We start from the raw sequence: 55965 nt of genomic DNA on the forward strand, positions 1-55965 counted from the left end.
GTCGGGCGGTGCGCCGTTCATGATGGTGAGGTTGTCCGCGATGACGTGTCCCCCCGCGGCGACGTCCAGGACGCGGAACCGGTTGGCGGTCGAGGGGGATCGCTGGATGGTGGCGTGGTGGCCCTGGATCGTGAGCAGTTCGTCGATCGGGGGAAGGCCGTCGTCGCCGGACGCGGCGCCGGTGAGTGTGTAGACGCAGTAGTCGGCGAGGACGAGGGTGTCGCCGGGGGCGGCACCGGTGATCGCGGCCACCAGGTCGGCACCCGCGGTCGGGCCGCAGCCGACGTTGGTCACGGTTGCCGCGTGGGCGGGCAGGGCACCGGCCATACCGAGTGCCGCCACCCCCAACCAGAGCGCGACCTGTCTGCGCGCCGTCGCACCGCGGCGCGTGCTGCGACCCGTCATCAGCATCCTCGTTTCCCAGCTCGTGTCTCGACTCGGTCCCCGAACCGACGGAAGTCCGGCACGCCTGATCAGCGCTTCCGCCTGATCACTGTGATCGGAGCACCCTCGGTGACGCCGCCTCCGGCGTCCCGGGCCGTCGGGGTGATGGTGTGTGGGCCGTTGCTCAGTGCTCTGGGCAGGGTGCAGGTCCAGGTGCCGGTGGCATCGACTGTCGTCGTGCACAGCGTGACGCCCGCTTCGGAGAGTGTGATCGTGTCTCCGACATCACCGGTGCCGGTGAACGTCGGCGGACTCTGCGCCAGTACCGACCCGTTGGGAGGGCTGGTGAACACCGGAGCACTCGGTGCCTCGGCCACGGTCGTGGTGGCGGTGGACTGGTTGTTCGCGGGGTTGGGGTCCAGGTCGTTCCCGGTCACCGAACCGGTGTTGGCGATCGACGAGACGCCGACGGCGGCCGCGGTGCCGGTCAGGGTGATCGTGTTGCTGGAGCCGTTGGCCAGCGGGCCCGAGGTGCACGACATCATGCCGCCGGTGATCGAACACCCCGGGGTGGTCGTCGCGGCGTTCACCAGGCCGGCCGGGACGGCGTCCGTGACGGTGTAGCCGGAGGAGTTGTCCGGGCCGTGGTTCGTCACGGTCAGGGAGTAGGAGATCGCCCCGCCCGGCGCCACCTGCGCCGGTCCGGTCTTCGTGATCCCCAGGTCGACGTCCGAGCCGAAGCACGAGGTCGCGTCCAGGTTCGCGAACCCGGTGGGCGACGCCTGGGTGGACAGCACGGTGAAGGTGGGGTTGGCCGAGGCGGGGTTGGTCACCTCGACGCGGTAGAGGTTTCCGGCGTTGGAGACGAACCCGAGGTCGCCGTTGCCGTAGGTGAACATGCCGCCGTAGTTGGGAGCGACCGGGAGCTGGCCGGGGAAGTTGGTCGTCGTCCCTGTGGTGGGGTCGATCCGGATGATCGCCCCGGTGGGGTCCGCGCCCCAGAAGAACCCGTCGGCGAAGGCGATGTCCGCGAGCCGCACCGTCTGGGAGAGGGCGAGGCTCTGGACGAGTGTGGCGTTGGCGACGTTGATCTTGTACAGCGTCGACTTGCCGCCTTGGGTCACCCAGTAGTTGCCGCTCCCGTCGAACCCGCCCGAGCTGTACGGGGAGGCCTGGGCGGGCAGGCCCGCGACCGCGCCGACGGTGGTGGTCGTTCCGTCGGGGTTGACCTCGATCAGGTTCTGCGCGGACCCCTGCAACCCGTACATGATGTCCGTCGACGGGTCGATGGCGATGGCGTTGTACAGCGGCTGGGGGGTGCCCACCGGGGAGAACGTGACGGTGCCCGCCCCCGGGGTGCCGGTGTAGAGCTGGACGGTGCCCGTCCCGCTGACGACCATGATCTGCCCGCTGCACGGCCAGGGCGTCTGCCGCACCCGCTGAACAGCGACTCCGGGACTCTTGGCGGAGGCAGCGGCGCCGGCGGAGACAGCCTTCGCCGGGGTGGCTTTCGCCGGCGCACCCACCGTGGCCAGGACGACGGCCCCTACCGCCACCGCCTGCCGCCATGTCCGTTGTACTCGGTGTACTCGGATTGCAACCACCTCGATGGGGACTCACTTGCGACGGCCCTGCTCACAAGCAGAGCGACCCCATCCGAGCATTCACAGAGCCGCTGTCACTCCCCGCAGCGCCTGCGCCACACGAAGATCACCACCGCGCAGTAACCCGGCCACACCGATCGGCCCACACCGAAAAGCCAGAGGCCCTGTGGATCTCTCCACAGGGCCTCTGGTCCGATGTGCACTCGGCAGGATTCGAACCTGCAACCTTCTGATCCGTAGGCGCGTCACCCCCTAAGATGCCGGGCGCCCGCCAGCCTTCCAGTGCCGTGACTCCACTGTCGATCCACGATGCCGGTCCGTCGCTGTGTACCGGTGTACGTGACTGTTGATGTCAGGCGTTGATGTCAGGGCGCCATCCAGCTGTCGCTCATCGAGTCGCTGACGTCCGCTGTTCAAGCCATGTACGGGCGGCAGGGTGCCCGATCATGAGAGCCGCGAGAGACGGCCGTCAGTCATGCGGTCGGCGTCCCATAGTCGAAACCGTCAGTCGTACTCGATACACGGTTGCATGTCGTACTCGATAGATGCTCCACTAGGTGGCATGACGAACATCCGGCTTACGAAGCCGACGATCGCCGTCTTGGAGTCACTTCTCTCCGCGTCGAGCGACAATCCGGCTTGGGGCCTCAGCATCTGTCGGGATGCGGACCTCGGCCCCGGCACCGTCTACCCCATCCTCGATCGTCTCGCTGAGCGTGGCTGGGTCACCAGTGTTGAGGAATCTGGCCCCCATCCTGGCCGACCTCCCCGTCGCTTCTACGAACTCACTGGGACCGGTCGTCAACGGGCCGTTCAGGCACTGGAAGGCCGCCGGGCGCGCCGCTTCGGCCTTGGCCTCTCGGGCGGTGGCGCATGAGTGACACCTCTCCGCTGAGGTACGCGTGGTCAGGATCAGCGCGAGAGGCATGCGCCGAGAACCCGAACCTAATCCCAACCATCGAAGGGATTCTCAGCCGACTCCCCAACGACTTTGATCTGCGGGAGCACACTGGAAAGCCGCTGCGTGTGACAGCCGCCTCCGTCACACGTGGATTCGACTTCTCGCTCGTCCTGACAATCGTCCCTGACTACGAACGCGGGATTTTGCGCATCCGGGACGTGGACACAGAGGGCCACGAGGAGGAAATGCCTAACCACCAGCCGCCCCGAACGGCGCGCTCTGCAACGAGCCTGGCTGCTCGCGTCGCAGGAGCAAGCCGCCCTCATCTCCACGATGAGTGGCAGGCGCTGCTGGCAGGTAGCCCCGAGGACGGACTTCCGCTGTCCCGAGCACGTCAGCAAGCACTTGCTCTGGGCTTTCTCCTCGCTGCATTGCGTATGCGGCTGAGGGACATGGTGCGACCGGCGTGGCGGCCCGTCGATTGGCTGCTCCGCGTCCAGTCGCGGACTAACGCATTCATCGCCACTGCCATCGGCGTCCAGGCGGTGTGCATCGTCGGGAATGATGGTCTGATCGCTCTAGTGACAGACGTTTGGGAGCCATGCGGCATCGCTGGCGCTTCGCTGTACGTCATGTCCCGCTGGCTCCGTCGGGTACGAGGTATTGAGTTGGCGGAGCACGAGTCAGTCGACGACTAGCCCTTCGAACGCCGCGGTTCTGCAGTGCCGGAGTTCCCGCTCACAGCGGAGCGGTGGGGGGAACGGCTAAGCCTCACTTGGGTGCCGTGCTCTATGGGCGCGGCACCGTGCAGGCCAGCGTGCACAACACGTCTCAGTACGTGTCGGTTTTGGCTTCGAGTGCCGCGACTACGGCCGCAGGATCGCCGTCGTACTTGAGGTGCAGTTCATCCGACTCGGGCGGGACGAAGCGGGTGCGGTACCGCTGAAGGTCACTCTCGGCGAAGTAGATCGCGTTGGGATCGTGCGCGTGGTCCTCGTTGCGCTTGCTGATCCGTGCCCAGAGTTCATCGTGGCTGGCTGCGAGATACACAAGCACCGGGGTGGCGCCGGCGTCAGTCGCGATGGCTCGCCACCGGTCGCGGTCTTTCGGGGTCCAAAAGCCATGGTCAACCACGACATCATGCCCCGCCTGAAGCTGCTCCCGAAGCTCAACCGCGACATCCTCAAGGACCGGACGCTCAAGGGTCGGGAAAGTCCCCCTCGGGAAGTCCACCCCGTACACGCCGTGGCGGCGATACATCTCCTCATCCGGACACAGCCGCACGAACCCACGGGCGGTAAGAGCACGTGCAAGCGTGGTCTTACCGGAGCCGGGCAGGCCAGCCATCAGGACGCAGAACGGGGGACGCGGCGACATCGATCTCGTGAGGGTCTGGGAGATGACGGACATCTCCGCTTCGGCTTCGGGTGTGAGTTGGCCACTACGGCCAGCGGCGAGCAGATTACCCAAGCGGCTTTCGAGCACGCTCAAGAGCGTGTCGTCGTCCGTCACTGGAAGACCTCCGATTCCGTCCGCCAGGTGCGCCCAGGAGCGCCGAGGTCGACGCCGTACTCCACGATGCCACCCTCGCTATCGATGAACTTTGCTGTCATCACGACTACCGGTTCTGCGGGCGGGTTCTTCGGGTCCAGTTCCAGGAGTTGCGCGTCCTCCGCTGTCAGCAGGCGCGCTGAGGCCGAGTCGACCCGATGACTGATCGGGCGGCCGGTCGCCTGGGCGATGAGTTGAAGCGAGGTTCCCCCGGTCAACCGCTCGCTCGTCGCCAACTGAGGGATGAGCTTCCCGTACTGAGCGGGAATCCACGACGTGCTGTGCGCCACGATGCCGTGTCGGTCCCTGTACACCCGGCACCGACGGATGGCCTCGGAACCGGGCTGGATGTCCAGGGCTGAGGCCACGTCTGCCGGCGCAGGCACCACGGCGGCCTGATGCGAGTCGGACCGCTCGCCTGATCCCCAACTCGATCCAGTACGGCGGCCCCGGTCCTGACGCTGAGAACCCGAAGACATGGGGCCCGGGCGGTCCAGGACTTCCGTCCCGATCCCATGAATCCCCCGCACGAGACCATCGTTGCGCAGCTTGCGCAACGCCTTCTCGGCCGTCGCGGTGCTCACGCTCCACTCCTCCGAGAGGTTCTTGATGCTCGGCAGAAGTGATCCCGGCTGTAGCTGACCCGACGCGATCAGGTCCGCGTAGTGGGCGGCAATCCGCGCATACGGCGCTCGATTGTCGGCCTGACCAGCCATTTCGTCAGCTCCCTCATCGCAGTTCCCTTAGGTTCCCTAGCTTACCGCTTGACACCGCAGGGAACCCTAGGGAACCTTAGGGATGTACTCGCCGGCCAGTACACCGGTCGGGGGGGTGCAGGACCTCAACGCGCTCTGCCTCAGGGCTGGTTCGGGGTCAAGGGGCCCGGGACAGAGCGGGCCGAGGGCGCACCCGACCCTGGTCATTCGGGAGGGCTTAGACCGAAAGGTCGCGTCTCCATACGCCTGTAACGGGAGCCCGTGTTCCCGAAGGAGACACCTGCACGACGACGCTCGCAGCGCTTCTTGCGGGCGGCCGGTTGCCTCCGCTGCTCGTCTCGTACGAGCAGCGCTGAGGGGAGCCGCGTGAGCTTCACCCTTCATCCATCGAGAGGACTGTTCATGGACCGCCTGAAGGCACAGGCCTCGAAGAACCGTGACGCGGCGAAGGTGCTGCGTAGCCGGGGCAAGGACACCGCCGCGAAGCAGATGGAGGCCCGGGCCGACGAGCTGGAGTCGGGCCGTGTCACCGACGTCACCGACTCGGTCGTCGGCCTGTTCCGCTGGGCGCAGGGCCGCTGACCTAGGACTTGCACACCCCTTAAACGGCGCGCCCCCGGAGCTGGAACTCCGGGGGCGCTGTCGGGCCGTACCTGTTGAGAGGACACACGACCCAATGAGCCACATCGTTACTGTTCGGGACGCTGTTACCGCGTTCGCCGACTGGATCGAGCCGACGGACGCGGAGCTGGACGCGATCGAGCAGGAAATGCCCGTCATCATGGCGGACGTTGACCTGCTCGACGCGCAGATCATCGCCCTGGACCGCATCCCGACCGAGCTGGACAACCGGCGCATCCGCCGGGCCCGGAACCGGGCGCTGGCCGCGCGCATCGACCTGGCCAACCGCACCGCCGCCGCGACCCTGCCCGCCGGTGCCGCATGAGCACCACCCGGAGCCTGACCGCCGCGCACGCCGAGGTGAAGGCGGAGATCACGCGGACCGACACCAAGACCGGTCTGCTGCTGGCGTTCGTCGGCGCGGTGCTGGCCGGTGCCTGGACGGTCGCCCGTGACCTGCCCCTGACGCTCCCCGCCTACATCGCGGGTGGCGCTGGGATGGTGCTGCTGGTCGCGGCGGCCGGTCTGCTGCTGCGCTCGACCTGCCCGAACCTGCGCGGGCGGCGCGGGTTCCCGCTGTGGGCCAAGCTCACCGCCGAGGAGATCACAGACGCCGTCGCCACCGACCTGGCCGCCGACATCGCCGGACTGTCCCGGCTCGCGGTCGCCAAGTTCACGTGCCTGCGCCGTGCGGTCGACCTGACCTGCGTCGGTGGGGCGCTGCTCATCCTGGCCGCCCTGCTCACAGCAGGGGGTGCGGCATGAGTCTTCACCGCAAGGGCCGCGCGGCCCTCGTGCTCGCGCTGGTCGTCGTGGTCGCGATGGCTTTCCGGGTGTCCTGGAACGCTCTGCGCGACGTTGCGGGCGCCATCGGCGCCGACGACACGGCCGCGATGCTGTACCCGTTCGTGGTCGATGGCCTCATGGCCCTGGCGTTGATCACGACGCTCGTGCTCGCCGGACGGGACCGGACGTTCGCGCTGCGGGTGCTGGCTGGCTACACCCTCGCCTCACTGGTCCTGAACTACGTGCACGGCTTGGTGCCGGAGCTCCACGGCCGCTCGGTCGACTGGGGCCGACTGGCCGACTGGGGCCCGGCGAACTGGGCGCTGGTGCTGCTCGCTACTTCGCTGCCGGTCGGGTCGATCTACTTCGGGTCCGACCTCGTGGCAAAGGTGCTGCACCACCGCCCCACCCCGATCGCAGCTCCGACCGCGAATGCGGAGGAATCGACCAATACCGAGAGGAATCGGTCTAGTTCTGACCTCGTGGTATCGACTCCGGCGCCGATCACGCCGAACGTCACGGCGCTGCCCCGAGCCGTGGCCGTCGGCTTCCTGAAGTCGAACATCCCGGCCAAGCCGGTCGGGGCCATCGAGCAGCCGCCCCCGGCGCCGATCGAGCGGCGGGCGGTGGCCGCCGATTCGACCCGCCCGCGCCGTGCTACGGGCCGTGTGCCCGAGGTTGCCCGCACCCCGCGCCCGAAGCGCAGCCCGGACGAGCTGCTCGATGAGGCCCGGAAGGTCACGGCCGATTGGCCGGACACCAGGCTGACCGCCGAGGGCATCCGCCGGGAGGTCCGCACCTCCCCGGCGAACGCCCGCACCCTGCGCGACACCCTGCGCGCCGAACGCGGCCTTCAGGTCGCCTGATGGGTGCCCTGCCCGTCTACCGGTGGCGGTTCGCCCCGGACGGCTACGCCACCCGCCGCCAGCTCCGAGCGCGCGGCTTGCGGCCCGGCGGTCAGGACGTGGCGGCACAGCTCGAACGTCCCCGCCGACGGCGGGGCCCGCTGGTCGCCTACCTCTACCGCATCGACCGCGCCAAGCCGGTGCGGGCGATGACTCCGGCCCGGTGGGCGGCTCTGGCCAAGGCCAACGCTGCCCGCCGCACCTGCCCCGCCTGCCGTCGTGATGCGGGATACGTCATCCCGCCGTCGCTCGGCATGTGCACGACCTGCGCTTTCCCCGACAACGCCCCGGAGGGTGCGTCATGGAACAGCTCCCCGCACACCGTCCGATGACGGTCGTTCAGCTCCCGGACGGCAGCCACGTCTACGCCGACCCCGCCGCCGTGCCCGCGCAGCAGCTTGCCGGGCCGCAGGTGGTGCACATCCACCAGGCGCCGCCGGACCGCACGGTGCAGCGCGTCGCGCTCGGCTCCGGGGTCGGTGCCGGTGCGGTCGCGGCCGGCGTCTACTTCGGCCCGCTGCTCGTCGGCGCCCTCACGGCCATCGCCGCGAACCTGGCGATGCTCGCGTTCATCGCGCTCGTGCTCGGCTGGGCAGTCATCACGGTCGTCCGGGCCGTGGGCGACGACTGCAAGGGCACCGGCAAGCGCGGTCGGAAGGGCCGCTGAACTACCCCGAGGCCGTAGGTGGCCCGCAGGGCGCCTGAGGGGCCTTCCGGGTGGGGTTTGACCCCCGGAAGGCCGTTCGGCCGCCACAACCCCCGTAGCGACGCAGGGTGACGGAAGTTTCCGTCATCGCGCGCACGCGCGTAGGGGCCGCCTCGGAAACCAGGAAACCGGAAACCTGCTCACTCCGCGTAACACGCGCGTGTGGTGACGGGCCGTCGCAGGGCCCGTCACCACCGACCCACCACCCCTGAGAAGAGGATCAGTCGTGAGTCAGGGACAAGTCTGGCGTACACACCGTCAGTACGCAGCCACCGCCGCCCGCTGGACGGCCGATCACTGGCGCAAGGAATCCGAGCGCCGCCGCGCCCTGCGCGCCGAACGCAAGCCCCTCGTGCGCGACGCTCGCCGTGCGCTCGCCACGGCCCGCGCCATCGACCCTGAGGGCGTCACCCCCCTGCGCCACCGCGCGGAGCGCGAGTTGCGCACGGCCAAGCGGCGCGTCCCGGACCCGATGTGGCTGTTCGCCACCAAGACGGCCACCGCGCTCGGTGTCGCAGGGTACGTGTGGCTGCCGCAGGTCTCTGCCCGCGTGTGGGTGTGGTCGGCCGTCGCCGTCGTCGCGGCCGTCACCGCGCTGTCGGTGTGGATCGCGGTGCGCGAGCGCGACACCACCGGCCTGAAGCCCACCGCTGAAGAGTCGGCGCTGCTGAAGCGCCTTCAGCCGCAGCACTGGAAGGAGCACGCCGAACAGCGCGGCCTGTCGGGCACGCTGACCGGCCGACCCAAGCTCACAGAAGCCGGGATCGTGTGCGCCGTCCGCCTCGACGGCACGTGGACGGCGACCAAGCTCCGCAGCGCTGAGGACCACATTCGCGCCCTGCTCGGGGCGCGCACGAGCCTGCGCATGCAGATCAAGGCGGGCAAGCAAGGCGGCTGGGCCGAACTCACCTTGCGCACCCGCAGCGCGGCCGACGGCGACGACCTGACCTGGACGCCCGAGCGACGCTCCCTCGGCATCGACACCGTCACCGGCGAACAGGTCACCGTGCCGCTCGGGGAACGGCTGCTCATCGCCGGACGGTCCGGCGCGGGCAAGTCGGTGGCGTCCCGGCCGCTGCTGTTCGACGCGTCCGAGGGTGAGACGAACGCGCTCGTCATCATCGACCTTAAGCGCGTGGAAGGCCGCCTGTGGGACCACCGAGCCCGCGTCGCCTCCACCCCGCACGAGGTCATCGACGTGACCGACGAGCTGGAGACGGAGATGCTGGAACGGCTCAGCATCCTCCCCAAGGGCCAGGACACCTGGACCCCCACACCCGACCGGCCGCGCATCACGGTCGTCGTCGACGAGGGCGCCGAGGTCATGACCGCCGCCGACAAGGTCCCCTACGAGACCGAGACCAGCGACGGCAAGACCCGCACGACCACTCGCTCCGCACTTCCGGCCCTGGAGTCCATCGCCCGCATGGGCCGCGCAGCGTGCATCGACCTGTGGTGGATGACCCAGAAGCCCACCATCGGCGACGGCATCCCAAGCAGATCGCCCCCCAGATCGGCGTCTCCATCTGCCTGGCCGTGCGCACGCCGGCCGAAGCGCGCGTGGTGCTCGGGGAGGACGCACAGGCCAAGGGCTGGAACGCCGACGAACTCCCCGTGCCGGGTGTGGCGCTGATCCGGGACGGCAAGCGCAAGCCCGACCCCGTCAAGGTCCGCTACATGGACAAGAGCGTGGTCATCGCCCTGCCCGACCGTGAGCCCTGGTCCCGGTCCGTCGCTCCCACGGTGGAAACCGCGGGCGCACCGACACTCACCCTCATCACGAACGCCGCGACCGAGACGGCGCCCGCCGTAGACGGCGCCGCCGCCCGCGTCCTGAAGGTCATCGAGACCGCCGCCGAACCGGTACTCCAGAAGGACCTGGTCACGCGCACGGGTCTGTCCAAGGGCGCCGTGTCCAAGGCTGTCAAAACCCTCACCACCGGAGGCACGGTCGTCCGTACCTCGGACGGCCGCCTAACCGCCACGCGCGGCGACGAGTCCGCCGCCGCCTGATCCACCACACGACGACGGCGGCCCCCCTTCCGCCAAGAACCGGGGCCGCCGCCTTCCACCTGCCCTTCGACAGACCTGTGGAGGTCTTCCAGCATGACGCAACCCACGACCCTCCCGCGAGCCTTACCGGCGGGAGCTCCCGCCGCGGGCGCGATGCGGTTCTACCTGACCACCCACAAGCGGCACTGGCTGCGCCTGACCGACGTGCCGCTGTTCCTCAAGTCCGAGCACTTCGACCGGGCGATCAAGTGGGACCAAGCTCAGGGTCCCTACGCGATCGACTCCGGTGGCTTCATGGAGCTCAAGAACAAGGGCACCTGGACCCGCCCGCCCCGCCAGTATGTCGATGACCTGCGCCGCATCTGGGAGCATGTCGGCCCCTACGACTGGGCCGCGCAGCAGGACTGGATGTGTGAGGACGCCATCATCCACGGCGGCACCTTTGGCGGTCAGCACTTCGTCGGCACCCACCTCAGCGTCGCCGAGCACCAGCGCCGCACCGTGGCCAACTTCCTCGAACTGCGCTCCCTCGCCCCGGACCTGCGCATCGCCCCCGTTCTCCAGGGACGCAGCATCCCCGAGTACGAGCGCTGCGTGGAGCTGTTCGAGAAGGTGGGCGTCGACTTGCGGCGTGAACCGGTGGTGGGGCTGGGATCGGTATGCCGGTTGCAGTCCACCCGCGAGGGCGCCGCGATCGTCACCGCCATGGCCGCGCACGGCTTCAAGCTGCACGGCTTCGGATTCAAGATCCTCGGCCTGGAACGCGTCGGGCATCTGCTCGCGTCCGCGGACTCCGCGGCCTGGAGCTCCCACGCGCGCCGTCGCCCGCCGCTGCCCGGCCACACCACGCACAAGAACTGCGCGAACTGCATCGACTACGCCCTGAAGTGGCGCGAGCGCGCCATCAGTGCCATCCCCACCCACCGGCAGACGCTGCTCACCGATCGGAGGGCAGCATGAACCAGCCCCTGACCGCCCATCTGGCCTGCTTGCCCCTGCTCGCCTCCGCCCTCACCAGTGCGGAACGCGGCTGGCCCGTCATCCCCCTGCACCCGCGGGCCAAGCGCCCGGCCGGACACGCCGAACGGGCTTGCCCCGGCACCGGACGGTGCACGGGCGGGCACCGCAAGCCCGAACAGCGCGCCACGACTAACCCCGACCTGATCCACGCCACGTGGGCCATGCGCCCGTACAACGTGGGGATCGCCACCGGTCCGGCCGGTCTGCTGGTCGTCGACCTGGACGTGTGCAAGCCCGAAGAGCCAGAAGGGGCGCCTGACGGCGCGACTTCCCTTGCGGCGCTCTGCGAGCGCACCGGCCAGGCCGTCCCCACGACCTACCGGGTGCGGACCGCGCGCGGCGGGGAACACCTGTACTTCGCCGCCCCGGCGGGGGTGCGGCTGAAGTGCAGCGCGAACCGTCTCGGACCGCACATCGACACCCGCGCGTGGGGCGGCTACGTCGTTGCTCCCGGCAGCACAACGCCTGACGGAACGTACGAGGTAGCCGATGGCGCCCCGGTGGCGCCGCTGCCGGGATGGCTGGCCGAACGGCTCACCGAGCCGGACCGGCCCGCCGTCGTCGACCTGGCCCCGGTGCGAGATGGCACCCGCGCCGCCCGGACCGCGCTGGAACGCGAGTGCGCCGTCGTCGCCGCAGCGACGGAGGGCGGGCCGGACGGCCGCAACAACACCCTGCACAAGAGCGCCTGCAAGATTGCCCGATTCGTCGCATGGGGCGACCTGCCCCGGGATGCGGCAGAGCAGGCAATCCAGGGGGCGGGGGAGGCCACCGGACTGCCGCCGACCGAGTGCCGCACGACCATCCGCAGCGCCATGGACTGGGTCATCGCCCACGCCACCCCGCGGCAGGCAGCCTCATGACCGCCCCCAACTCCCCCCGCCTGGATTGCCCCACCGGCCCCGCCAATCGGCCGCACGCCGCTCCACAGCCTGTGGACACGGCGGGCGTAGGCGAGCCGAAAGGCGCCGCCCGACAGGGCGTCGTCACTGCTCTTCCCCGCTCGAACCGGTCCGCGGTTCGGCCGGGCACGGACCCGACACCGGGCACCCCCGGCATCCGGATCCTCGCCCCGCCGATCTACCGGCACCACTACGACGGAGACCGCTGGTCCAAGCGGTACGGCGACACCCCGACCGCCGCCTACGCCTGCGCCTGCGGGCAGACCCGCACCGCCACCGGTCCTGACGCCGTGGCCGCGCTGATCTCCGAATACGACGCCCACCGATCCGCCTGCGCGGGAGCTCCCGCCGCACCCCTCGAAGGGAGGGCCGCCGCATGACCGCAACCAACGCCATCGACGGCGCCGCGCTGCTCGACGAGGTGGAAGCCTTCCACCGACGCTTCAACGTCTTCCCCACCGATGCCGCGTTCGTCGCGGTCGCACTGTGGGACGCACACGCCCACCTGCTCGACTGCTTCGACTCCACCCCCCGCATCGCCTTCCTGTCCCCCGAACCGGGGTCGGGCAAGACCCGGGCCCTGGAGATCGTCGAAACCCTCGTGCCGCAGCCCATGACGGCCGTCAACGCCTCCGCCGCCGCCCTGTTCCGGTCCGTCTCCGCAGGCAACGGCAAGCCCACGATCCTGTTCGACGAGATCGACACCGTCTTCGGCCCCAAGGCAGGGGACAACGAGGAACTACGCGGATTCCTCAACGCCGGTCACCGCCGCACCGGGGTCACCTACCGGTGCATCGGGGACGGCGGGCAACAGACCGTGCAGGCCTTTCCCTCGTACTGCGCGGTCGCGGTCGCCGGACTCGGCTCCCTGCCTGACACGATCCTGAGCCGCTCCGTCGTCATCCGCATGCGTCGCCGTGCCCGCAACGAGCGTGTGGAGCCGTTCCGGGCCCGTATCCATGAGGCGGAGGGGCACAAGCACCGTGACCGGCTCGCCACATGGGCAGAGCAGGCCCGAGGGTTGGTCATGGGAGCGTGGCCGGACATGCCGGACGGGGTGAGCGACCGACCGGCGGACGTGTGGGAACCCCTGCTCGCCGTTGCCGACGCTGCAGGCGGGAACTGGCCCGAGCGGGCTCGGGCGGCCTGCGTGACGCTGGTGACCGCCTCCAAGGCCAATGACAAGGGCAGTCTGGGGGTTCGGCTGCTGACCGACCTGCGCGACCACGTGATGGTCGGCATCGACCGCCTGCCGACCGTCGCCATCCTTGACCGGCTCAACGCCCTGGACGACGCCCCGTGGGCTGACTTGAACGGCAAGGCGCTCGACAACCGGCGCCTTTCGCGGATGCTCGCCGAGTACATGACGGCCGACAACGAGCCGATCACGTCCCGGAACATCAAGGCCGCCGGGAGCGTGCTCAAGGGCTACTACGCCGCCGATCTCCGGGACGCGTGGGCCCGCTACTGCCCCCCACCCCCGGAAAGTCCGCTACCTCCGCTACCGGGCACCGAAAACGCTGCCTGACCAGCACTAACGCGGTAGCGGCAACTGGCCATGGTTGCCGCTACCGCGCCGCTACCCATCCGCTACCGCTACCCCTTCCCGCTACCTCGAACAGGCCCCTGACCTGCGCGGTAGCGGCGGTAGCGGAAGTAGCGGCCCTCAGAGGGACCCCCGACGGACCGCCCCGGAGGAATCACCGCATGACCACCGCCATGCCCCCGATGCCCCAGGCGCTCAAGGTGCCCGAAGTCATGACCGCCCTGCGCCTCAGCCGCAGCAAGGTCTACGACCTCATTCGCTCGAAACAGCTCGAAAGCTTCACGGCCGGACGCGCCCGCCGCATCCCGGTCGAGTCCGTACGCCGCTACATGCAGAACCGCATCGAGGAGACCGACTGATGGCCAAGCGTGCCAACGGCGAGGGAACGATCAGCAAGCGAGCGGATGGCCGCTACCACGCCGCCGCCTACGTCTACCGCCCCGACGGAACCCGCACCCGCAAGTTCGTCTACGGCAAGACCCGCAAAGAAGTGGCCGACAAGCTCACGGAGTTGCAGGAGAAGACGCGCCAGGGGATTCCGGCCGCAGAGGCCACCATGGCGTTCGGCGACTACCTCACGTACTGGCTCGCCACCATCGCGCCGCAGCGGCTCAAGCCGTCCACGCTGAACAGCTACGAGGGTCTAGCCCGCCTGTACATCCGCCCCGCCCTCGGCAAGAAGCGGCTGAACCGGTTGTCCCCGGCGGACGTACGCCGGTTCCTGGCGGAGTTCAAGGATTCCTGCCTGTGCTGTCTGCGGGGCGCGGACAAGGAGCGTCCGGAGGACAAACGCTCGTGCTGCGCCGTGGGCCGCTGCTGCCAGCGTCGCCCGTCCGCCCGGACCGTCCAGTACATCCATGCCGTTCTCCGGTCCTCTCTCCAGCAGGCCATCCGAGAGGAGCTGATCGCGCGGAACGTCGCCCGGATCGTTGAGACCCCCACCGTCACCCGCAAGGAGGTGCGTCCGCTGGACGCCGCAGAGGCTCGCCTCATGCTCAAGACCGCCCGATCCCACCGTCTCTACGCCCTGTGGCTGCTGCTCGTCTCGACAGGCCTGCGACGAGGTGAAGCGCTCGCTCTCACGTGGGCGGACGTCGACCTTACGAACGGTCAGCTTCGCGTCCGACGGAACGTCCAGCGCATCCGGCGTGAGCTGATCTTTGGTACCCCCAAGACCACGCGTTCCATTCGCACGGTCTCTCTGCCGAAGCACTGCATGCGGGCACTTGCCCAGCACCGAACCCAGCAGGAGCAGGAACGCAAGGTTGCGGGGAAGAAGTGGCAGCCCGCGCCGGGGCAGCCGGACGGTCTGATCTTCACCACGGCGCATGGTCGGATCACAGACCCTCGCAGCCTGAACAGGATGCTCACCCTCCTGTGCCGGGACGCCGGCGTGCGGCGGGTGCGGGTGCACGACCTCCGGCACACGTGCGCCTCGCTGCTGCTCGCTCAGGGCGTGGACGCTCGCACGATCATGGAGACGCTCGGGCACAGCACGATCACGATGACCCTGGACACCTACGCGCACGTGATGAGCACGACGCTCAAGGCCGCCGCTGATCGGATGGACGACGCCCTTGGGCTGGACGAGTCCGGCGAGGAATCCAGCAGCGAGCAGGAGGCGGACGGCGAGGTGTGATCGGCGCTTCCAACCGCGTTGATGTCAGCCGTTGATGTCAAAGGCCCCCTGGGATCATCCCAGGGGGCCTTTGACCTGTGTGCACTCGGCAGGATTCGAACCTGCAACCTTCTGATCCGTAGTCAGATGCTCTATCCGTTAAGCTACGAGTGCTTGTTTGTTCAGTTTTCCTGTCTTCGCTCCCGGCTCTTTCGGCCCGCTCGCGGCGACAGGAAGAACATTACATGACTGCCGCCGCCATGTGAAATCCATTAGCCGCACCCCTTGTGACCTGCACAGATGCCATGAACGCCGAAGCCCCGGTCCAGATGGACCGGGGCTTCGTCGATCAGGCGCGGAGGCGGAGGGATTTGAACCCTCGATGGGCTTTAAGACCCAAACCGCATTAGCAGTGCGGCGCCATAGACCGGACTAGGCGACGCCTCCAGCACAACCTCCCACGCGAGCGCGTGATCGGTGCGTGCAGATGATGACACAGTCGAGCGTGCTGTCACCAATCGACCCCTACGGTACTAGGCACCAGGGCCGCAGAGCAAAGCCCGCAACGGCCGCAACGTCCGGCGGCCACCGGCGTTGGGCAGGGCATGGCATCGCACCTCTTCCGAGCCGCCGCGCTCCTCCTGACGTCCGCACTCGCGCTGGCCCACGCGCCGGCCCCCGCCGCGGCCGCGCCGCCGCCCGTCCGCGCCGAGGACCGGGCCGACCCGCCCGGCGATCATCTGACCGTCACCGTCCGGGACGCGGGCTCCGGCCGGGACGGGACGTACGAACTGTTCTGTCACCCCGCCGGCGGCAGTCACCCGGACGTGGACGGCGCGTGTCGAGCCCTGGACCGGAACACCCGGTGGGGCCGGGACCCCTTCGCCCCGGTGCCGCCGGACAGCCTCTGCACGACGGTGTACGGCGGCCCCGCGACCGCGCGGGTCACCGGGACCTGGGCCGGACGCCCGGTCGACGCCGTCTACGTCCGCCGCAACGGCTGCGAGATCGGGCGATGGAACGGGATGGTCCCGCTACTGCCCGACCTCGCCGCGCGTGGGCATTTCATGGCGAATTCCCCGGTCAGGTAAATCTCCGGTGCGGGTCCCGCGAAGGCCGGGCCTACTGCTGGGTGGGCGGATCCCCGGATTTCCGGCATCTCATCGTGCGACCTCCCTCTCATCCAGCGCCGCGAGTGGGACCTGTGCCCTTAGACTCCCTCGCGTGACACGCCGCAGGCCGGTTGGCAGGATGGCCCGAGCGGTCGGCAAGGTGCGGTAACAGGGAGGATGCGTCTCGTGAGCAGCAGGCCATCCCGAGGCGCTGCTCGCCTCGCAGCCATACTCGATGCGCTGCCCGACGCGTTGGTACTGGTCAACGCAAACGGGACAGTCGTCAACGCCAACACGATCGCCCTGGAGGCGTTCGAGGCGCCGGGCACGGCCCTGGTCGGGCGCGGGCTGCTCGATCTGCTGCCCGAGTTCGACTCCAGGCTCATCCCCGGCTCGATGCGGCGACCCGACCACATGGACCCGCGCGGACGGACCAAGCCGACCCGGATGACCGCCCGGCGGACCGACGGCGTCGAGTTCCCCGTCGAGGTCACCAGCGCGAACCTGGAGAACGGGCAGCAGGCGTACGACGGTTACGGCTACACCGCCGACGAGCTGCTGATGCTCGTCGTGCGCGACCTGTCCGGGACCGTGGACACCGAGGCCGAGCTGGCACGTTCGCAGCGGCAGACCGAGATGATCCTGCGGGCGGCGTCCGAGGGCGTCGTCGGCACGGACACCGACGGACGGATCGTCCTCGTCAACCCGGCCGCCGCCCAGATCCTGGGCTACCGGGCGGGCGAACTGGGCGGCAAGGAGCTGCACGGCCTCGTCCTGCACTCCCGTGCCGACGGCTCCCCCTTCCCGTACGACGAGTCGCCGCTCGCCGACACCCTCCGCTCCGGACGCAAGCACCGGGTGCGCGGGCAGGTCATGTGGGCCAAGGGCGACAGGCAGGTGCCGGTCGACCTGACCACCGCGCCGGTGCGCGACGGCGACCAGCTCGTCGGCGCGGTGATGACCTTCACCGACCGGCGGGCCTACGACACCCTCGCCGAGGAGAAGACGGCGCTGGAGCAGGCGCACGCCGACGAGCTGGAGGCCCTCTCCGAGAAGCACGCCTCCGATCTCACCGCGCTGCGCCAGGAACACGTGGCCGAGCTGGACGAGCTGCGTGAACGGCACACGGAGGAGCTGGCGTCCGGCGAGGAGCGCTATGCCGCGCTGGGCGAGCGGGAGAAGGACCGCTACGAGGCGCTGGCCGGGCGGCACGAGCAGCTGCTGACGCTGCTCGGGCGTTCGCTGCGTGGCCCGCTGGACGAACTGCGCCGCGATCTGTCGGCGCTGGCCGCGGACGACGCCGGGCAGCTGTGGCCCGAGGCCAACCAGGTGCTCCACCACCTCTCGGCCGGCTACTCGCGCATCACCCAGCTCATCGACAACGTCCTCGGCTACCAGCGGCTGGACGCCGGCGCGGAGACCGTCACCCGTACGAAGGTGATGCTCGACGCCGTCGTCGCCGCCGGTGTCGAGGGGGCCGTGGACCTGATCGGTCCGGGGCGGGTGCAGTTCGCCGTGCACGCGCCGCCCATCGAGGCCGAGGTGGACAGCGAGCGGCTCGCCGTCGCGCTGGCGCATCTCGTCGCGGACGTGGCGGGTGTCGACGCGACCGGCAACGCGCCCGTCTCGACGGGCGGTTACATGGACAACACCGTCGTCGTGGCGGCCGCGCAGCGCGGCGAGGTGGTACGCATCGAGGTGCGCGGGCCGTATGCCGGGGGAGACCCGGTGCACGAGCCGATCGTGCGCGGGATCGTGCGGGCGCACGGCGGTGTGCTCCAGACGCACGAGGTGCCCGGCATGAGCGGCAGCGCCTACGTCCTGGAAGTGCCGCTCGGCGGCGGCGCGGGGGCCGTGGCGGCCCCGGCGCCCGGATCCGGCGCGACCGCCAGGGAGATCGGTCCCGGCACCTCCGGGGCCGAGGCCCCCGGTGAGGAGCCTTCCGGCGGCGGCCGGAGGCGGGCCCGCCGGTCCTCCGTGGACGCCTTCCTGGACAGCGAGGCGCCCGCCGAGCACAGCGCCGCCACCGAGACCGAGGGAGCCGTGCCCAGCGGCCGGCGCAGGCGGCGTACCGCCGGGGAACTGGAGCAGCCCGCGGCCGAGACCGCGGAGGCCTCCGGCACCGGACGGCGCCGCGGCCGGGCGGCCGAGAACGCCCCCGACGGCACGGACGTGGCCGAGGGCTCCGTGGTGATGGCGGCCGAGCACGCGGCGGGAGCCGCGGCCGTGGGTACCGGACTCGGCGGGACCGTACCGCCGCAGGGCGTACCCGTGCCGACCGGGCGGCGCGCCCGGCGCGACACCGACGAATCCGGGCCGCAGGCCCTGCCGCCCGCGCTGCCCGCGACGGCCGACACCACGGGTACGGCGGGTACGGACCCGGAGGGCACGCCGGCCGAGGGCGGGCGCCGTAGGCGGGCGCTCGCGGCCGCGGCGGAGCGTGCCGCCGCGCAGGAGGCCGGAGCCCGTACGGTCTTCGCGCTGCCCCCGGCCGAGGCCGACCGTCCGCCCGTGCCCGAGGCCGCGCTCGTCTCGGTTCCGGCGCAGGCCGAGGCACCGCACGAGGACGCCCCGGGCGACGAGGGACGGCACGACGCCGTACCGCGCGACCTGGCGGAGGACCACACACCGCCCCAGCCGCACCCCACCGCCGCGCCGACGGGCCGCCGTCGGCGTGCCATGGGCCGGCCGGAGGGTGCCTCGGCGACCCCGGCGCCCGGGCTGGCCGCCCAGACGGTGCCGGCCCAGGGGTCTCCCGTGGACCAGGCGCCCGCCCAGGCCGCCGCGGCTCCGCGGGTGCCCGGACAACTCCCCGCCGCGCGGCCGCTGCCCGAGCAGGCCGACGCGGCTTCCGGCGCCGCCGGGGCGACCCCGCCCACCGGCGCCCCGGCCACCGGCACCCCGCTGCCGCCCGAGCATGCCGCCGCGCGGCCGACGGGCGCACAGCCGCTGCCCGCCGAAGCCGCCGCTCCGCCTGCTCCGGCCGCCCAGGCCGCCCAGGCCGCTGTCGGCGCCCCGGCAACTCCCGCCACACCCGCCGTCCCAACCGCACCCGTCGACCCGGACTCGACGCAGGGCCGGGCCATTGTGCGGACGCTGGGGCAGGGCGTGCCGTTCAGCAGGCAGGCCGCGCAGGTGCAGCAGCCGACGGCCACCCCGCCGCCGTACGCGCCGGGCAGTTCCGGCCGCCGCCGCAAGCTGGGCACACCGCCCGACCCGGCCGCGCGCCCGGAGCAGGGCCCCGAACAGCCGGCCCGGCCCCATCCGACGCCGGACGGTCAGCCGTCCCTGGCCGGGCAGTCCCGGCTCGCCCCGCTCACCGAGGGCGCCGGACGGTCGTACGCCATAGGCGCCCCGGACGAGAACGCCGCCGAGGGTCCCGAGCCGCTGGACGGTCCGGGCGGGGCGGTCGAGGTCGCGGACACCCCGCGCCCGCAGCCGATGGACGACGAGCTGCCGCCGGAGCCGCTGGACAACCCGAGGCGGCTGCTGGTGTGGCCGGCGCCCGACGTCACCACGCAGCAGGCACTCAGCGACCGCGGCTACCGGCCGGTGATCGTGCAGTCGCGCGAGGAGGTCGACGCGCAGATCGCCGCCTTCCCCGCCGCGCTCTTCGTGGACCCGCTGACCGGACCGATCACCCGTACCGCGCTCCAGTCGCTGCGGCAGGCCGCCGTGACGGCCGAGGTGCCGATCCTGGTGACGGCCGGGCTCGGGCAGGCGACGCGCGAGGCGGCGTACGGCGCCGATCCCGCCGTGCTGCTGAAGGCGCTCGCGCCGCGTGACAGCGAGCAGCACCCGCCGCGGGTCCTGCTCATCGAGGAGCACGCGGAGATCGCGCTGGCGCTGACCTCGACGCTGGAGCGCCGCGGGATGCAGGTCGCGCGGGCGGCGAGCGACACGGACGCGGTGACCCTGGCGGGGCAGTTCCGGCCGAACCTGGTGGTGATGGACCTGATGCAGGTGCACCGCCGGCAGGCCGGGATCATCGACTGGCTGCGGGCCAACGGGCAGCTCAACCGCACCCCGCTCGTCGTCTACACCGCCGCCGTCGACCAGGCCGACCTGCCGCGGCTGGCGTCCGGCGAGACGGTGCTGTTCCTGGCGGAGCGGTCGACGAGCCCCGAGGTGCAGGGCCGGATCGTGGACCTGCTGGCCAGGATCGGCACGAACTGATCACCGGGCGGAGCCGGGCGGGTACGACACCCCGCCCGGCGAGGCCGCCACTCAGAGGCACTCAGTAGGCGCTCAGAGGATGGTGACGTCCAGGTCCCCGTCCGCGTACTGCCTGCGCAGCACCTTCTTGTCGAACTTGCCGACGCTCGTCTTGGGCACCGACTCGATGACGGTCCAGCGCTCCGGGAGCTGCCAGCGGGCGATGCGGCCCTCCTCGGTGAGGAAGGTACGCAGGATCTCGAAGTCGGCGGTGGCGCCCGGCCGGAGGACGACCGTGGCCAGCGGGCGCTCGCCCCACTTGTCGTCGGGTACGGCGACCACGGCGGCCTCGGCGACGTCCGGGTGGGACATCAGGGCGTTCTCCAGGTCGACGGAGGAGATCCACTCGCCGCCGGACTTGATGACGTCCTTGGCGCGGTCGGTGAGGGTGAGGAAGCCGTCGGGGCTGATGGTGCCGACGTCACCCGTCTTCAGCCAGCCGTCCTCGCTGAACTTGTCGGCGGGGCGCAGCGGTGCGGCGTCGGGACCGTTGTAGTAGGCGCCCGCGATCCAGGGACCGCGCACCTCCAGCTCACCGGCGGACTCGCCGTCCCAGGGCAGCCGGTCACCCCCGGGTCCGGTCAGCCGTGCCTCGACTCCGGCCGGGAAGCGGCCCTGGGTGAGCCGGTAGGCGAACTCCGCCTCGGTGCCGACGGCGTGGGCGGGCGGCCGGGCCACCGTGCCCAGCGGCGAGGTCTCCGTCATGCCCCAGGCGTGGCAGACCCGCATGCCGAGCTCGTCGAACGCCCGCATCAGGGACGGCGGGCAGGCCGAGCCGCCGATGGTCACCTGGGTGAGCGAGGACACGTCCCGGGGCTTCGCGGTCAGCTCGGCGAGCAGGCCCTGCCAGATGGTGGGCACGGCGGCCGCGTGGGTCGGCCGCTCCTTCTCGATCATCTCGGCGAGCGGCCCCGGCTGCAGGAACCGGTCCGGCATCAGCATGTTGACACCGGTCATGAAGGTGGCGTGCGGCAGCCCCCAGGCGTTCACATGGAACTGGGGCACCACCACGAGCGAGGTGTCCTGGTCGGTCAGGCCCATCGACTGGGTCATGTTGACCTGCATGGAGTGCAGATAGATCGAACGGTGGCTGTAGACGACACCCTTGGGATCACCGGTGGTGCCGGAGGTGTAACACATGGCGGCGGCCTGCCGCTCGTCGAGCTCCGGCCAGTCGAACGTGGTCGGCCGCCCCGCGACGAGCTCCTCGTACTCGTGTACCCGGGCGGCGCCCCCGGCGAGCGGGGCACGGTCGCCGGGTCCGGAGACGACGATGTGCTCGACGGTCGTCAGCCGGGGCAGCAGCGGGGCGAGCAGCGGGATCAGCGAGCCGTTGACGACGATCACGCGGTCGGCGGCGTGGCCGACGATCCAGGCGAGCTGCTCTGCGGGCAGCCGCAGGTTCAGCGTGTGCAGTACGGCACCCATGGCGGGCACCGCGAAGTACGCCTCGACATGCTCGGCGTTGTTCCACATGAGCGTGGCGACCCGGTCGTCCCCGTGGACACCGAGCTCGTCCCGCAGGGCGTGCGCGAGCTGAGCGGCACGGTCGCCGATCTCGGCGAAGCCACGGCGCTGGGGTTCGGCGTCGCCGGTCCACGTGATGACCTGGGACGTGCTGTGGGCCCTTCGGCCGTGCTCCAGAATCCGCGAGATCGTCAGCGGCACGTCTTGCATCGTGCTGTACACCCGGGGCCTCCCCATTGAGATCGCTTGGCCGCGATTCTCCGTGCATACCCAACGGTATGTCACTACCTCCGGGGAATCTCGTGCGGGGCCTCCGGGCGGGGCGCTATCGCACCCGGTCCAGTTCCGGATCCTCCCGCAGCTTTCCGAGCGCACGTGAGACCGCCGACTTCACCGTGCCGACCGACACCCCGAGCACCTCGGCGGTCTGGGCCTCGCTCAGATCCTCGTAGTACCTGAGGACCACCATCGCCCGCTGCCGCGCGGGCAGTTTGGTGATCGCGCGCCACATCGCGTCGTGCAGGGCCTGCCGTTCCGCCGGGTCGTCGCCGTCGCGGAGGGGCTCCGGCTCCGGCAGTTCGTCGCAGACGTACTCGTCGACCTTGCGCTTGCGCCACTGCGAGGTCCGGGTGTTGAGCAGTGCGCGGCGCACATAGCCGTCCAGCGCACGGTGGTCCTCGATCCGCTCCCAGGCGACGTACGTCTTGGCCAGCGCGGTCTGCAACAGGTCCTCCGCGTCGCACGGGTTCGCGGTGAGCGACCGCGCGGTGCGCAGCAGCACCGGCTGGCGGGCCCTGACGTACGACGCGAACGACGGGTACGGACGGGCATGCCTCACCGGTGTGGCGGCGTCCGAAGCGCTGGTGCAGACGGGTGTGGTCATGGCTCCACGCTACGAGCGACCCCGGTTCCGGCGGATCGGCCGCAGGTCCCGAAGCGAGGTCCCCCTCAAGTCGGAGGAACGGGGCCGTTCAAACCTCCTGAAGGTGGAGTACGGATCAGCCGGTACTCCGGGTTCGGCGCCGCGCTCAGCCGTCCGCGGTGAGGAGCAGGCCCGACGTCGGCACACCCGTCCCGGCCGTCACCAGGACCCGGCCCGCCCCGGACACCTGGTTCACCGCCGTGCCCCGCAGCTGGCGTACGCCCTCCGCCACCCCGTTCATCCCGTGGAGGTACGCCTCCCCGAGCTGTCCTCCGTGCGTGTTGAGCGGCATCCGCTCCTCGGCCACGAAGTCCGCCGCCTCGCCCCGGCCGCAGAAGCCGTACTCCTCCAGCTGCATCAGCACGAACGGGGTGAAGTGGTCGTACAGGATCCCCACGTCGATGTCGGCCGGGACCAGCCCGGACGTGCGCCACAGCTGGTGGGCCACCACGGCCGTCTCCGGCAGCCCGGTCAGGTCGTCGCGGTAGAAGCTGGTCATCTGCTCCTGGGCGCGCCCGGCGCCCTGGGCCGCCGCCGCGATCACCGCCGGCGGGTTGGGCAGGTCACGGGCCCGCTCCACGGAGGTGACCACCAGCGCCTGGCCGCCGTCCGTCTCCTGGCAGCAGTCCAGCAGCCTGAGGGGCTCCACGATCCACCGCGAGGCCGCGTGCTCGGCGAGGCTGATCGGCCGGCCGTGGAAGTACGCCGCCGGGTTGGTCGCCGCGTACTTGCGGTCCACGACGGCCACGTGCCCGAACGCCTCGGGGGTCAGCCCGTACGTGTGCAGATAGCGCTGCGCGGCCATCGCCACCCAGGACGCCGGGGTGAGCAGCCCGAACGGAAGCGACCAGCCGAAGGCGGCGCCCTCCGCCGTCGGCTCCCGGTGCTGCACGCCCGAGCCGAACCTGCGTCCCGAGCGCTCGTTGAACGCCCGGTAGCAGACCACCACGTCGGCCACGCCCGCGGCCACGGCGAGCGCCGCCTGCTGCACGATCGCGCAGGCCGCCCCGCCGCCGTAGTGGACGCGGGAGAAGAAGGACAGCTCGCCCATGCCGCAGGCCTGCGCCACGGTGATCTCGGGACTGGTGTCCAGCGTGAACGTGACCAGACCGTCCACCTCCGCCGGGCCGATCCCCGCGTCGGCCAGCGCGGCCCCGATCGCCTCCACCGCCAGCCTCAGCTCGCTGCGCCCCGAGTCCTTGGAGAACTCGGTGGCGCCTATGCCCGCGATCGCCGCATGTCCGCCGAGCGCGTCCCGGTTCCGTACGCTCATCGCGTGCCACCTTCCCCGGGGACGGTGAGGGTCACCGTGCCGGTGACATGCCGGCCGATGCCGTTGGCCCCGGTCACCCGGACGACGACCGTGTCGCCGTCCACCTCGTCGATTCGGCCCGTCAACACCATCGTGTCCCCCGGGTAGTTGGGCGCGCCCAACCGGATGGCGACCTTGCGGAGCACTGCGGCCGGGCCGAAGTGGTCCGTGATGTACCTGCCGACCAGGCCGTTGGTCGTCAGGATGTTCATGAAGATGTCCGGTGAGCCCTTGCCCCGGGCCAGTTCCGCGTCGTGGTGCACGTCCTGGTAGTCCCGGGACGCGATCGCGCCGGACACGATCAGGGTCCGGGTGATCTGGATCTCCAGCGGCGGCAGTTCGGCACCGGCCGTCGGCCGCACGCTCATGTCCTCACTCCGCATCCGCGATCGACTCCCCGAGTTCCTGAAGAATTTCGTCTCCGCAGCCCAGATAGGCGTCCAGCTGCCGCCCCCACAGGAAGTGCCGGTGCACCGGGTGGCCGAGGTCGGCCCCCGCGCCGCCGTGCAGATGCTGGCCGGTGTGCACGACGCGCTGCCCGGCCTCGGACGCCCACCACGCGGCGGTCAGCGCGTGCGTGGCGTACGGCAGCCCCGCGTCGCGCCGCCAGGCCGCCTCGTAGGCCGTGACCCGGATCGCCTCGGTGTCCATGTGGGCGTCGGCGGCCCGGAGTTGCACCGCCTGCCGGGTGGCGAGCGGCCGCCCGAACTGCTCCCGTCCGTTCACATGCGCCACCACCCGCGCGAGCGCCCCCGCGCACACGCCCGCCTGCAGACCGGCGAAGGCGACACGGGCGGTGGCCAGTACGTCGGAATAGGCGCCCCCGTCGCCGTCACCGTCGCCGAGCCGCTCCGCGTGCGCGCCGTCCAGGGTGAGACCGCCCGCCGACCAGGGCGCGGTCAGCTCGACCGGGGTCACCTCGGCGCCATCCCCGAGCGGGGTCAGCCACAGCCGTCGGTCCGCGTCGGCGACGAGCACGTGTGTGGCGTCCCGCAGCCAGGGGACGACGGGCACGGTGCCGGTCAGTCTGCCTCCGGGGGCGGCCCGTACGCCCGGCTGCGCCGGGAACGCGCCGCTCACCACCACCGAGCCGTCCACGATGCCCGGCAGCAGCCGCTCCCGCTGCTCCGGGGTGCCGTGGGCGGTGACGGCGAGGAGGCCGTGGACGCAGGACGCCGCGTACGGCACCTGGGCCGTCGTACGGCCCTGCTCCTCCAGGACCAGCACCAGTCCGAGCAGGCCCAACTCCCCGACGGCCCCGACCAGTCCGGCCGCGCACAGCGCCTTCCACAGCTCCGGGTCGCCACCGGTGGCACCGGTGGCACCGAGCCGCTCGGGGGTGGCGAGGTCGCCGAAGATCCGGGCGGCCAGCTCACGGGCGGCGGCCTGCTCCTCCGTGGGTGAGAAGTCCATGTCAGGCCTCGCCCTCGGCGGCCCGGAACACCGGGAGCAGCACCCCGTCGCCCTGGACGCCCCCGGCACCTTCGCTGCCTGCGGTGCTTTCGTCGTCGTACCGCCGGAACTCCACCCGCACCGGCAGTCCGACGCGCACCTTGTCGTACGGCACCCCCACCACGTTGCTCACCATCCGCACGCCCTCGGCGAGTTCGACCAGGGCGACGGCGTAGGGAGGGTCGAAGGCGGGGAACGGCGGGTGGTGCATCACGACGTACGAGTAGACGGTCCCCTCGCCGCTCGCCCGCACCGTGTCCCAGTCCAGACAGCCGCAGGAGTTGCAGCCGGGCAGCCAGGGGTGGCGCAGGGTGCCGCAACCGGTGCAGCGCTGGATGAGCAGCTCGTGCCGGTCCACGCCTTCCCAGAACCCGGCGTTGTCCCGGTTGACGACCGGGCGGGGGCGTCGGGGCCGTGGGGTGTTCCGCTTCGCCCGGGCGGGGGCGTGGGGCGCGTACTTGAGCATCCGGAAGCGGTGCGTGCCCGCGAGCCGCGAGCCCACCCGCATGTCCGTGCGCGTGGTGATGAAGTAGCCGGAGCCGAGTTTCGTCGTCTTGCGTTCCGACACCGTCTCGATCACCGTGTCGAAGGTGATCTCGTCGCCGGGCCGCAGGGGCCGCAGATACTCCTGCTCGCAGTCGGTGGCGACGATCGAGATGCAGCCCGCCTCGTCGAGCAGGGCCGACAGTTCGTCGAACGCGGCCGTACGCGTCTCGTTCCCGGACAGGCCGCCCATGGTCCACGCCTGGAGCATGGTGGCCGGGGCCACCGCCTCCGGCCCCTCGTACGCCGGGTTGGTGTCACCCATCGCCTCGCACCAGTGCCGGATCATCGGCAGGTTGACCCGGTCCTTGCCCACACAGGAGACGGCGGCGGCCCGTCCCTCGTAGGCCCGGAGCCGCGCCAGCAGCTCGTCGGGCTCGTCCCCGCTCATCGCCGCCCCCTCGTCATCCCGAGTCGCATGGTCGCGACGATCTCCCGCTGCACCTCGCTCACCCCGCCCCCGAACGTGTTGATCTGCGCCGCTCTGTTCAGCCGTTCGATCGCGCCGTTCCCGAAGGCACCGGGCGACCCCGCCCGGACCAGTCCGGCGAGCGTGTCCGTGCCGAGGACGTGCTGGCAGATCCGGTACACCGCGACCGCGGACTCGGTCCCGGCGAACTTCACCCCGCTCGCGTCGCCCGGCGCCGGTCCGCCCGCCGCCACGTCCGCCACCAGACGCCAGTTGAGCAGCCGGGTGGCCGCCAGCCGGGCGTGCGCCTCGGCCAGCCCGGCCCGCACCCACGGCTCGTCGATCCGGCGGCGCCCGGTCACCGGGTCGGGCGTGCGGGCGGCGTCGAGCGCGGCGGCGTGGAAGTCCTCGGCCTGCATGCCCACGGCGGCGAGGGCGACCCGCTCGTGGTTGAGCTGGCTGGTGATGAGCGACCAGCCTTCGTTCTCGGTGCCGACGAGGTTCCCGGCGGGAACGCGGACGCCGTCGTAGTAGGTGGCCGTCGTGGTCTGCCCGCCCACGGTCTCGATCGGCGTCCAGGAGAACCCGGGCGCGTCGGTGGGGACGAGCAGGAGCGAGATGCCCCGGTGCTTCGGGGCGGCGAGGTCGGTGCGGCAGGCGAGCCAGATCCAGTCGGCGTGCTGGGCGCCCGAAGTGAAGATCTTCTGGCCGTCCACCACCCAGTGGTCGTCCCGGCGCACGGCCCGGGTGCGCAGGGAGGCGAGGTCGGTCCCGGCGGTCGGCTCGCTGTAGCCGATCGCGAAGACGGTCTCGCCGCGCAGGATCCCGGGCAGGAAGCGGGCCTTCTGCTCCGCGCTGCCGTGCCGCATGAGCGTCGGCCCGACCGTGTTGAGCGTGACCATCGAGACGGGGGCGCCCGCCCGGTAGGCCTCGTCGAAGAACACGAACTGCTCGTCCGCGCCCCGCCCTTGTCCGCCGTACTCGACCGGCCAGCCGAGCCCGAGCAGGCCGTCGGCCCCGATACGGCGCAGCAGCGCACGCTGTCGTCGTGTGTCGGCCGCGTCGACGGGGCCGTCGGGCATCAGGTCCCTGAAATAGGCGCGGAGTTCGGCGCGCAGCCGGTGCTGGCGCTCGGTGGGGGCGAGGTGCACGGCGGGGGCCTCCCGGCTCGTACGAGTGACGGTTTCTGACTGTCCGTCAGATATCGTCGGGTGTCAAGGTCGTCCCGCCCACCGCCGTACGGGCGCGCGAAAACGCCTGGGCGGCGATGCCGAAGCACCGCCGCCCAGACGCGTTGCGACCCCAAGAAGCACACCCCACGCGGAACTTCGGACGCGGCCTACCAGAGGTTGGTGAAGTGGACGAGGACGTTGTGGTTGCCCTGGTTGACGGCCGCGAACGCGGATCGGTTGATCTGCGCGGTATTGCTCTGGTTCGAGGCACCCGAGCCGACCGCGTTCTGCTGCGTGGTGGACGAGTTGCCGCTGTTGTTGCCGCCGACTCCGCTGCCGACGACGCTCGCCACACCGGCGTTCGATCCGTCGTCCGCGAAGGCGCCGTTGTCCGCGGCCGCCACACCGCCGAAGAGGGCGGCCGCGAGCGGGAGGGCGGCTACGGCGGCGATGACGCGGGCGGTACGGATGCTTGCCATGTTGTTCCTCCAGAACAAGGTACCCAGCGGCCGCGAGGCCCGAAGTACGTCAAGTAAGGCTGCTGCCAGGGAAGTTGGCCGACCACCCCGGCGGTTCTGCACGACGTCGCGAATCCAGAGTTGCCCAGCCGACCCCCGCCGAACCACCCCGGAAGGCATGATTCGCCCTCAAGCGTGAGGACATGTCGATAAACCCTTTTCGCCACTATTGGCATTCCCGGCCCGAAAGCCCCCACAGCCGGACCACTCCACACCCGGCCCCCGCAAGCGAGGAACCGTTCCGGCGGCTTTCCGGCCAACCCGCCCGCCACCCGGCGAGTCGCGGCCGACTCCTCTTCCCTTTTTCGAACAGGTGTACGAAACTAAAGCCATGGCCACCACCGACCGGCAGGCCACGACGCTGGCCCTCGCACACGCCCTGTCAGCCGCCGAACGCGGACTGGCCGTCATCCCCCTGACCCGCGCCAAACTCCCGGCGCTGCGCTCCCCGCACCGCGACGACCCGGACCCCACGCCCTGCCACGGCACATGCGGCCGCTTCGGACACGGTGTGTACGACGCCTCGACCGACCCGTCCCGCATCCGCGAACTGTTCGCCGCCGCGCCCCGGGCCACCGGCTACGGCATCGCCTGCGGACTGCCCCCGCACCACCTGATCGGCGTCGACCTGGACACCAAGTCCGGCACGGACGCCCCGGCGGCCCTGCGCGAGCTGGCGCTGCGGCACCTGTTCACGATCCCCGAGACGGTCGTCGTACTCACCCCGAGCGGCGGCCGCCACCTCTGGCTGACCGGCCCACCGGGCACGGTGGTCCCCAACTCGGCCGGCCGCCTCGCCCCCGGCATCGACATCCGGGGCGCCGGCGGCTACCTCGTCGGCCCCGGCTCGCGCACCGACCACGGCGTCTACGCCACCGCCCCCGGCACCGCCCACCTGCCCCCGGCCGCCTGCCCACCGGCCCTGCTCCGCCTGCTCCTGCCCCCACCGCGCCCGGCGGTCCACGCACCCCAGCCGCCCACGGACCACCACGGCCAGGGCCTCGTCCAGTTCGTCCTGACCGCCCACGAGGGCCAGCGCAACACCCGCCTGTTCTGGGCCGCCTGCCGCGCCTACGAGAACGGCCTCGGCCCGGCCCTCGCCACCCCCCTCACCGAAGCGGCCCGCACCACCGGCCTGACCGAACACGAGGCCCGCGCGACCATCGCCTCGGCGGCCCGGATGACGGGACACCGGCCATAAGGAACCACGCGAGACCGGTAGTAGCGCACGACGCCGCACCGCGGGCCGGCATGCGCATGCCGCTGCATCTGCGTCGCGTCGGACGCCCGCGGCCGACCCACCACTGCGCCGGCCGACCCGAGCCGGTCCTCGACACAGCCAGCGCGCACAGCGCGCACGTCCGGCTCGACCGGTTCCCCTGGCCACTCGCCCTGCACGCCGACAGCACTGACCCCGACGCAACCGCGCCGGGGCCGGGACCGCAACATGTGTGGAGTTCTTCCAGCTCTTGTGACCGTCGCCTAGCTCCAGTCGCCCTCATGGCCAGGCTTGGACGGCTTGGTGGGCTTGGGATGCTTGGTCGGCTTGGGACGCTTGGGGGACTTGGTCGGCCCAGGGGGGCCGGACGGACCAGGAGGCCCGGACGGACCGGCAGACCCGGACGGCCAACACATCTCATGCAGTAGAGACATAAGTTCACTTACCTGAAGAAATTACGCCTACACGCAAAAGAAGATCGCGGAAGGGGTGCCCCTCCGGAGAGTGGCACCCCTTCTGACCTGCAACGCTTACGACCTGCGCGGAGGCGGTGGGATTTGAACCCACGGAGACATCGCTGCCTCGACGGTTTTCAAGACCGTTCCCTTCGGCCGCTCGGGCACGCCTCCCCGTGCCGCCATGGATCTCGGCGGCGCGGGGACAAGAGTAACCGGTTGGGGCGGGCGGTCGTCGGTCAGTTGTCGCCGTCGCGGGAGGCCAGGGTGAGCTGGGCGGTGTGTTCCTGGCCGCCGCGCTGGTAGGTGATGGTGACCTTGTCGCCGGGCTGGTGGGTCCAGATCTCGCCGATCAGGGTGGGGCCGCTGTCGATCACGTGGTCGTCGAGCTTGGTGATCACGTCACCGGGCTTGAGGCCGGCCTGGGCCGCCGGACCGCCCGCCTCCACGGCCGCGGTGCCGCTGGTGCCCGTTTCGGTGATCTTCGCGCCCCCGGTGGAGTCCTCCAGGGAGACCGACGCGCCGATCTTCGCGTAGACCGGCTTGCCCGTCTTGATCAGCTGCTGGGCCACGTACTTGGCCTGGTTGATCGGGATGGCGAAGCCGAGACCGATCGAGCCGGACTGGCCGGAACCGCCCAGGCCGCCGCTGCTGGTCGACTGGATCGCCGAGTTGATGCCGATGACCGCGCCGCTCGCGTCGAGCAGCGGGCCGCCGGAGTTGCCCGGGTTGATCGACGCGTCGGTCTGGAGCGCGCTCATGTAGGACGACTTGCTCGTGGCGCTGCCGTCGCTGGAGGCGACCGGGCGGTTCTTGGCGCTGATGATGCCGGTCGTCACCGTGTTGGAGAGGCCGAAGGGGGCGCCGATGGCGATCGTCTCGTCGCCGACCGCCACCTTGTCGGAGTTGCCGAGGGCGAGCGGCTTGAGGTCCGACGGGGCGTTCTTGAGCTTGACCACCGCCACGTCGTAGCCCTGGGCGTGGCCGACGACCTCGGCGTCGTACTTCTTGCCACTGGGGAACGTCGCGGTCAGCTTGCCGCCGTCGACCGCCTCCGCCACCACGTGGTTGTTGGTGAGGATGTGGCCTTCCTTGTCGAAGACGAACCCGGTGCCGGTGCCACCCTCGCCGCTGTTGGACTCCGCCTCGATGGTGACCGTGCTGGGCAGCGACTTGGCCGCGACCGCCGCGATGGTGCCGGCGGCGCGCTTGACCTGCGTGGCGCCACTGTCGGTGGCGGACACGGTGGTGGAGCCGGAGTCGTCGTTGTTCTTCGCCAGGGTGTAGCCCAGTCCGCCGCCGAGGCCGCCCGCGACCAGCGCGGCCACCAGTACGGCGGCGAGCAGTCCGCCCCGCCCGTTGCGCGGCTTCGGCGCGGGCTGCTGGTAGGACGCGCCCCAGCCGGAGCCGCCCGCGGCGCCGCCGTCCGCGTAGGCGGGCGTGGCGGGGGGCGGGGGCGGCCAGGCGCCGCCGGGGGCGGCACCCGTGCCGTCCGGGGCGGTGGGACCTGTGCCGTACTGCCCACCGTCCGCGCCGCCGGCGGCCGGGGCCTCCTGCGGGGCAGCGGGGGAAGCAGCGGGAGATGCCACCGGCACGGGGGGTGCGGACGGGGCCGGAGGTACCGGGGTGCCCTCGTTCTCGGTGCTCACAGCTCTTCTCCTCGGTCCACGCGTTCGTATCTGTGACTGTGGTTCGTGACTGCTGTCAGCTTTTCCCACGGGCCGTCAGAGCACCATAAGCGGTGGCTGTGGGTCCGCCGCCAACCTTTATATAGAGCTTTTGGGACAAAACGTCCATCTCGGACTCGGACACATGCCGCCGTCCGTCGCACGTACGCACCCTTGACATCACGCCTTCGCCGTCATGGTGGCACCATGACGCGGTGACCCACGCACCACAGCACGGCATTCAGGTCGTCGCCCACCGAGGGGCCTCCGAGGACGCCCCCGAGCACACCCTCGCCGCATACCGCAAGGCCATCGAGGACGGCGCGGACGCCCTCGAGTGCGACGTCCGGCTGACCGCGGACGGTCACCTGGTCTGTGTGCACGACCGACGGGTCGACCGTACCTCCAACGGCCGCGGCGCGGTGTCCACCCTGGAGCTGGCCGATCTCGCCGCCCTGGACTTCGGCGCCTGGAAGGCGCGGGACGGCCGGCGCGGACGGGACGAGGAGCCCGACTGGGTGCACCGCCCGGAGGACCGGGAGGACACCTCGGTGCTCACCCTGGAACGGCTCCTGGAACTGGTCGCCGACTCCGGGCGCCGGGTGGAACTGGCCATCGAGACCAAGCACCCCACCCGCTGGGCCGGACAGGTCGAGGAGCGGCTGCTGCTGCTCCTGAAGCGGTTCGGGCTCGACGCCCCGGCCTCGCCGGCCGAGTCCCCGGTGCGGATCATGAGCTTCTCGGCCCGCTCGCTGGACCGCGTGCGGGCGGCCGCCCCGACGCTGCCGACGGTCTCCCTGATGCAGTTCGTCTCCCCCCGGCTGCGCGACGGGCGACTGCCCGCGGGCGTCCGGATCGCGGGCCCCTCCATCCGGATCGTGCGCAACCACCCGGCGTACATCGAGCGGCTGAAGCAGGCCGGTCACCAGGTGCACGTGTGGACCGTGAACGAGCCCGAGGACGTCGACCTGTGCGTGGAGTCGGGCATCGACGCCATCATCACCAACCGCCCGCGCGCGGTGCTGCACCGGCTCGGCCGGTAGCCCCGGGCGGACACCCCTGTGAGCAAAGTCCCGCAAGGACCCTTCCGCGCCCCTTGACCACCGTCGGCTTCTCCAGCATCCTCCGTTTCGGCCACACCCACGAAATCCAGCCACACCATTACAGGGAGTGCTCCGGCGCGTTCGTTCCGTGTTCGAAAGTTGCGAATGCGTCGCCGGGCCTTGATTGGCCGGTTTCCGGTACAGGCCATTGGGGCATCCACACCGTGGCGTGGGGCAAAGGAGGTCTCGGGGGTGGCGTTGGTGGTGGCACAGGAGGTGCCCACGTCGTCGAGCATGGCCGTACCCCATGGCTCTGCGGGCGTGGGGAGAGCGAGACACCGCATGCGCGATCAACTGCGCATGGGCGGCGTATCGGAGTCGGTCATCGACGATGCCGTACTGATCCTTTCCGAACTGCTGAGCAACGCGTGCAGACACGGACGCCCCCTGGGCGACGCGCAGGCCGGCGACGGTGACGTCCTCGCCGCCTGGCGGGTGGACGCGCACGGGCGGCTCATCGTCGAGGTGACGGACGGCGGCGGTCCCACCCGCCCGGCTCCGGCGACCCCGTCCGTCACCGCGCACGGCGGCCGGGGGCTGAACATCATCACGGCGCTGGCGGACGACTGGGGCGTACGGGACGAGATCCGGGGCGAGGTCACGGTGTGGGCCCTGGTCCACCAGGATGTGCACGATCCCGATGCAGGGCATCACTGCGACGGTTTCGCTACGCGCGTCACCGCACCCGCGGCCGCGGGTCTGCCGGGCCTGGATTTCGCGGACGCCTTCGAGGAAGTCGACTGATCCGGTCGCCCGTCACCCGATCCGATCGTCCGTCACCCCGAGGCACCCCCACCGCCCGTTGTCCACAGGTCCCCGTCGATCATGGCGTGAACGGCTAGGCTCCCGCCGTACGATGACGAGCCGTAACCGGGAGACATCCACGATGGCCAAGAAGCGACCCCAGACGAAGGCCGGGCGTCCGCAGCTCAGCGACGCAGAGATCCCGGTCGTCGGCGCCCGCGAGCCCTGCCCCTGCGGCAGTGGCCGCCGCTACAAGGCATGCCACGGCCGGGCCGCCGCGCACGCTGCGACCGAGCTGGTGCACCGCCCGTTCGAGGGCCTGGCGGGCGAGGGCGACTGGGTCGCGCTGCGCGAGCTGGTGCCCGCCGCCACGACCGCGCTGACGCTGAAGGACGGCCTCCCGGAAGGCGTTCCCTCGGTCACGCTCGCCACTGTGCTGCCCATGGCCTGGCCCGCCCTGCGCCGCGACGACGGCTCGGTCATGCTGGGCCTGCAGAACGACACGTCCTCCGGCGACATCAGCCGCGACCTGGCCGACATCCTCCAGCGCGCCCTGACCGCCGAGCCGGGCACCCCCGTCCAGGCCCGGCGCGTCCCGGCCGACGGCCCCCGCCTCCAGGACCTGCTCGACCCGGAAGGCACGTTCGAGCCAGTTGTGCACAGCGGCTTCGAGTTCTGGGTCCCGGACGCGGAGAACGCCACACCTGAGGTCGCCGCCTCGCTGGAGCGGGCCAACGCCGCGGCCATCCCCACGGTGAAGCTGACCGGCGTGGACTGCGCGTACTGGTGCGAGACCCCGGACAAGAACCACCTGCGCTGGGTCATGCCGTACCCGGAGGACCAGCTCCTCGACGCGCTCGCCCGGCTGCACGCGGCGGGCCGCTCGCACCTGGGCGAGGGCACCCGTCTGGTCGGCTCCTTCCGCGCCCACGGGCTCACCGTGCCGGTCTGGGACCTGCCGAGCGGTGTCACCGCCGAGGACGTGGAGAAGCCGGCCGCCGAGTTCGCCGAGCGCCTGGCCACCGCCCTGGCCTCGGACACCCCGCTCACCGCCGACGAGCGCCGCGCGCGCGGCGGCCTGACCAACCGCCAGGTCACGCTCAGCTGAGGCACGGGTCCGGTGGAGGCCGCGGCTGACCGACCGTTCAGCCGCGGCGGCCACGCCCCGTCCGGCGCCATGAGCCGACTGGGGTGACTCCCGTCACAACTCCCGGCCGGAACAAGCAGATCGGTGTCCGAATAACCGAGATCGAATTTGCCAACGGCCGATCTCTTGTTACCGTTCCAATAGCCCGGTTGCTGGTGCATCCCCCGTCGCCAGCAACCGGGTCTTTTGTGTCCGCGGTCGATCCGGCCGCCGTCGGCCGCCGTCCCGCGATGCGTCAACCGCCGCTGGAACCAATGGAGTTGCTCCCCGAGCGCAGCAGCAGCGGCCCGTCCTCGCCCCGCGCCGCGAACTCGGCGACGGCCGTGTAGTCACCGGGCACCCCCCGCGCATGCCGCCGCGGCGTCTCACAGGTGGCCGGTTCGTCGTCCGCGTCGGCGGCGCAGCGCGTCTGCACGGTGCGTCCACCGGGGCCCATGAGACTCAGCGAGGAGTCCAGCGCCTCGCCGGTGGCGTTGCGGTAGTAGGTGCGCGCCCAGGTCTCGTCCCCCTGCGTCATGACACAGGTCTGCGCCTCGACGCCGTCGGGGGAGGAGAGTTCGGGCCCGCAGCGGGCGGCGGTGGCCAGACCCAGGCCGAGCAGCCGCGGGGACTGCCCGGTCGCGGCGAGGTCCTTCGCGTCACCACGCGGAGCGGTACCGCCGCGCGCGGCGCCCCGTACGGCCTCACGCGCGTCGTCGGACCCCGACCGCGCGGAGCCGTCCACCGACCCCGCGGACGCCACGGCCAGCGGCAGCGCCACCGCCCCTGCCACGACACCCGCGAGAGCGAGCAGACGAACGTTCATGCAACGGACGATAACGACATCTCGGGGGCGCACGGCTCCGCGCGCGCCCGACACCCCTACAACTCGGGCGCGCTCACACCCGTACGAGTGAGGGCATCGACCGCCGCGTCCACCACGGCCTCCACGTCCGGCACCCAGGGCGAGGCCGAACCGGGCAGCGGGGCGCGCTCCCAGCGGACGGCACCCTGACCGGTCTCGGACGGGGGCAGGGTGACATAGCCGCCCTCGCCGTGGAAGCGGAGGGAGCCGGGGACGAAGTCCTTCGCGTAGAGGAGTTCGCCCAACTGCTCCATCGAGTACGGCTTGACGAGCAGCGCCCAGCGCGTCGGCGCGGCGATCACCGGGCCGACGCGCAGGCCCGCACGGTCGAGGGTGTCGAGGGCACGGGCGGCCGCGAGGGCCGGCAGGGTGACCGCGCAGGGAGCCGGGCCGCCGGTGGCGAGGACGACCGGCGCACCCGGCCGGTTGGTCCACCACCAGCGAACCATGCGCTCGTCGGTGGTGGCCGCGAGCAGCCCGGGGTCGAAGGGGTGCGCGCCGGGCACCGTGCACTCGGGGTCGGGGCAGGAGCAGTGGGACCGCCCCCGCGGGTCCGGAGCCACACCGGGGAGTACGGGCCACTGCCACCGGGTCGCGAAGGTCAGGGCCGCGCCGAGCATGTCAGGCCGCCTCCGGTCGTTCCCCCTGGACAGGAGCCTGCGTCGCCTTCCGAGGATCTCGCGCATGAGCGCTCGTTCCTTTCCGTTGCACCGCTGGCAACACCGTGGACCACATCACATCATGTGTCGATCACTTCACTGTGCGTACCTGTTGGCGCATCACACCCCCGCTCGGAGCAGGGGGAACCCCAAAAAGCCCATCAAAAGCACGGTCGCTGTGCGGGGGTGGCGAAGTCTGGCGTTTTGCCGTTCCGCGTATTTCTCTCCGCCTCCGCCACGGGAGGATGGGGCACGGTCGTCGGTGGTTAAGACGCCCGGGTCCGTCGCCAGGTTCCGGGTGGTTCCCAACCACCCCTGGCCTTCTCCGAGTACGTACCCATCTCGACCGTCGTGACGCTCTGTGGAGCAAACCCAGTCGACCGCAATGAACCCGTCCCCGAGGCAGTTTTAGGCCAACTTCTCAGTAACGCAAGAGGTCAGGAAGAAACGCACGCGAGGCCCATGGACACCAGCAATCTCAGCAGGACAATGCTGGACATCCCCTCACGAGTGCGTGTACATGTGGAGACACCGCTAGCGGCGCAGAATGACATGGGGGTTTGCGATGCTTTTGAGCAATACGCACCGGTCTGAAAGCCGGACACCATGAACGCCCCTCACCCATCGAAAGTGGCCGGAATCGATTCAACGCTTCCCCCACCCGCACACACTGTCGCACCCGCATCCGGCGCCCCGGGCGGCACCGCCGTCCCGGCTCCCCACCCCCCTGCACCGGGAGCCCTGCTCCAGGACCGGCTGGCCGGCTGGGTCTCGGATCTCACGACGCTCCACGAACTCACCGAACGCCTGGCCCGTACGGACGCACTCGACGAAGCGCTCCAGGAACTGCTGCGCGCCGGCGCCGCCCTCGTGGGTGCCCGGCGCGGTCTCGTCGTACTGGAACCGGCCGACGGCCTCGGCCCCACGCACACCGTCGGCCTGGGGCTCGGCCGCGCCGACCTCGGCCATCTGGAGACCGTGCCACGCGGTGCCCTGGCGTACGGCCCCTACGTCAGGCGCGACAGACCCGGCTCCTCCAAAAGACCCGGCCCGTACGACTCGTACGGCTCGTACGGCTCCGACTCCGGTGACGCGGAGTCGCACGGCTCCCAGGACTCGTACGGCTCCTACGACACCCCCTCCGCACGAGCCGCCGGTACCGCCGACGGCGAACTCGTGCACCGCGACCTGTTCACCGAGGACGGCCTCGACCCCCGCCACCGCGAAGTGGCCGCCCGCCTCGGCTACGCCGCCAGCTACTCCCTTCTCCTGTGCACCGAGTCCGCCGGCCGCCTCGGTGCCGCCGTATGGCTGTACGACGAGCCCGCCGAACCGGACGAGCGCCGCCGGCACCTCGCCGGGCTGTACGTCCGTCACGCCACCGAGCACCTGGCCCGCCTGGTGGAGGTCGAGCGCACCCGCGCCCGCATGACCGCCCTCGCCGAGGAACTGCTCCCCTCCCGGCTGCCCCGGGTGGCCGGCGTCGAGCTCGCCGCCCGGCACCGCACCGGCCCACGGGGCGGCGGCGACTGGTACGACGCCCTGCCGCTGCCCGACGCGGCCCTCGGCCTCGCGGTCGGCTCGGTGACCGGGTCCGGGCCCGGCGCGATCGCCGCCATGGGCAGGCTGCGCGCGTCCCTGCGGGCGTACGCGGTGATGGAGGGCGAGGACCCGGTCGCCGTGCTGTCCGACCTGGAGCTGCTGCTGCGGCTCACCGAACCGGCCCGCACCGCCACCGCCCTGTTCGCCTACTGCGAGCCCGCGCTGCGCAAGATCACCCTGGCCGGTGCCGGGCACAGTCCGCCGCTGCTGATCGGTGAGCACCGCACCGAGTTCGCGGAGACGTCGGTGTCCGCGCCGCTCGGCATGCTCGCCTGCTGGGAGGCGCCCAGCGCGGAGATCCAGGCCGAAGCCGGAGAGACGGTTCTCCTCTACACCGACGGGCTGCTGCACCGTACCGGCGACCCCACGGACCGTGCCTTCGCCCGGCTGCACGCGGCGGCCGCGAGCGTGCCGCGCGCCCTGCGCCATGATCCCGGGGCCGTCGCCGACCATGTGCTGCGCACCGTCCTGCCGGACGGCCTGGACACGGCGGACAGCCACGAGGACGTGGTCCTGCTGGCGGCGCGCTTCGACTGAGGAGGCCCCCTGCCGCATGGCATGACCGGGCATAACAGGTCTTCCCACCCCGGACCGCATTCCATACGACCGTACGATGATGGAGGTCCCCTGCTCGGGCATGGCCGAGCCACGCGGGCCCCGGGGGAGATCAAAGCCGTACCGAGGAGGATCACGTGTCCGACGAACTCAACCCGGAGACCCCGGAAGAGTCCGAGGAGCCCATCGAACAGCGGAAGAACGGCCTGTACCCGGGCGTCTCCGACGAGCTCGCCGAGAACATGAAGTCCGGCTGGGCGGACACCGAGCTGCGCGGCCTGGAGCCGGTCCCGCAGGCCGCCGAGACCGCCCGACGCCGCGCTGCGCTCTCCGCGCGCTTCCCGGGCGAGCGCCTCGTGGTCCCCGCGGGCAACCTGAAGACCCGGTCGAACGACACCGAGTACCCCTTCCGCGCCTCCGTCGAGTACGCCTACCTCACCGGCAACCAGACCGAGGACGGCGTCCTCGTCCTGGAGCCCACCGCGGACGGCCACCAGGAGACGATCTACCTGCTGCCCCGCTCCGACCGGGAGAACGGCGAGTTCTGGCTCTCCGGCCAGGGCGAGCTGTGGGTCGGCCGCCGCCACTCCCTCACCGAGTCCGAGGCGCTGTACGGCATCCCCGCCGCCGACGTGCGTGAGCTCGCCGAGCAGCTGAAGGAGGCCACCGGCCCGGTCCGCGTGGTCCGCGGGCACGACGCCGGCATCGAGGCGGCCCTCACCGACAAGGTCACCGCCGAGCGCGACGAGGAGCTGCGCGTCTTCCTCTCCGAGGCCCGGCTGATCAAGGACGACTTCGAGATCGGCGAGCTGCAGAAGGCCGTCGACTCGACCGTGCGCGGCTTCGAGGACGTGGTGAAGGTCCTCGACAAGGCGGAGGCGACCTCCGAGCGCTACATCGAGGGCACCTTCTTCCTCCGCGCGCGCGTGGAGGGCAACGACATCGGCTACGGCTCCATCTGCGCGTCCGGCCCGCACGCCTGCACCCTGCACTGGGTCCGCAACGACGGCCCGGTCCGCTCCGGCGACCTGCTCCTGCTGGACGCGGGCGTGGAGACCCACACCCTCTACACCGCGGACGTCACGCGCACGCTGCCCGTCAACGGCACGTACAGCGAGATCCAGCGGAAGATCTACGACGCCGTGTACGAGGCCCAGGAGGCCGGCATCGCGGCCGTGCAGCCGGGCGCCAAGTACCGGGACTTCCACGACGCCGCCCAGCGGGTGCTCGCCGCGAAGCTCGTCGAGTGGGGCCTGGTCGAGGGCCCGGTCGAGCGCGTCCTGGAGCTCGGCCTCCAGCGCCGCTGGACCCTGCACGGCACCGGCCACATGCTCGGCATGGACGTCCACGACTGCGCGGCCGCCCGCACGGAGACGTACGTGGAGGGCGTGCTGGAGGCCGGCATGGTGCTCACCGTCGAGCCCGGTCTGTACTTCCAGGCCGACGACCTGACCGTGCCCGAGGAGTACCGGGGCATCGGCGTCCGGATCGAGGACGACATCCTCGTCACCGAGGACGGCAACCGGAACCTCTCGGCCGGACTGCCCCGGCGGTCCGGCGAAGTCGAGGAGTGGATGGCGTCGCTCAAGCGCTGACGTCACACTGATGGCCGGGCACCCCCGCGGTGCCCGGCCATTCGCATGCCCAGGGGGAGGCTTCTGATGGACGACTTCTGGTCCGGTGTCGGTGACGGGCTGCACCTCGAACCCGACGCGCCGGGCGGACCCCGGGCCGGACTGACCCGGGCGCTGCGCGACGCCGTACGCGACGGGCGTCTGACGCCCGGCACCCTGCTGCCGCCGACCAGACGTCTCGCCTCCGAGCTCGGGATGTCCCGGGGGACCACCAAGAGGGCGTACGACCAGCTCGTCGCCGAGGGGTATCTGACGGCACGGCAGGGCTCGGGCACCCGGGTGGCCGCGCTGCCCCCCGTGGACGCCGGCCCGCCGGAGGCGGTGACGGGCACGCGGGCGCCCCGTTTCGACCTGCGGCCCGGCAGCCCCGACGGCGGCGCGTTCCCGGCGGCCGCCTGGCTGCGGGCGCTGCGCCGGGCCATCGCGACGGCGCCCGCGCCCACGTACGACCACGGCGACCCGCGCGGCCGCATCGAACTGCGCACCGCGCTCTCGGCCCATCTGGGACAGGCCCGCGGGGTGATCGCGCCGCCCGAGCGGATCGTGATCACCTCCGGTTACGTGCAGGGCCTCGCGCTGCTCACCCGGGTGCTGGGCGGCGCCGCGGTCGCCATGGAGGACCCCGGGCCGCCCTTCCACCGGGAGGTGGTACGGCGCAACGGCGGGCGGGTGCTGCCGATGCCGGTCGACGAACGGGGGGCCCGCGCCGAGGGGTTGGGCGACGCGGACGCCGTGGTGGTGACTCCCGCCCACCAGTACCCGACCGGCGTGACCCTGCGCCCGGAGCGGCGGCGGGCGCTCGTCGACTGGGCACGTGAGCGCGAGGGTCTGATCATCGAGGACGACTACGACGGGGAGTTCCGCTACGACCGGCAGCCCGTCGGCTCCCTCCAGGGCATGGCGCCGGGCCAGGTGGCGTATCTGGGCACGGCCTCCACGACCCTCGGGCCCGCGCTGCGGCTGGGCTGGATGGTGCTGCCGCCCAGGCTGGTCGACACCGTCGCCGACGCGAAGCTGCACAGCGACCACCACACCGAGTCGATCGGCCAGCTGGCACTCGCCGAACTCATCGGCAGCCAGGCGTACGACCGGCATGTGCGCGCGTGCCGGCTGCGCTACCGGCGGCGCCGGGACCAGCTCCTGGACCGGCTGGGCCACGGGCGGGTGCACGCGGGCGCGGCCGGACTGCACGCCCTGGTGGAGGTCGCCGACGAGGCGGAGGTGTGCGCCCGCGCGGAGGCCGCGGGGCTCGCCCTCGGACGCCTCGGCGATCACTGGCACACGCCCGGCCCGGTCGGCGAACAGCGGCCCCAGGGGCTGGTCGTGGGGTACGGCACACCGCGCGAGCGGCTGTATCCGGAGACGCTGGAGACCTTGGCGAAGGTGCTGAACGGGGCGGGCCCAGGCTGATCGCGGGCACGCCCCGGCGCGGGTCAGCGGACGAGGTGGAGGGTCAGCCGGGTCTCGTCGGGGCTGGTGCTGACGGCGTGGACGGAGCCCCGTGCCGTCTCGTACTCACCGGTGCCTCCGGTGACCGCCAGGGCGATGTCGCCCGGCCCCGAGCCGGTGATCTCGAAGACGCCCTGCACGGTGACCTGCCCCTTGGGCAGCGTGAGGGTGACCTGGCACTGCAGGTCGCTGTCGTCGTCGCCGGCGCGGGTGATGACGCAGACCTCGTTGAAGTGGCCCACCGTGGTGCCGGACTGGAGAAGGTCCCCGGTGATGACGAGTTCGTCGCCCTGGCTGGTCCCGGGAGGGGGTACATCGATGAAGGTGGACTGCGTGGGTCTGGCCGTCAGAAGGATGGTCTCCTCCTTGCCGCCACCGCCACCGCCACCGCCAGGCCGGGAGCCGGCCGCCGCCGCCGAGACCTGCGAAGCGCAGAGAAGTGTGGCAGCCAGGCCGGTGACCACGACCGGGCCCAGACGTCGCATGGGTCGCACGATGCGTCTCCTAGGGAAGCTGTGAGGCGGTCGGGTGACCTCGCGTCACCCGAGACACCGCCCAGGTCAGCTTCCGGTGACCGGGACGCCGCGGCGACCCGGCACACCCATCGGGGTGAGCGCGGCTACACCGCCATCAGGGGGGCGTCGTCGCGCCACTTGAGCATCTTGTCGAAGCTCACCACCGTCCCGGCCCGGCCCGGTTTGGCGCCGATGTGGACGTGGTCGGCGAGTTCCCGGATCAGGCACAGCCCACGGCCGTGCTCGGCGTCCGCGCGGGGCAGCCGGGTGCCCTGGGCACGGGCGAAGCCCGGTCCGGAGTCGGCCACTTCGATACGGCACTTCTCGCCGTCCAGATAGGCGGTCACCCGGTACGCCTCCGACCCGCCCACGTGCGCCGCGTCCCCGCCGTGCTCGACGGCGTTCGCGCAGGCCTCGCTCAGGGCGACCGACAGGTCGTAGCAGACGTCGGGATCGACGCCCGCGGTCTCCATCGTGCCGAGCAGCAGACGCCGCGCGAGCGGAACGCTCGCGGCATCGCGCCGCAGATGGAGTGACCACCAGATGCTCATGTCTCCAGCCTCCTGGCCGCGGCTCGACATACCGTTACGTATTGCCGCCCACCCCCATGTGTAAGCACCCTGTCTTCGTGACCCCGCCCATACGGCCGATGTACGCCGGTGGGAATAGGTGTATGGGCGGACAGTTCGGTACATACTGAATCCTCCGGTTGTACGCACCGAAACGGAATGTTGCGGACCTGCTGTCGGCCCGGGGCGGCCCCAGTGCGATGATGAGCGCGCCATGACTGCCCCCCATGTCCGCACAGCGCGCTCCGGAGACCGGCTCCGGATCCTGCGGGCCGCGGTGTTCGCCGCGGTCTGCGTCGTGCTGGCCGCGGCCGGGCACACCCTGGCCTCCTGCGGCACCGTCCCACTGTGGACGCTGGGCGCGGGATTCCTCGGCTCCCTCGCGCTGGTGGCACCGCTCGCGGGCCGCGAGCGCTCACTGCCCGGCATCGCTGCGCTGCTGGCCCTCGGCCAGACCGTGCTGCACACCCTGTTCGGGCTGAGCCGGCAGGGCATGCCCGCCGGATCCATGGACATGAGCGGGACGGGCTCCACGGGGTCGACGCACTCCATGGCCGGGATGACCGGGATGACCGGGATGAGCGGCATGCAGCACGCGGGGGACGCCGCCGGCTCCCCGGCGTCACTGCTGCCGTCCCTGCCGATGCTGCTCGCCCACGTCCTGTCGGCGGCCGCCGTCGGCTGGCTGATGCGCCGCGGCGACCGGGCCGTACTGCGGCTCGTCGAACTGTCGGCGCATGGAGTCGCCGAGGGAGCGCTCGTGCGTGCACTGCGCGGGGCGCTCGCCCTGGTGCGCACGCTGTGCGCCGGGCTTCCGGACGCACCCGAGGGCGGCCCACGGCAGCCGCGTACCGACCGGGCCGAGCCGCCCGCACCACGCACCACCGCACTCCAGCACACGGTGATCCGGCGCGGCCCGCCCGTCGCGGCCCTCTCCCTCGCCACCTTCTGACGGTTCCTCACCGTCTTTCACCGTTCTCGCTGTTCTTTCGCTGAATTTCACCGGTTTCTGCTGGTTTTGCCGGATTCGACCGGTATTCACCTTGAGTGGAGTGCTTCCTGCCATGAAGGCTTCTCGTATCGCCGCCGCCGCTGCCGTCGCGGGCACGGCCGTCCTCGCCGTCTCCGCCCCCGCCTTCGCGCACGTCTCCGTGCAGCCCGAGGGCACGGCCGCCAAGGGCGGTTACGCGGTCATCGACTTCAAGGTCCCCAACGAGCGGGACAACGCCTCGACCACCAAGCTCGAGGTCAGCTTCCCCGCCGACCACCCGCTGGCCTCCGTGATGACGCAGCCGATCAACGGCTGGAACGTACAGGTCACCAAGTCCCAGCTGGCCAAGCCGCTGGAGATGCACGGCAAGAAGATCTCCGAGGCCGTCACCAAGGTCACCTGGACCGCCGCCGGCAAGGGCATCGAGCCGGGCTCCTTCCAGAAGTTCCCGCTCTCCGTCGGCGCCCTGCCCGAGGACACCGACCAGCTCGTCTTCAAGGCGATCCAGACGTACGACAACAAGGAGGTCGTCCGCTGGATCGAGGTGCCGCAGGAGGGCGGGGAGGAGCCCGAGAACCCGGCGCCCGTCCTGGTGCTGTCCGCCGCCGCGGCCGACGGCCACGGGCACGGCTCCGCCGCCGCCGACGACGCCAAGGACGACAAGGGCCACAAGGACGGCATGGGCACCAAGTCCGAGGCCGCCGCCGACTCCTCGGACACCACCGCACGCGTGCTCGGCGTGGTGGGCATCGTGGCCGGTGTGGCGGGTGTCGCGTACGGCGTGTTCGCCCAGCGCAGGCGCCCCACGGCCTGACACTCCCGAGCCCCGTCGTCGCCTCCCTCTCCGACGACAGGGCCTGGCCCGCACCGCGCATCCGGGGTCGTGCGACTCTTGCGTACGACCCCCGGTGCGCGCCGGAGCTCTCACATCTGGGACATTTCTCTATGCGCAAGAAGACGTTCACCGCGGCCGCGCTGCTCGCCGCCGCCTCCCTGGCCCTCACCGCGTGCGGCGGCGGTGACGACAGCAAGTCACCCGTCTCCGTGGTCGGCGAGGAGTCCGGACCGGCGAAGGCCGCGACCATCCTCGACCAGCCGTTCACCAAGCCGAACCTGGTCCTGACCGACACGCACGGCAAGAAGTACGACCTCCGCGAGCAGACCAAGGGCCGTCCGACCCTGCTCTACTTCGGCTACACGCACTGCCCCGACATCTGCCCGCTGACCATGAGCAACATCGCGGTCGCCAAGAAGGCCCTGTCCAAGGCCGAACAGGCCAAACTGCGGGTCGTCTTCGTCACCACCGACCCGGACCGCGACACCTCCGCGGAACTCGGCAAGTGGCTGAACGGCATCGACCCCGAGTTCATCGGCCTGACCGGCGACTTCTCCACCATCCAGGCCGCCGCGCGGTCCGTCGGCATCTCCATCGAGCCGACGAAGAAGGACAAGAAGAACGGGAAGCTCGTCTCCGTCCACGGCACCGAGGTCGTCGCCTTCTCCCCGAAGACCGACGGCGGCTACCTCCTCTACGACGAGGACACCAAGGTCGAGGACTACACCAAGGACCTGCCGAAGATCATCAAGGGGGCGACACCGTGAGGCGTCACGCTCTCACCGCCGCCGCGCTGGCCGGTGCGCTCGCCCTCGCGGGCTGCGGCGGCTCCGGGGACGGCAAGCCCGAGCTCGCGGTCGGTGCCTCCTACATGCCCCAGCCCGTCTCGGCGGAGATGGCGGCCGGGTTCCTGACCATAACGAACGACAGCGGCACCAAGGACGAGCTCACCTCGGTCACCAGCGATGCCGCGGGCCAGGTCACCCTGCACGAAACAGCCGGCGGAGCCATGCGGGAGGTTTCCTCCTTCCCCGTGCCCGCCCACGGCCGGCTCGTGTTCAAGAGCGGTGGCAACCATCTGATGTTCGAGAACCTGAAGCACCAGCCGAAGCAGGGCGACACGATCACCCTCAGGCTGAAGTTCGCCGAATCGGGAACCGTCACCGTCGAGATGCCGGTGAAGTCCGCCACGTACAACCCGTCGACCGATCCGATGACCGACCCGTCGGCCGGCCATTCGACCGGACATTCGACCGGACACTGAGGGAGGGACCACCTTGACGCGGACCACCGCCCCCCGCCTGCGAACCCTGTTGCTGCTGCTCCTCGCCGTCACCGGCGCGCTGCTGGCCGGCGCCGGACCGGCCTCCGCGCACGCCGCGCTGACCGGCAGCGACCCCGCGCAGGGGGTGGTGGTCGACAAGGCCCCCGACCAGGTGTCGCTCACCTTCTCCGAGCAGGTCGCGATGAACGGCGACTCACTGCGCGTCCTCGACCCCACGGGCAAGCGGGTCGACGTCGGCAAGCCGTCCAACATCAGCGGCACCACCTACGCGGTACAGCTGAAGAGCGGCCTGCGCGACGGCACGTACACCGTCGCCTACCAGGTCGTCTCCGCGGACAGCCACCCCGTCGCCGGTGCCTACACCTTCTCCGTCGGCGCCCCCTCCCTGACCACCGTCTCTGTCTCCGGGCAGTCCGCCGGGGGCGGAGTCGTGGGCTGGCTCTACGGGCTCGGACGGTACGCGTCGTACGCCGGGTTCACCGTGCTGGTCGGCGGCGCCGCCTTCGTACTCGCCTGCTGGCAGCGCGGCTCCGGAGTGCGGGCCGTGCAGCGGCTCGTCGTCGGCGGCTGGCTCACCCTGACCACGGCCACCCTCTGGCTGCTGCTCCTGCGCGGCTCGTACACCACCTCGGGCGCCGTCGGCGACATCCTCGACCTGGACCTGCTCGGTACGGCGCTCCAGACCAAGACCGGCGCCGCCCTGGTCTCCCGTCTGCTGCTGCTCGCCGCGGCCGCCCTCTTCATCGCCGTGCTCTTCGGGGCGTACGACAAGCGCGAGGACCGCGAGGACGAGGAGAAGCGGGACCTCACCTTCGGGCTCGCGGTCGGCGGGACCGTGGTCGCCGCCGGGCTCGCGGCCAGCTGGGCCATGGCCGAGCACGCCTCCACCGGGCTCCAGCCGGGCATCGCCATGCCGGTCGACGTGATCCATCTGCTGGCAGTCGCCGTCTGGCTCGGCGGACTCGTCGCCCTCCTCGTCGCGCTGTACCGGGCGCCCGCCGACGCCCCCGTCGAGTCCGCCGCCGTACGACGGTTCTCCCGGCTCGCCTTCGGCTCCGTGATCGCTCTGGTCGCCACCGGTGTCTACCAGTCCTGGCGCCAGCTCGGCTCCTGGACCGCGTTCACCGGCACCCGCTACGGACAGCTCCTGCTCGTCAAGATCGGGCTGGTCCTGCTGCTCGTCATCCTCGCGTGGTTCTCCCGGCGCTGGACGGCCCGACTGGCTGACACCGCGGCCACCACGGACACCGCGGCCATTGCCCCGGAGCAGGTCGAGGTGCCGGAGCAGGCCGAGGTGCGGGTGTCCGCCAAGGCACACGTCACCGCTCCCGCCGCGGCCGGGGACTCCAAGCGTGCCGCGCAGCTGTCCCGGCAGCGGGCCGCCATGGACACGGCCCGGCAGAAGCGGCTGCGCGACGCCGACCCCCAGCGCTTCGGCCTGCGCCGCTCGGTGCTCGCGGAGGCGGGCGTGGCGGTCGTTCTGCTCGCCGTCGCCACCCTGCTGACCCAGACCGAACCGGGCCGCACCGAAGAAGAGGCCAAGGCCGCCTCCTCGGCGTCGTCCTCCTCTTCTTCGTCGTCCTCCTCGTCGTCCTCGTCCGCCGGTGCCCTGACACTGGACATGTCGTTCGACACGGGCGGCACGGACGGCAAGGGCGTCGTACGCCTCGACGTCGACCCCGCGCGCGTGGGCGGCAACGCACTGCGCGTCTCCGTCCAGCGGCCCAACGGCCGCGCCTTCGACATCCCCGAGGTGAAGGTCGCTCTCACCCTCGATGCCAAGAAGATCGGGCCGCTTCCCGTGACCCCCGACCACGTCTCCACCGGCCACTGGGCCGCGTCCGACGTGCAGATCCCCATGGCCGGCGAGTGGACGATCGCCGTCACCGTGCGGACCTCCGACATCGACCAGGCGACCGTCTCCAAGAACGCCCAGATCGGCTGAACCGCACCATGACCGACCAGTCCGCCACCGAGGCGACCGTCCCCGGCCAGACCGACGCCGGGCACTCCCCGTCCTGCGAGCCCTCCGGGCAGACCGAGTCCGAGCAGAGCGGGCGGACCGAGCAGGGCGGCCAAGGTCAGCAGGGTGGGCAGGGCGTCTCACGGCGGAAGCTGCTCGGCACCGCCGGGGCGACCGGAATCGTGCTCGGCGCCGCCGGTGCGGCCGCGGGACACGCGGCCGCGCCCGCCCAGGCCACCCCGCTCGCTTCGCTGGGCTCCACCCGGGCGATGTTTCACGGGAAACATCAGCCCGGCATCACCGAGGGGCTGCAGGCCCGCGGACACCTCGTCGCCTTCGACCTCGCGCCCGGCGCGGGCCGCAAGGAGGCGGCCGCGCTGCTGCGCCGCTGGTCGACGACGGCAGAGCGGCTGATGGCGGGCGAAGCGGCCGCGCACGGCGACACGGATGTGGCCCGGGATGCCGGCCCGTCGTCGCTGACGATCACCTTCGGATTCGGGCACAGCTTCTTCGACAGGACCGGCCTGGTGAAGCAGCGCCCGGCCTCCCTGGACCCGCTGCCCGACTTCTCCTCCGACCGTCTCGACAAGGCGCGCAGCAACGGCGACCTGTGGGTGCAGATAGGCGCCGATGACGCCCTGGTCGCCTTTCACGCCCTGCGCGCGATCCAGAAGGACGCGGGCTCGGCAGCCCGGGTCCGCTGGCAGATGAACGGCTTCAACCGCTCCCCGGGGGCCACCACCCACCCCATGACCGCCCGCAACCTCATGGGCCAGCTCGACGGCACCCGGAATCCGAAGCCGGCCGAGCCCGACTTCGACAAGCGGATCTTCGTCCCGGCCGACGGTTCCAAGGGCCCGGCCTGGATGGCCAACGGCTCCTACGCCGTCGTACGCCGGATCCGGATGCTCCTGGACGACTGGGAGAACCTGTCGGTCAGGGCCCAGGAGCAGGTCATCGGGCGGCGCAAGTCCGACGGGGCGCCGCTGTCCGGGGGCACCGAGACCACCGCGATGGACCTGGAGAAGGCCGACGCGCAGGGCGACTACATCGTCCCGGTCAACGCGCACGCCCGCATCACTCGGCCCGACCAGAACGGGGGCTCGGCGATGCTTCGGCGCCCGTTCTCCTACCACGACGGCTTCGGCGCCGACGGGACGCCCGACGCGGGGCTCCTCTTCATCTGCTGGCAGGCGGATCCGCTGCGCGGCTTCGTACCGGTGCAGCGCAAACTCGACCGGGGGGACGCGCTGTCGCAGTACATCCGGCACGAGGCCAGCGGACTGTTCGCGGTGCCGGGCGGGGCGGCGCGCGGAGAGTACGTGGGGCAGCGGCTGCTGGAGGGCTGACGGCGGCCGCACCCATCCCCGGGACAGCTCCGGACTCACCCCGGGAGAGTTCCGGACTCACCCCCGGGAGGGGTCGCCATGAGACACCTCGGCCGGTTTTCCCCGGGGCCACTAGGGTGAGGACATGCCTGCCTGCTACGCGTATCTCGGTCCCGAGGGAACATTCACCGAAGTCGCCCTGCGCACGCTTCCGGAGGCGGCGACCCGTGAGCTGATGCCGTACGTCTCGGTGCAGTCCGCGCTGGACGCGGTGCGCGCCGGTGAGGCCGAGGCAGCGTTCGTGCCGATCGAGAACTCGGTCGAGGGCGGCATCACCACCACCCTCGACGAACTGGTCGCGGGCGCGCCACTGATGATCTACCGCGAAGTGCTGCTGTCGATCACCTTCGCGCTGCTGGTCCGTCCCGGCACCCAACTGTCCGACATCAAGACGGTCACCGCCCATCCGGCGGCACAGCCGCAGGTCCGCAACTGGCTGAGGGCGAACCTCCCGAACGCCGACTGGGAGTCGGCCGCCTCCAACGCGGACGGTGCCCGGCTGGTCCAGGAGGGCCGGTACGACGCCGCCTTCGCCGGTGAGTTCGCGGCCGCCCGGTACGGCCTGGTGCCACTGGAAACCGGGATCCATGACGCGGAGAACGCGCAGACCCGCTTTGTGCTGGTGGGCAGGCCCGCCCGGCCCGCGGCGCCGACCGGCGCGGACAAGACCTCCGTCGTGCTGTGGCAGCGCGACGACCACCCGGGCGCCCTGCGTGACCTGCTCGGCGAATTCGCCAGCCGGGGCATCAACCTGATGCTGCTCCAGTCCCGGCCGACCGGGGCGGGTATCGGAAACTACTGCTTCTGCGTGGATGCCGAGGGCCATATCTCCGACCGCAGGATGGCCGAGGCACTGATGGGGCTGAAGCGGCTCTGTCTCCAGGTGCGGTTCCTCGGCTCGTACCCCCGGGCCGATGTCCAGCCGGACGGGGCGAGGGCCCTGCTGCCGGGTACGTCCGACCACGAGTTCGTGTCGGCGGCGGACTGGGTCGCCCGGTGCCAGGACGGACGTCACTAGATATCCACAGGCTTTATCCACAGGTGGGCTTCTCGATCTGGGGACAAGTCGACACCGAAGTACCACTCAGTCGACAAATCACCCCACAATCCGCGACTCGGCCTCCCGCCCCACGCGCCCCGCTTCGTCCACCCTTCCCCCTTGGTCAACCCTTTAGAGCGACCCCTTTCCACTCGAAAGTGGGGATAAGGGGGGTTTGCCCCGGGAATTCACTCTCCGAGCACCAAGGTGCGGAGTGATCAATTCCGGAATCCACAGACCTTCCGCACAGCCTGTGGATAACTCTCCGGAGAGGGCGATCGCTGTGGACAAGCCGCTCCGTCAAGTCCCCTTCCCCGCAAGGAAATAGAGTCAACCCGGCGTCCGCAGTATGCCCCGTACCAGGGAGTGGGACGATTTTTATTGACACACGCGGAAATTGTCGCGGAGCGGCATGTATGCGGCGCTGAGCGCCGGGCGCGAATAGTGATTCGAAGGCGGCGACCCCGCACCGGTAGCCTTGAGCACGTGATTGACCTTCGCCTGCTCCGTGAGGACCCCGACCGTGTGCGCGCGTCCCAGCGCGCCCGTGGAGAGGACGTCGCGCTCGTCGACGCCCTCCTGTCTGCCGACGAGCGGCGCAGGTCCTCCGGCGTCCGCTTCGACGAGCTGCGCGCCGAGCAGAAGCAACTCGGCAAGCTCATCCCCAAGGCCACCGCCGACGAGAAGGCCGAGCTGCTCGGGCGCGCCGAACAGCTCAAGGCCGACGTCAAGGCCGCCGACGTCGAGCGCGACGCGGCCGACACGGAGACGCAGGAGCTGCTCCTGAGGCTCGGCAACCTCATCCACCCCGACGTGCCCGTCGGCGGCGAGGAGGACTTCGCCCTGCTGGAGACGCACGGCACGATCCGCGACTTCACCGCCGAGGGCTTCGAGCCCAGGGATCACCTGGAGCTCGGCCAGCTGCTCGGCGCGATCGACGTCGAGCGGGGCGCCAAGGTCTCCGGCTCGCGCTTCTACTTCCTCACCGGCGTCGGCGCCCTGCTGGAGCTGGCCCTGGTGAACGCGGCGATCGCCCAGGCGACCGCGGCCGGCTTCACGCCCATGCTGACCCCGGCCCTGGTCCGCCCCCAGTCGATGGCGGGTACCGGCTTCCTCGGCCAGGCGGGCCAGGACGTCTACCACCTCGACAAGGACGACCTCTACCTGGTCGGCACGTCCGAGGTGCCGCTTGCCGCGTACCACATGGACGAGATCATCGACGCCGACCGGCTGCCGCTGCGCTACGCGGGCTTCTCGCCCTGCTTCCGCCGCGAGGCCGGCTCCCACGGCAAGGACACCCGGGGCATCTTCCGCGTCCACCAGTTCGACAAGGTCGAGATGTTCTCCTACGTCTCCCCCGAGGACTCGCAGGCGGAGCACAAGCGCCTGCTGGACTGGGAGAAGCAGTGGCTGACCGCGCTGGAGCTGCCGTTCCGCGTCATCGACGTCGCCACCGGCGACCTGGGCTCCTCGGCCTCCCGTAAGTTCGACTGCGAGGCGTGGATCCCGACCCAGGGCAAGTACCGCGAGCTGACGTCGACGTCGGACTGCACCGAGTTCCAGTCGCGCCGCCTGTCGATCCGTGTTCGCGAGGGCAAGCAGGTCCGCCCGCTGGCGACGCTGAACGGCACGCTGTGCGCCGTACCGCGCACGATCGTGGCCATCCTGGAGAACCACCAGCAGGCCGACGGCTCGGTGCGGGTGCCCGAGGTGCTGCGCCCGTACCTGGGCGGCCGCGAGGTCCTGGAGCCGGTCGCCAAGTGAGCGCCGGCTTCCCCTTCGGACTCATCGCCACCGACCTCGACGGCACGCTCCTCGGCTCCGGCGAGTCGGTCTCCGGGCGCACCCGTGAGGCGCTCGCCGCGGCCACCGCGGCGGGCGCGGCGCACATCGTGGTCACCGGACGCTCGGTCCCCTGGACCCGGCACATCCTCGACGACCTCGGCTACCACGGGCTCGCGGTGTGCGGCCAGGGCGCGCAGGTGTATCACGCCGGCGAGCACCGGCTGCTGACCTCCGTCACCCTGGACCGTCAGCTGGCGGGGCTCGCCCTGGCCAAGATCGAGGCCGAGGTGGGTCCGCTGTTCCTGGCGGCGAGCCGCGACGGCCTGGACGGCGAGGTGCTGGCGGGCCCGGGATACGCGCTCGCCGGAAAGCTGCCGACGATCCCGTTCACCGACGTGGCCGACCTGTGGGCGGCCCCGCTGAACAAGATCTACATACAGCACCCGACCCTCTCGGACGACGAGCTGGCCGAGGTCTCCCGGCAGTCCGCGGGCGGCTTCGTCTCGGTCGCCATGGCGGGCGCGGGCATCGTGGAGCTGCTGCCCCTCGGCTTGTCCAAGGCGACCGGACTCTCCCTGGCGGCCCGCCGTCTGGGCCTCAAGGCCGCCGACACGATCGCCTTCGGCGACATGCCCAACGACATCCCCATGTTCGCCTGGGCCGCGCACAGTGTCGCCATGGCCAACGCCCACGAGGAACTGAAGGCCGTGGCCGACGAGGTGACGTCCTCCAACGAGGAGGACGGGATCGCCGTGGTGCTGGAACGGTTGCTGGGCTGAAAGCCGTTGAGGGCTGAGGGGCTGAGCAGCGCTGGGAGGTGCTGCGGGGCACCCACTCGGCCCGCCCCGGCCGTTCGAAAGCGCCCGAGTCCCAGTGACAACGTCTCGCGGAGGATGCACGATTCGAACGTGCGCGGGGAAGACCCCGACCATGGCTTAGCAAGCCAGTGCCTTACCACTCGGCCAATCCTCCGGGTGGGCGGCCCACGCGAGAGCGACATCGCGTGCTCGAAGCGGCCGCCCCGGGCACACCCCGTGCGGGGCGGACTCGGCGGTGGGGTAACTACACCGGAGTCCACCGGGGGTTGCCCTGACGGAAGCCGGCCGTACTGTCGTGCATCGACATCGCCCGGCTCCTCTCCCAGACCGTGTCGCCGGGAACCTCCCGGCGGGTGGCGCACAACCACTGTGCCTCGCGGGCCAGTTGCGGCGCCACCCATTTAACGGTCCTGCCGGCGGCTCAACGGCCCTACCGGCGACGCCACCTGCGACGGCGCGCCTTGGAGAAGAACCAGCCCGCGGGCGGCTCGTCGGAGCGCCAGGGCTCCGGCTGCGGGGACTCGGCGCGCCAGCGGGCGGCGAGCATCCGGGCCCGGGCCGACGGCTCGGACGCCTCGGCGGCCCGGACGAAGTCCTCGTCCAGCACGACGCCGTCCCACTCGTCGTCCGGCAGCCCGTTGTCAGCCATTGCGTGCCTCCCCAGCGGCGCGTCCCGAGCGTTTCAGTCTGCCCGGACGGGTGTGAGGCCCCCGTCAAGGCCGGTACGGCGGCCTACTCCTCGCCCGCCAGCTTCAGCGACCGCAGCTTCTGTCCCGCGTACCAGGTGGCGAGCACGGTCACCGCGACCAGCAGCACCGTGCCGGTGGTCAGGCTGACGTCCGAGGTCACCAGGTTCCCGCCCGTCACCTTGTGGGCGACCGCCAGCGCCCACTGCTGAACGCTGAGCGTGCGCGCGCCGGAGACGAGGGAGCCGAACAGGGCCTCCCAGACGAGGGCGTAGACGAGCCCGAAGACCACCGCGTGCCGCGACACCGTGCCCAGGAGCAGGAAGAGGGCCGCGTAGGCGATGGAGGCGACCAGGGCCGCGACCGTGTAGGCGACGGCGACCTGCTGGCCGTTGCCGTTGAGGATGAGGCCCGCGATCATCGTGGGCAGTGCGGAGAACACCATCGTCACGGCGATCGCCACGATCAGCTTGGTGAAGATGATCGTGGACCGCTTGACCGGCTTGGACAGCAGATACACCACCGAGCCGTCGTCGATCTCCGGACCGATCGCGCCGGTGCCCGCGATGACGCCGATGATCGGCACCATCGTGGCGAGCGCCAGCCCGCCGAGCAGGTTGGCGGCCGACTGGTCGTCCGCGCCGGTCATGGCGCGCACGGCAACGGAGATCGCGATCAGCAGCATCGGCAGCGCGCTGAGGATGAGGGCCCGGCGACGGCCGAGCAGGGCCCGGTAGGTGAGTCGGGCGACTGTGGGGTCGTACATCTTGGGCCTCCTACGCCGCGACCAGGTACGAGAAGACGGACTCCAGGGACTCGTCCGACGGCGAGACCGTGAGCAGCCTGATGCCGTGGTCCCTGGCGACCTTCGGCAGCAGTGTCGTGAACCGGCCGAAGTCGACGGCCTGGACGCGCAGTGCGCCTTCCGCGAGGTCGACCTCGATGCCGGCGGTGGACGGGTCGGCGATGAGCGCGGCCGCGAGGGTGCGGTCGTCGCTGGATCGGACCAGGTAGCGGTGCGGCCGGTCGGTCATCAGGCGACGGATCTTGCGGAAGTCGCCGCTGGCCGCGTGCCGTCCCGCGACCACCACCTCGATGTGCCAAGCGAGTTGCTCGACCTCTTCGAGGATGTGGGACGAGAACAGCACCGTACGGCCCTCGTCGCCCATGCGCCTGAGCAGCTCCATCAGCTGCATGCGCTGGCGCGGGTCCATGCCGTTGAAAGGCTCGTCGAGCAGCAGCAGCGAGGGGTCGTGGACCAGCGCGGAGGCCATCTTCACGCGCTGCCGCATGCCCTTGGAGTACGTGGAGATCTTCCGGTCCTGCGCGTACTCCATCTCGACCGTGGCCAGGGCACGCGCGGCGGCCTTGGCACCCAGTCCGTGCAACTCCGCGTTGGCGACGACGAATTCGCGCCCGGTGAGGAAGTCGTACATCGCCTCGCGCTCGGGGACGATGCCGATGTGCCGGTAGATGGTCTCGTTGCGCCAGACCGGCTGCCCGTCGAGGGTGACCGAACCGGTGGAGGGGGCGAGGAAGCCGCCCATCATGTTGATGAGGGTGGACTTTCCGGCGCCGTTGGGGCCGAGCAGGCCGGTGACGCCGGGGCCGATGGTCATGGTGATGTCGTTGACGGCGACCACGTTGCCGAACCAGCGGGAGACATGGTCGATGGAGAGCGTGGTCACAGTCCCACCTTCTTGTAGCGGCGCACCAGGAGGCCGTAGCAGGCGGCGATGAGGCCCAGGACGGCGAGCAGGTAGACCACGCCCTGCCCCGTGGTGGGACCGGTCCCGCCGGGGAAGGCGGAGGTCGCCCCGAGGAACGCGGACTGGAGTCCGTCGATGAGGGTGACGGGTGAGAAGAGGCCGATCCAGGCGATGGAGTCGCCCTTGTCCTGCGTGTTCGCGATGGTCTGTACCGCCGAGACCGCGCCGTAGGAGATGGTCATGACGGCGATGACGGCCGCGATTCCGAACCCGCGCCTGGGCGTGACCGAGGCGATGACCAGGCCGATGCCCGCGAAGAGCAGCGAGAGCAGTGCCACGGAAACCAGCCCCTGCGCGAATCCCTCGGTCTGGTCGGCGAAGTCCAGCTTGGCCAGCAGCGCGCCGATGTAGAGCACGAGCAGCGGGGCCGCGGTCAGGATGAACAGTGCGGAGGCCAGCGCCGCGTACTTGGCCCGCACGTAGTCGGCGGTCTCGATCGGCCGGGAGAAGTACAGCGGCACGGTCTTGAAGCGCAGGTCGCGCGAGACGGAGTGCGGGGCCTGCGAGGCGACGTACAGGCTGATGACGGCCTGCATGATGATCGCGTAGCGCGTGTAGTCGACGGGCAGGTCCTTCGCCTTCGTGGCGACCGCGACGGCGACCATGATGGCGGCCGGCACGCACATCACCACGAACAGCAGCATCGGCAGCACCTTGGACTTCACCGAGCGGCCGAGGCCGTAGGCGCCGCGCAGGGACTGCGAGTAGAGCGAGCGGGTGGCGTAGGAGCGGCCGAGGCGGGGGCCGTCGTAGCCGCGGTAGCCGATGTCGTGGATGCGGGTCTGGTCACCCGGCGGTGTGGCTGTGGAGTGCTCAACGGCCATGACCGACCGCCTCCTTCCGCTGCTC

Annotated in this window: 54 protein-coding genes, 4 tRNA genes and 1 pseudogene (1 of these 59 only partly in view); 33 read left to right on the forward strand and 26 right to left on the reverse strand. The window is 71.2% G+C overall.

Annotated elements, in window-relative coordinates; genetic code table 11:
- Positions 1–405 (reverse strand): annotated as a pseudogene (locus tag ACIPK3_RS09585) (hypothetical protein); the annotation flags it as partial.
- Between the two features lie 68 nt (positions 406–473).
- Positions 474–1940, reverse strand: a complete 1467-nt coding sequence (locus tag ACIPK3_RS09590) for a DUF6923 family protein (protein WP_402567878.1) — start codon at positions 1938–1940, stop codon at positions 474–476.
- 610 nt (positions 1941–2550) lie between these two features.
- On the opposite strand from ACIPK3_RS09590, the gene ACIPK3_RS09595 reads away from it, so the two are divergent.
- The gene (locus ACIPK3_RS09595) at positions 2551–2865 is read left to right on the forward strand and encodes a PadR family transcriptional regulator (protein WP_402567880.1); all 315 of its coding nucleotides are present in this window, start codon (positions 2551–2553) and stop codon (positions 2863–2865) included.
- A gap of 855 nt (positions 2866–3720) precedes the next feature.
- Here ACIPK3_RS09595 and ACIPK3_RS09600 read toward each other — a convergent pair.
- Positions 3721–4299 (reverse strand): AAA family ATPase, encoded by a 579-nt coding sequence (locus tag ACIPK3_RS09600; RefSeq protein WP_402568638.1) that lies wholly within the window; start codon positions 4297–4299, stop codon positions 3721–3723.
- Between the two features lie 98 nt (positions 4300–4397).
- On the reverse strand, positions 4398–5156 hold the full coding sequence (locus tag ACIPK3_RS09605) for a GntR family transcriptional regulator (RefSeq protein ID WP_402567881.1): 759 nt from the start codon (positions 5154–5156) through the stop codon (positions 4398–4400).
- 402 nt (positions 5157–5558) lie between these two features.
- Here ACIPK3_RS09605 and ACIPK3_RS09610 point away from each other — a divergent pair, with 402 nt between their 5' ends.
- The 14 genes from ACIPK3_RS09610 (at position 5559) to ACIPK3_RS09675 (ending at position 15294) form a co-directional block, all read left to right on the forward strand.
- On the forward strand, positions 5559–5738 hold the full coding sequence (locus ACIPK3_RS09610) for a hypothetical protein (RefSeq protein WP_391350265.1): 180 nt from the start codon (positions 5559–5561) through the stop codon (positions 5736–5738).
- 94 nt (positions 5739–5832) lie between these two features.
- Entirely contained in the window at positions 5833–6102 is a 270-nt protein-coding gene (locus tag ACIPK3_RS09615) for a DUF6284 family protein (protein ID WP_402567883.1), read from the forward strand.
- Positions 6099–6542 carry a Pycsar system effector family protein gene (locus ACIPK3_RS09620; RefSeq protein WP_402567884.1) on the forward strand — a complete coding sequence of 148 codons (444 nt, stop codon included), beginning with the start codon at positions 6099–6101 and terminating at the stop codon, positions 6540–6542. The genes ACIPK3_RS09615 and ACIPK3_RS09620 overlap by 4 nt, the downstream gene beginning before the upstream one ends.
- Positions 6539–7429, forward strand: a complete 891-nt coding sequence (locus ACIPK3_RS09625) for a DUF2637 domain-containing protein (protein WP_402567886.1) — start codon at positions 6539–6541, stop codon at positions 7427–7429. The genes ACIPK3_RS09620 and ACIPK3_RS09625 overlap by 4 nt, the downstream gene beginning before the upstream one ends.
- Positions 7429–7800 carry an RRQRL motif-containing zinc-binding protein gene (locus ACIPK3_RS09630; protein WP_402567887.1) on the forward strand — a complete coding sequence of 124 codons (372 nt, stop codon included), beginning with the start codon at positions 7429–7431 and terminating at the stop codon, positions 7798–7800. The genes ACIPK3_RS09625 and ACIPK3_RS09630 overlap by 1 nt, the downstream gene beginning before the upstream one ends.
- A complete protein-coding gene (locus tag ACIPK3_RS09635) occupies positions 7797–8135 on the forward strand; it encodes a DUF6251 family protein (protein WP_402567888.1) in 339 nt (112 codons plus the stop codon). The genes ACIPK3_RS09630 and ACIPK3_RS09635 overlap by 4 nt, the downstream gene beginning before the upstream one ends.
- 265 nt (positions 8136–8400) lie before the next feature.
- Positions 8401–9807, forward strand: a complete 1407-nt coding sequence (locus ACIPK3_RS09640; RefSeq protein ID WP_402567889.1) for a cell division protein FtsK — start codon at positions 8401–8403, stop codon at positions 9805–9807.
- On the forward strand, positions 9735–10187 hold the full coding sequence (locus ACIPK3_RS09645; protein WP_402567890.1) for a MarR family transcriptional regulator: 453 nt from the start codon (positions 9735–9737) through the stop codon (positions 10185–10187). Before ACIPK3_RS09640 ends, ACIPK3_RS09645 begins: the two co-directional genes overlap by 73 nt.
- A 93-nt stretch (positions 10188–10280) precedes the next feature.
- On the forward strand, positions 10281–11147 hold the full coding sequence (locus tag ACIPK3_RS09650) for a hypothetical protein (protein ID WP_402567891.1): 867 nt from the start codon (positions 10281–10283) through the stop codon (positions 11145–11147).
- Positions 11144–12070: a bifunctional DNA primase/polymerase gene (locus ACIPK3_RS09655; protein ID WP_402567893.1), complete on the forward strand. Its 927-nt coding sequence runs from the start codon at positions 11144–11146 to the stop codon at positions 12068–12070. The genes ACIPK3_RS09650 and ACIPK3_RS09655 overlap by 4 nt, the downstream gene beginning before the upstream one ends.
- Positions 12067–12489, forward strand: a complete 423-nt coding sequence (locus tag ACIPK3_RS09660) for a hypothetical protein (RefSeq protein ID WP_402567895.1) — start codon at positions 12067–12069, stop codon at positions 12487–12489. The genes ACIPK3_RS09655 and ACIPK3_RS09660 overlap by 4 nt, the downstream gene beginning before the upstream one ends.
- Complete coding sequence (locus ACIPK3_RS09665) at positions 12486–13637, forward strand: DUF3631 domain-containing protein (protein ID WP_402567897.1); 1152 nt, start codon at positions 12486–12488, stop codon at positions 13635–13637. Before ACIPK3_RS09660 ends, ACIPK3_RS09665 begins: the two co-directional genes overlap by 4 nt.
- Positions 13638–13816: 179 nt before the next feature.
- Entirely contained in the window at positions 13817–14014 is a 198-nt protein-coding gene (locus ACIPK3_RS09670; protein WP_402567899.1) for a helix-turn-helix domain-containing protein, read from the forward strand.
- Complete coding sequence (locus ACIPK3_RS09675) at positions 14014–15294, forward strand: tyrosine-type recombinase/integrase (RefSeq protein WP_402567901.1); 1281 nt, start codon at positions 14014–14016, stop codon at positions 15292–15294. The genes ACIPK3_RS09670 and ACIPK3_RS09675 overlap by 1 nt, the downstream gene beginning before the upstream one ends.
- Before the next feature lie 80 nt (positions 15295–15374).
- Here ACIPK3_RS09675 and ACIPK3_RS09680 read toward each other — a convergent pair.
- Together ACIPK3_RS09680 and ACIPK3_RS09685 are read right to left on the reverse strand one after the other, a co-directional pair.
- Positions 15375–15447 (reverse strand) — tRNA-Arg (locus tag ACIPK3_RS09680).
- A 182-nt stretch (positions 15448–15629) separates the two neighbouring features.
- Positions 15630–15720, reverse strand: a tRNA-Ser gene (locus ACIPK3_RS09685).
- A 158-nt stretch (positions 15721–15878) separates the two neighbouring features.
- Here ACIPK3_RS09685 and ACIPK3_RS09690 point away from each other — a divergent pair.
- A complete protein-coding gene (locus ACIPK3_RS09690; RefSeq protein WP_402567903.1) occupies positions 15879–16364 on the forward strand; it encodes an SSI family serine proteinase inhibitor in 486 nt (161 codons plus the stop codon).
- A 207-nt stretch (positions 16365–16571) separates the two neighbouring features.
- On the forward strand, positions 16572–20561 hold the full coding sequence (locus ACIPK3_RS09695) for a PAS domain-containing protein (RefSeq protein ID WP_402567905.1): 3990 nt from the start codon (positions 16572–16574) through the stop codon (positions 20559–20561).
- Between the two features lie 72 nt (positions 20562–20633).
- Here the strand turns inward: ACIPK3_RS09695 and ACIPK3_RS09700 are convergent, their stop codons facing one another.
- The 8 genes from ACIPK3_RS09700 to ACIPK3_RS09735 all read right to left on the reverse strand — a co-directional run bounded on the left by ACIPK3_RS09700 (position 20634) and on the right by ACIPK3_RS09735 (position 28356).
- Positions 20634–22289: a long-chain fatty acid--CoA ligase gene (locus ACIPK3_RS09700; RefSeq protein ID WP_402567907.1), complete on the reverse strand. Its 1656-nt coding sequence runs from the start codon at positions 22287–22289 to the stop codon at positions 20634–20636.
- 103 nt (positions 22290–22392) lie between these two features.
- Positions 22393–22950, reverse strand: a complete 558-nt coding sequence (locus tag ACIPK3_RS09705) for a SigE family RNA polymerase sigma factor (protein WP_402567909.1) — start codon at positions 22948–22950, stop codon at positions 22393–22395.
- A gap of 145 nt (positions 22951–23095) precedes the next feature.
- Positions 23096–24262 (reverse strand): lipid-transfer protein, encoded by a 1167-nt coding sequence (locus ACIPK3_RS09710; protein WP_402567911.1) that lies wholly within the window; start codon positions 24260–24262, stop codon positions 23096–23098.
- Positions 24259–24669, reverse strand: a complete 411-nt coding sequence (locus ACIPK3_RS09715) for a MaoC family dehydratase (RefSeq protein ID WP_402567913.1) — start codon at positions 24667–24669, stop codon at positions 24259–24261. The genes ACIPK3_RS09710 and ACIPK3_RS09715 overlap by 4 nt, the downstream gene beginning before the upstream one ends.
- 4 nt (positions 24670–24673) lie before the next feature.
- Entirely contained in the window at positions 24674–25714 is a 1041-nt protein-coding gene (locus ACIPK3_RS09720) for an acyl-CoA dehydrogenase family protein (protein WP_402567915.1), read from the reverse strand.
- Position 25715: 1 nt separating this feature from the next.
- The gene (locus ACIPK3_RS09725; protein WP_402567916.1) at positions 25716–26687 is read right to left on the reverse strand and encodes a bifunctional MaoC family dehydratase N-terminal/OB-fold nucleic acid binding domain-containing protein; all 972 of its coding nucleotides are present in this window, start codon (positions 26685–26687) and stop codon (positions 25716–25718) included.
- Entirely contained in the window at positions 26684–27856 is a 1173-nt protein-coding gene (locus ACIPK3_RS09730) for an acyl-CoA dehydrogenase family protein (protein ID WP_402567918.1), read from the reverse strand. Before ACIPK3_RS09730 ends, ACIPK3_RS09725 begins: the two co-directional genes overlap by 4 nt.
- A 188-nt stretch (positions 27857–28044) precedes the next feature.
- Complete coding sequence (locus tag ACIPK3_RS09735) at positions 28045–28356, reverse strand: hypothetical protein (protein ID WP_402567920.1); 312 nt, start codon at positions 28354–28356, stop codon at positions 28045–28047.
- Between the two features lie 370 nt (positions 28357–28726).
- Between ACIPK3_RS09735 and ACIPK3_RS09740 the strand changes: the two genes are divergently transcribed.
- The gene (locus ACIPK3_RS09740; RefSeq protein ID WP_402567922.1) at positions 28727–29596 is read left to right on the forward strand and encodes a bifunctional DNA primase/polymerase; all 870 of its coding nucleotides are present in this window, start codon (positions 28727–28729) and stop codon (positions 29594–29596) included.
- Between the two features lie 560 nt (positions 29597–30156).
- On the opposite strand, the gene ACIPK3_RS09745 is transcribed toward ACIPK3_RS09740, so the two are convergent.
- Both ACIPK3_RS09745 and ACIPK3_RS09750 read right to left on the reverse strand, forming a co-directional pair.
- Positions 30157–30243, reverse strand: a tRNA-Ser gene (locus tag ACIPK3_RS09745).
- Between the two features lie 65 nt (positions 30244–30308).
- A complete protein-coding gene (locus ACIPK3_RS09750; protein WP_402567923.1) occupies positions 30309–31718 on the reverse strand; it encodes a S1C family serine protease in 1410 nt (469 codons plus the stop codon).
- A gap of 233 nt (positions 31719–31951) precedes the next feature.
- Here ACIPK3_RS09750 and ACIPK3_RS09755 point away from each other — a divergent pair, with 233 nt between their 5' ends.
- From ACIPK3_RS09755 to ACIPK3_RS09765, 3 genes are all read left to right on the forward strand, one after another.
- Positions 31952–32779 (forward strand): glycerophosphodiester phosphodiesterase, encoded by an 828-nt coding sequence (locus tag ACIPK3_RS09755; protein WP_402567925.1) that lies wholly within the window; start codon positions 31952–31954, stop codon positions 32777–32779.
- A gap of 165 nt (positions 32780–32944) precedes the next feature.
- Entirely contained in the window at positions 32945–33583 is a 639-nt protein-coding gene (locus tag ACIPK3_RS09760; RefSeq protein ID WP_402567927.1) for an ATP-binding protein, read from the forward strand.
- Positions 33584–33725: 142 nt separating this feature from the next.
- Positions 33726–34691 carry a DUF5926 family protein gene (locus ACIPK3_RS09765; RefSeq protein ID WP_402567929.1) on the forward strand — a complete coding sequence of 322 codons (966 nt, stop codon included), beginning with the start codon at positions 33726–33728 and terminating at the stop codon, positions 34689–34691.
- A gap of 274 nt (positions 34692–34965) precedes the next feature.
- Here the strand turns inward: ACIPK3_RS09765 and ACIPK3_RS09770 are convergent, their stop codons facing one another.
- Both ACIPK3_RS09770 and ACIPK3_RS09775 read right to left on the reverse strand, forming a co-directional pair.
- On the reverse strand, positions 34966–35535 hold the full coding sequence (locus ACIPK3_RS09770; protein WP_402567931.1) for a hypothetical protein: 570 nt from the start codon (positions 35533–35535) through the stop codon (positions 34966–34968).
- 56 nt (positions 35536–35591) lie between these two features.
- Positions 35592–36260, reverse strand: coding sequence for a bifunctional DNA primase/polymerase (locus tag ACIPK3_RS09775; RefSeq protein WP_402567933.1), 669 nt, complete (start codon positions 36258–36260; stop codon positions 35592–35594).
- Positions 36261–36839: 579 nt separating this feature from the next.
- Between ACIPK3_RS09775 and ACIPK3_RS09780 the strand changes: the two genes are divergently transcribed.
- From ACIPK3_RS09780 to ACIPK3_RS09790, 3 genes are all read left to right on the forward strand, one after another.
- Positions 36840–38372, forward strand: coding sequence for a PP2C family protein-serine/threonine phosphatase (locus ACIPK3_RS09780; RefSeq protein WP_402567935.1), 1533 nt, complete (start codon positions 36840–36842; stop codon positions 38370–38372).
- A gap of 155 nt (positions 38373–38527) precedes the next feature.
- Positions 38528–39985 carry an aminopeptidase P family protein gene (locus tag ACIPK3_RS09785; protein ID WP_402567937.1) on the forward strand — a complete coding sequence of 486 codons (1458 nt, stop codon included), beginning with the start codon at positions 38528–38530 and terminating at the stop codon, positions 39983–39985.
- A gap of 66 nt (positions 39986–40051) precedes the next feature.
- On the forward strand, positions 40052–41434 hold the full coding sequence (locus ACIPK3_RS09790) for a PLP-dependent aminotransferase family protein (protein WP_402567939.1): 1383 nt from the start codon (positions 40052–40054) through the stop codon (positions 41432–41434).
- 23 nt (positions 41435–41457) lie between these two features.
- On the opposite strand, the gene ACIPK3_RS09795 is transcribed toward ACIPK3_RS09790, so the two are convergent.
- The gene (locus ACIPK3_RS09795; protein ID WP_402567941.1) at positions 41458–41958 is read right to left on the reverse strand and encodes a hypothetical protein; all 501 of its coding nucleotides are present in this window, start codon (positions 41956–41958) and stop codon (positions 41458–41460) included.
- Positions 41959–42092: 134 nt separating this feature from the next.
- On the reverse strand, positions 42093–42539 hold the full coding sequence (locus tag ACIPK3_RS09800; RefSeq protein WP_402567942.1) for an ATP-binding protein: 447 nt from the start codon (positions 42537–42539) through the stop codon (positions 42093–42095).
- Between the two features lie 232 nt (positions 42540–42771).
- Between ACIPK3_RS09800 and ACIPK3_RS09805 the strand changes: the two genes are divergently transcribed.
- The 9 genes from ACIPK3_RS09805 (at position 42772) to ACIPK3_RS09845 (ending at position 52622) form a co-directional block, all read left to right on the forward strand.
- The gene (locus ACIPK3_RS09805; RefSeq protein WP_402567944.1) at positions 42772–43509 is read left to right on the forward strand and encodes a hypothetical protein; all 738 of its coding nucleotides are present in this window, start codon (positions 42772–42774) and stop codon (positions 43507–43509) included.
- A gap of 112 nt (positions 43510–43621) precedes the next feature.
- Entirely contained in the window at positions 43622–44362 is a 741-nt protein-coding gene (locus ACIPK3_RS09810; protein ID WP_402567945.1) for a YcnI family protein, read from the forward strand.
- A 131-nt stretch (positions 44363–44493) separates the two neighbouring features.
- A complete protein-coding gene (locus ACIPK3_RS09815) occupies positions 44494–45150 on the forward strand; it encodes an SCO family protein (RefSeq protein WP_402567947.1) in 657 nt (218 codons plus the stop codon).
- Positions 45147–45647, forward strand: coding sequence for a copper chaperone PCu(A)C (locus tag ACIPK3_RS09820; RefSeq protein WP_402567949.1), 501 nt, complete (start codon positions 45147–45149; stop codon positions 45645–45647). The genes ACIPK3_RS09815 and ACIPK3_RS09820 overlap by 4 nt, the downstream gene beginning before the upstream one ends.
- 13 nt (positions 45648–45660) lie before the next feature.
- On the forward strand, positions 45661–47613 hold the full coding sequence (locus ACIPK3_RS09825; protein ID WP_402567951.1) for a copper resistance CopC/CopD family protein: 1953 nt from the start codon (positions 45661–45663) through the stop codon (positions 47611–47613).
- Positions 47614–47621: 8 nt separating this feature from the next.
- Positions 47622–48980 (forward strand): iron uptake transporter deferrochelatase/peroxidase subunit, encoded by a 1359-nt coding sequence (gene efeB, locus ACIPK3_RS09830; protein ID WP_402567952.1) that lies wholly within the window; start codon positions 47622–47624, stop codon positions 48978–48980.
- Positions 48981–49104: 124 nt separating this feature from the next.
- The gene (pheA, locus tag ACIPK3_RS09835) at positions 49105–50037 is read left to right on the forward strand and encodes a prephenate dehydratase (RefSeq protein ID WP_402567954.1); all 933 of its coding nucleotides are present in this window, start codon (positions 49105–49107) and stop codon (positions 50035–50037) included.
- A 507-nt stretch (positions 50038–50544) separates the two neighbouring features.
- Positions 50545–51822 (forward strand): serine--tRNA ligase, encoded by a 1278-nt coding sequence (gene serS / locus ACIPK3_RS09840; protein WP_402567956.1) that lies wholly within the window; start codon positions 50545–50547, stop codon positions 51820–51822.
- On the forward strand, positions 51819–52622 hold the full coding sequence (locus ACIPK3_RS09845) for an HAD family hydrolase (protein ID WP_402567957.1): 804 nt from the start codon (positions 51819–51821) through the stop codon (positions 52620–52622). The genes serS and ACIPK3_RS09845 overlap by 4 nt, the downstream gene beginning before the upstream one ends.
- A gap of 108 nt (positions 52623–52730) precedes the next feature.
- Here ACIPK3_RS09845 and ACIPK3_RS09850 read toward each other — a convergent pair.
- The 6 genes from ACIPK3_RS09850 to ACIPK3_RS09875 form a co-directional block, all read right to left on the reverse strand.
- Positions 52731–52815, reverse strand: a tRNA-Ser gene (locus ACIPK3_RS09850).
- Positions 52816–53091: 276 nt separating this feature from the next.
- Positions 53092–53310 carry a hypothetical protein gene (locus tag ACIPK3_RS09855; protein WP_402567959.1) on the reverse strand — a complete coding sequence of 73 codons (219 nt, stop codon included), beginning with the start codon at positions 53308–53310 and terminating at the stop codon, positions 53092–53094.
- 83 nt (positions 53311–53393) lie between these two features.
- Complete coding sequence (locus tag ACIPK3_RS09860; protein WP_402567961.1) at positions 53394–54113, reverse strand: ABC transporter permease; 720 nt, start codon at positions 54111–54113, stop codon at positions 53394–53396.
- A 10-nt stretch (positions 54114–54123) separates the two neighbouring features.
- A complete protein-coding gene (locus tag ACIPK3_RS09865; protein ID WP_402567963.1) occupies positions 54124–55035 on the reverse strand; it encodes an ABC transporter ATP-binding protein in 912 nt (303 codons plus the stop codon).
- Positions 55032–55940, reverse strand: a complete 909-nt coding sequence (locus ACIPK3_RS09870; protein WP_402567965.1) for an ABC transporter permease — start codon at positions 55938–55940, stop codon at positions 55032–55034. Before ACIPK3_RS09870 ends, ACIPK3_RS09865 begins: the two co-directional genes overlap by 4 nt.
- Positions 55930–55965 carry the final stretch of an ABC transporter ATP-binding protein gene (locus ACIPK3_RS09875; RefSeq protein ID WP_402568640.1) on the reverse strand. Its footprint extends 954 nt past the window's final position, so 36 of the gene's 990 nt are visible here — the last part of the coding sequence; the start codon falls outside the window, past its right edge — the gene reads right to left on this strand; it ends in the stop codon at positions 55930–55932. Before ACIPK3_RS09875 ends, ACIPK3_RS09870 begins: the two co-directional genes overlap by 11 nt.

The sequence above is a fragment of the Streptomyces sp. NPDC086787 genome (assembly GCF_044745865.1).
Lineage (GTDB): Bacteria > Actinomycetota > Actinomycetes > Streptomycetales > Streptomycetaceae > Streptomyces.

What these genes read in the sequence shown, in the direction of transcription:
- ACIPK3_RS09670 (WP_402567899.1), top strand. Translation starts at nt 13,817, where the DNA reads ATGACCACCGCCATGCCCCCGATGCCCCAGGCGCTCAAGGTGCCCGAA.
- ACIPK3_RS09775 (WP_402567933.1), bottom strand. Translation starts at nt 36,260, where the DNA reads ATGCGCGAGATCCTCGGAAGGCGACGCAGGCTCCTGTCCAGGGGGAAC.
- ACIPK3_RS09710 (WP_402567911.1), bottom strand. Translation starts at nt 24,262, where the DNA reads ATGAGCGTACGGAACCGGGACGCGCTCGGCGGACATGCGGCGATCGCG.
- ACIPK3_RS09600 (WP_402568638.1), bottom strand. Translation starts at nt 4,299, where the DNA reads ATGTCCGTCATCTCCCAGACCCTCACGAGATCGATGTCGCCGCGTCCC.
- ACIPK3_RS09650 (WP_402567891.1), top strand. Translation starts at nt 10,281, where the DNA reads ATGACGCAACCCACGACCCTCCCGCGAGCCTTACCGGCGGGAGCTCCC.
- ACIPK3_RS09860 (WP_402567961.1), bottom strand. Translation starts at nt 54,113, where the DNA reads ATGTACGACCCCACAGTCGCCCGACTCACCTACCGGGCCCTGCTCGGC.
- ACIPK3_RS09760 (WP_402567927.1), top strand. Translation starts at nt 32,945, where the DNA reads ATGCGTCGCCGGGCCTTGATTGGCCGGTTTCCGGTACAGGCCATTGGG.
- ACIPK3_RS09655 (WP_402567893.1), top strand. Translation starts at nt 11,144, where the DNA reads ATGAACCAGCCCCTGACCGCCCATCTGGCCTGCTTGCCCCTGCTCGCC.
- ACIPK3_RS09690 (WP_402567903.1), top strand. Translation starts at nt 15,879, where the DNA reads ATGGCATCGCACCTCTTCCGAGCCGCCGCGCTCCTCCTGACGTCCGCA.
- ACIPK3_RS09715 (WP_402567913.1), bottom strand. Translation starts at nt 24,669, where the DNA reads ATGAGCGTGCGGCCGACGGCCGGTGCCGAACTGCCGCCGCTGGAGATC.
- ACIPK3_RS09815 (WP_402567947.1), top strand. Translation starts at nt 44,494, where the DNA reads ATGCGCAAGAAGACGTTCACCGCGGCCGCGCTGCTCGCCGCCGCCTCC.
- ACIPK3_RS09625 (WP_402567886.1), top strand. Translation starts at nt 6,539, where the DNA reads ATGAGTCTTCACCGCAAGGGCCGCGCGGCCCTCGTGCTCGCGCTGGTC.
- ACIPK3_RS09725 (WP_402567916.1), bottom strand. Translation starts at nt 26,687, where the DNA reads ATGAGCGGGGACGAGCCCGACGAGCTGCTGGCGCGGCTCCGGGCCTAC.
- ACIPK3_RS09595 (WP_402567880.1), top strand. Translation starts at nt 2,551, where the DNA reads ATGACGAACATCCGGCTTACGAAGCCGACGATCGCCGTCTTGGAGTCA.
- ACIPK3_RS09630 (WP_402567887.1), top strand. Translation starts at nt 7,429, where the DNA reads ATGGGTGCCCTGCCCGTCTACCGGTGGCGGTTCGCCCCGGACGGCTAC.
- ACIPK3_RS09790 (WP_402567939.1), top strand. Translation starts at nt 40,052, where the DNA reads ATGGACGACTTCTGGTCCGGTGTCGGTGACGGGCTGCACCTCGAACCC.
- ACIPK3_RS09635 (WP_402567888.1), top strand. Translation starts at nt 7,797, where the DNA reads ATGACGGTCGTTCAGCTCCCGGACGGCAGCCACGTCTACGCCGACCCC.
- ACIPK3_RS09605 (WP_402567881.1), bottom strand. Translation starts at nt 5,156, where the DNA reads ATGGCTGGTCAGGCCGACAATCGAGCGCCGTATGCGCGGATTGCCGCC.
- ACIPK3_RS09740 (WP_402567922.1), top strand. Translation starts at nt 28,727, where the DNA reads ATGGCCACCACCGACCGGCAGGCCACGACGCTGGCCCTCGCACACGCC.
- ACIPK3_RS09665 (WP_402567897.1), top strand. Translation starts at nt 12,486, where the DNA reads ATGACCGCAACCAACGCCATCGACGGCGCCGCGCTGCTCGACGAGGTG.
- ACIPK3_RS09720 (WP_402567915.1), bottom strand. Translation starts at nt 25,714, where the DNA reads ATGGACTTCTCACCCACGGAGGAGCAGGCCGCCGCCCGTGAGCTGGCC.
- ACIPK3_RS09765 (WP_402567929.1), top strand. Translation starts at nt 33,726, where the DNA reads ATGGCCAAGAAGCGACCCCAGACGAAGGCCGGGCGTCCGCAGCTCAGC.
- ACIPK3_RS09660 (WP_402567895.1), top strand. Translation starts at nt 12,067, where the DNA reads ATGACCGCCCCCAACTCCCCCCGCCTGGATTGCCCCACCGGCCCCGCC.
- ACIPK3_RS09795 (WP_402567941.1), bottom strand. Translation starts at nt 41,958, where the DNA reads ATGCGACGTCTGGGCCCGGTCGTGGTCACCGGCCTGGCTGCCACACTT.
- pheA (WP_402567954.1), top strand. Translation starts at nt 49,105, where the DNA reads ATGCCTGCCTGCTACGCGTATCTCGGTCCCGAGGGAACATTCACCGAA.
- ACIPK3_RS09810 (WP_402567945.1), top strand. Translation starts at nt 43,622, where the DNA reads ATGAAGGCTTCTCGTATCGCCGCCGCCGCTGCCGTCGCGGGCACGGCC.
- ACIPK3_RS09735 (WP_402567920.1), bottom strand. Translation starts at nt 28,356, where the DNA reads ATGGCAAGCATCCGTACCGCCCGCGTCATCGCCGCCGTAGCCGCCCTC.
- ACIPK3_RS09620 (WP_402567884.1), top strand. Translation starts at nt 6,099, where the DNA reads ATGAGCACCACCCGGAGCCTGACCGCCGCGCACGCCGAGGTGAAGGCG.
- ACIPK3_RS09770 (WP_402567931.1), bottom strand. Translation starts at nt 35,535, where the DNA reads ATGAACGTTCGTCTGCTCGCTCTCGCGGGTGTCGTGGCAGGGGCGGTG.
- ACIPK3_RS09855 (WP_402567959.1), bottom strand. Translation starts at nt 53,310, where the DNA reads ATGGCTGACAACGGGCTGCCGGACGACGAGTGGGACGGCGTCGTGCTG.
- ACIPK3_RS09780 (WP_402567935.1), top strand. Translation starts at nt 36,840, where the DNA reads ATGAACGCCCCTCACCCATCGAAAGTGGCCGGAATCGATTCAACGCTT.
- ACIPK3_RS09675 (WP_402567901.1), top strand. Translation starts at nt 14,014, where the DNA reads ATGGCCAAGCGTGCCAACGGCGAGGGAACGATCAGCAAGCGAGCGGAT.
- ACIPK3_RS09805 (WP_402567944.1), top strand. Translation starts at nt 42,772, where the DNA reads ATGACTGCCCCCCATGTCCGCACAGCGCGCTCCGGAGACCGGCTCCGG.
- ACIPK3_RS09870 (WP_402567965.1), bottom strand. Translation starts at nt 55,940, where the DNA reads ATGGCCGTTGAGCACTCCACAGCCACACCGCCGGGTGACCAGACCCGC.
- ACIPK3_RS09615 (WP_402567883.1), top strand. Translation starts at nt 5,833, where the DNA reads ATGAGCCACATCGTTACTGTTCGGGACGCTGTTACCGCGTTCGCCGAC.
- ACIPK3_RS09705 (WP_402567909.1), bottom strand. Translation starts at nt 22,950, where the DNA reads ATGACCACACCCGTCTGCACCAGCGCTTCGGACGCCGCCACACCGGTG.
- ACIPK3_RS09610 (WP_391350265.1), top strand. Translation starts at nt 5,559, where the DNA reads ATGGACCGCCTGAAGGCACAGGCCTCGAAGAACCGTGACGCGGCGAAG.
- efeB (WP_402567952.1), top strand. Translation starts at nt 47,622, where the DNA reads ATGACCGACCAGTCCGCCACCGAGGCGACCGTCCCCGGCCAGACCGAC.
- ACIPK3_RS09800 (WP_402567942.1), bottom strand. Translation starts at nt 42,539, where the DNA reads ATGAGCATCTGGTGGTCACTCCATCTGCGGCGCGATGCCGCGAGCGTT.